Here is a 55,305-nt window from a genome sequence, read left to right on the forward strand (position 1 = left end):
ACCCAGCCCGTTTCGCGGGCATTTTTATGTGAGGCATGGATCAATTTTCGCGGGCATATTTACATGAGGCATCACGGGCCCGTATATCGCCGGGCAGTTATCCCGGGCGTGCCCCCTAAACTTGGTTTCCCGTGAGCCTAAGCCTGGGAATCGTGGGTCTGCCCAATGTCGGCAAGTCGACCCTGTTCAATGCGCTGACCCGCAACAACGTGTTGGCGGCCAACTACCCGTTTGCAACGATCGAACCGAACGAGGGCGTGGTCTCCCTGCCCGATCCGCGCCTGGACAAGCTGGCAGAGCTGTTCGGATCAGCCCGCATCGTGCCGGCGCCGGTGACGTTCACCGATATCGCCGGACTGGTCAAAGGGGCATCCGAAGGGGCTGGCCTGGGCAACAAGTTCCTGGCTCATATCCGTGAATGCGACGCGATTTGTCAGGTGGTGCGGGTATTCGCCGACGACGATGTGACGCATGTCTCCGGAAAGGTCGACCCGCGCTCCGACATCGAGATCGTGGAGACCGAACTGATCCTGGCGGACCTGCAGACGCTGGAGCGCGCCCTGCCCCGGCTGGAGAAGGAGGCCCGCACCAACAAGGAGCGCAAACCGGTGCACGAGGCCGCCGTGGCCGCACAACAGATCCTCGACTGCGGCAAGACCCTGTTTGCCGCGGGCGTCGACACTTCTTTGCTGCGCGAGCTGAACCTGTTGACCACCAAGCCGTTTCTGTATGTGTTCAACGCCGACGAGTCGGTGCTGACCGACCCGGCGCGCATCGCAGAGTTGCGCGAGCTGGTCGCCCCGGCCGATGCGGTGTTCCTGGATGCCGCGATCGAATCTGAACTCATCGAGCTCGACGACGAGTCCGCGGCTGAGCTGCTGGAGTCGATCGGCCAGGCCGAGCGGGGTCTGGATGCGTTGGCGCGCGCCGGCTTTCACACACTGAAGCTGCAGACATACCTGACCGCGGGCCCGAAAGAGGCGCGCGCCTGGACGATTCACCAGGGCGACACCGCGCCCAAGGCGGCCGGTGTGATCCACACCGACTTCGAGAAGGGCTTCATCAAGGCCGAGATCGTGTCCTTCGACGACCTGATCGCCGCCGGTTCGATGGCGGCGGCCAAGGCGGCCGGCAAGGTCCGGATGGAGGGCAAGGACTACCTGATGGCCGACGGCGACGTGGTGGAGTTCCGGTTCAACGTCTAGTTGGGTCGGCCCATCGTCGAGATTGCGTTGAGGGCTGCGTTTCACCACAAACCACGACCATGGACGCAATCTCGACAGCTAGACGGTGGCGTGGTCGGCGCAGTCGACTCGCAGGTCCGAGATCGTCATCGGTGTGTCATAGAGCTTGCAGTGATAGCTTCGCGTGTCGGTCTGGATGGTACCCAGTTGGACGCAGGTGCTGCACGCACGCACGACGGGAAGCAGTTGCGCGTCATGGAGTTTGGCCATGACGAGCAGGAGCGTGTCGAGCAGTTGTTCGGCTTCGGCACGGTTTAGTTTTGACGTGGCGATTTCTGCGGGTGCGGTCCAACGTGCGAGCTCGGCTGCTGTCTTGCGCCCGGCCCGGGTGAGGGCGAGGTCGTGGCGGCGGCGGTCATTGGGGTCTGGGGTGCGCGCCACCAGGCCTTTGCGGATCAGTGCCGCGATTGCATCGCTGACGGTGGGGTCGGCGACATTGAGTTCGCGGGCCAGCGTGGCGCTCCGGGCGGCGGGCGGCGGGCCGACGTAAAGCCAACTGAGTAACCGCATTTGGGTGCTCGACAGATCGTGACTTTCGGCGGTCCGCCTGGCCAGCACGTGCAGAGCATCGCCGACGCGGTCGAGCGCGGCGACGATCTTGGAGTCCAGACTTCGATGGCGCGCGCCTTCGCCCTTCAGAGCACGACCTCGTTCGGCTTGCCGGCGGCGACGAAAACGAAGGCCCGCGGCGATTGGTGCGTGGTGCGCTGGCTTGCCCGGATCGCGTCATCGGTGATCACCCCGCCCGCGGTGCGGACGACGTGTGCCTCGTCGGTGACTCTCACTGTGACCTCTTCCTAGCTGTTTGCTGTCGCGGCGGTCTGCGCATCGGAGCGTAGTAGCGGGCGCGGGTAGGGCCCGACGTTGTGAATCACCCTGATCCTAATGCTTAGGAGTCCTTCAGATATATCGCATCATGATCTCGGCCGCGCATCAGCGCAGCTCGACGCGGCTCAGATCGCAGCTCATGCCCGACCGAGGACGACATATGCCCAAACTTTCCCGCAGCGACTGGTACGACCTGGCTCGCGACACCAACTGGACGTTCCGCTACGTGACCGAGGAGGAGGTCTTTCCTGAAGAGCTCTCAGGCACGCACCGGGTCTCCTCGGATGCCTGGCTCAAGTGGGACGAGCCCTACAAGATTGGTTACCGCGAGTACGTGCACAACCAGGTCACCAAGGACACCACGACCTACTCGCTGAAGAACGCCATCGGGCGGTCGAAGCTGTTCGAGCAACTCGACCCCGGCTGGAAGTCGGTCATCGTGGCGCACTACGGCGCCATCACCATGCCCGAATACCTGGCCTCGATCGGCGAAGCGCGAATGGGAAGGTTCGGTCGCTCGGCGGCCTGGCGCAACACGGCAACCTTCGGCACCCTCGATGAGATCCGCCACGGTCAGATCCAGGCATTCTTCCCCTACGGCCTACTCGACAAAGAACCACGAGGTGACTGGGTGCTCAAGGCATTTCACACCAACAACTGGATCGTGCTCGCGGTGCGTTATCTGTTCGACGACATGTTCGTCGCCAACGACGCCCTGTCGATTGCGCTGCAGTTGACCTTCACCCTGGAAACCGGCTTCACGAATCTGCAGTTCCTCGGGATGGCGGCCGACGCGATCGACGTCGGCGACCTGGAGTTCGGCGCCCTGATCAGCTCGATCCAGACCGACGAGGCGCGCCACGCCCAGCAGGGCGAGCCCACCATCAAGGTGCTCACCGACAACGGCGAGGGCGAGTGGGGGCAGTTCCTCATCGACCACATGTTCTGGCGGTCCTGGCGCATCTTCGCGTTGCTGACCGGCCTGTCGATGGATTACTACACCCCGCTGGAGAGCCGGCGGATGAGCTTCAAGGAATTCATCGAGGACTGGGTGGTCAAGCAGTTCGTCGACCAGTTCCGCGACTACGGACTCGAATTTCCTTGGTACTGGCGAGAATTCATCGACGAGCTGACGTGGTATCACCATGCCATCCATTTGGGTGTGTGGTACTACCGGCCCACGGTCTGGTGGAACCCGGACGCGGGCGTATCGGACACCGAGCGGCTGTGGCTCGAGGAGAAATACCCGGGCTGGAACCGCGATTTCGGCAAGCAGTGGGATGTCATCACCGACAACATCCGCAACGGCGACATCGCCGCTACCTTGCCTGAGACCCTGCCGATCACGTGCAATCTGTGCCAACTCCCGATCGTGCGTGCAGCCGGGGTGATCGTCGGCGCACACACCGATCCCGCTCCGCTGACACACGTCCACAACGGTCGCAAGTACCTGTTCTGCTCCGAGCCGTGCAAGTGGATCTTCACCCAACGGCCCGATCGGTTCGCCGGTCACCAGTCCTTGATCGACCGGGTCCTGTCCGGCGAGATCAGCCCTCCTGATCTGGGCACGGTCTTGCAATACTTCGGCCTCTCGGCCGAGGAACAGGGTCAAGACGCCGACAACTACGGCTGGGCGCTCAACGGTGTACGCCACGGATCGACCAACAAATCGAAGGGCTGAGACTCATGGCGCTACTTCCCCTGACCGCATTGTTCGAGGGTGACGTGCTTGAACTGCTCATCCCCGTTGACGACGCCGACAGCGTCGAATCCGTCAGTGCGGCGATCGCCCATCACGTAGTCGGTCACCGCGTCGCCCCACGCGACGCTCCGATCCGGTTGCGTCACAACGGCAATGTGCTGGACCCCACCGCGGGCATCGGCGCGTCTGGTGTGGGTCCACTGGACCACGTCGAGGCCTTCTATGAGCAGCGCTAGCGTCTGGACTCCGGTGGCCACCCTCGATGACCTCTGGGAGGGCGAGGTGGCGGAATTCGAGGTGGGTGATCGACCGATTCTGCTCGCCCACCTGCGTAGCGGAGAGATCCGCGCCTACGACGGTCTGTGCCCGCACGCTGGCTTCCCACTGGTGGACGGCGAAGTCGAGAACGACGTCCTGACGTGCAGCGCCCACAGTTGGGAGTTCGACCTCGCCACGGGCGCGGGGGTGAATCCGGCCAACTGCAGGCTGCACAGCCACCCCGTACGCCTTGACGGCGACCAGATCACCGTATCGCTCACCGAAGGAGACCGCCGATGACCGCCGCCGCAGAACAGGACAAACTTGTCGGTCCGGTCGTACGCGGCTTCGACCCCGACGTCGTCGCCGCCCTGACCGACGCCATCCACAATGACAACCCCGACGCCGTGATCACGATCGAGGACCACGCCGGCTACGTCCGCATCCACGCACCGCGATTCCTCCGAGTCACCCGCGCGAGCCTGGAAGCAGCTGCAGGCCAAGCCTTTCCGCTGGCAACCCTGGAGCCGGCACTGGTGGGCTTCGCCGGGCGGATCCGCTACATCGGCGACGACGAACTGCACTGGTACCTGGACCGAGAGGACTGACACATGACCACCGCGAAGACCCGCCAGCTCAAGACGTGGAGCATCACCGGCGACACCAGGCGTAAACCTACCGAGTACGAAGCCGTCACCGGCCAGTTCCACTACCACTTCAACCGCCAGCCGGCACCGTTCGACCTCGACCCCGGCAGCGCCATTAACCGCTGGTACCTCAAACACCGCGAAGGCTCACCGCTGCATGCCGAAAGCTGGGAAGGCTTCCGTGATCCCGCCGCACTGAACTACCGTCGCTACATCGCGCTGCAACACGACCGCGAGGTCTACGCCGAGGGCGTGGTCGACCATTACGAGGCACTCGACGGCGACGACAAACTCGACCCCAGCTGGATCGAAACCCTGTCCCGAATCTACGTACCCGCCCGCTACCTATTCCACGTTCTGCAGATCACCAGCCTCTACGTCGGACAACTCGCGCCGAGCGCCTACATCACCAACGCGGCGTTCTTCCAAGCCGCCGACGAATTACGGACATTGCAGTGGATCGCCTACCGCGCCAAGTCCCTGTCGCTCACCCGGAACGCGCAGTTATCTGACGCACAGTTGGCCAATACCGAAGCGACACGGCGAATCTGGGAGACCGACGAGGCCTGGCAGCCTGCCCGCGAAACGCTGGAACGCCTGCTGTTGGCCTACGACTGGGGCGAGGCCTTCACCGCGCTGAACCTGGTGGTCAAACCCGCGCTCGACGCGCTGTTCAAGGAGGCGTTCGTCGTGCTGGCCAACGACCATCGCGACGGCCTGACAGCCGCGCTGCTACAGGAATCCCGGGTCGACACCACCCGCAACCAGGCCTGGCACGCCTCGCTCGCCCGCTACGCGCTGACGGCCAACCCCGCGAACCGAACCGTCATCGACGGCTGGATCGAGAAATGGCGGCCCCTTGCCGACCGGGCTGTCGCCGGCCTGGCCACCGCCTTGACCGATCCCGCCGCTATCGAAGAACGGGTCGCGCGCTCGGTCGCCGCATTCACCAGTCAGTGGGTCGGCTAACCGCACAAACCATCACCGCACCAACGGATTCACGCGCATGCCGTGGTGGCGCGCATCCTATGAGGTCGCCGGCCGGGTGGATATCCGGGCCCGCGGCGTCCCCGCCGGTATTTCAGCTGAGGATCACGCCCACGGTCTGCAATCGTCGTTGGTCAACCCGGCGCACTATCTCGATCCGGTTGGCAGGCAACCAGATTGACTGCGCCGATGATCAGGCGGTCTGTACGGGTGAGGTGGACGGAGTCGGCGGAGCCGTACTCGGCGCGGTAGGAACCTTGCTGGGGACACTCGGTGGGGTGAGGGAGCCGTACTGCGGGCAGTAGGCCTGGATCGCGGCACCGGTGAAGTACGCGGCATTCAGTGCCGGCCAGTTCGTCGCGTTGGTGACCTTGGTGGTCAGCTCCGCGTTGCTGGTGTTGGGGTTGGCCTTGAGCGAGTCGCAGACAACCGTTTTCGCGACTTGGATCGCCTTGTCGGGCGCCCCGAAGTTCATTCCGGAGGTGTTGAGATTCATGATGAACGCGTCGTCGGTGGAATCCGCGTAGGCCGGTGCGGCCAAGCCGACGGAAAGGACGATCAACGCTATGGCCCTGGCCACCACCATGGCGTGCCCCTCCCTTGATTGCCGCACGCTGGTTCGCGACGCGATCACCGCATTTTAACCAAAAGCAGTGCGTGCGGCGCGCCACTCTGGCGAGGATGAGCAGCACGCTCGGCTTACTTCACCCCCGCCCGCGGCGATAGAGTTGAGAGGTGGTCGATGGGGACCGCGCCGACGCTTCGGGCGAGCCTGGTCGGCGCGCTATTGAGAGAAACGAGCGCGAAGCGGACTTCGCGCGGCGAGAGCGGAACCTGTCCAGGCGGGAGCGCGTGGCTGACGAGCGCGAGCGGATGGCCGACGAGCGCGACCGCATCGCGGATGAGCGCGAGCAAAACGCCGACGAGCGGGAGTTGCGGGCAGATGAACGCGAAGGCGCCACGGCCGAGCGTGAGCGGGAGCGATTGCGGCGCGTCGACCAACGGGCGGAGCGTGAGATAGCCGCCGCCAGACGCGAGGACGCCGAAGTCAGGCGTGCCATGGCGGAAAGCCAGCGAGGTCGCGACGACGTCCCGTAATCGGCGACATGACCCGAAGCCGTCCGGACAGCGCTGACAGCGCCCGCACCCGGGATGGGAGCTCGGCCGCGACAGCCCACGCCCCTCACTCGACGATCCTGCAGATGGCGATGCTCACCCGTCGTCAGGGTCTCGCGTCCTGGTGTGCCTACGCCTATCTGTGCCGCGTCTGCCCGAGGGCCGTGGACCCCGGGCCAGCGGCCGGACGCGGTCGCTGACCTTGCTGCTCGATTGATACGCCCGACGCCCTTAACCCGGTTTTCGTGAAAAATACTGTGGCCTGGGCCACGTTGTGGCCGCACTGTAATCGGCCTGGCACCAATTTTGGGCCCATTCTATACGGCAGATGTGCAATAGAGGTGTTGCCATGCCAAACTGAAAGCAAGCATAGTGCCAGTACAGAGGGCATTAAATGGCGGTACCGGTATTTGCTGTGGTAATCGAGATTCACAGGAATCACTTCTGTTTCACTTTATAGATTAGTGCGTGACATAGCTGCGGTATATGCAGGTCAAGGGCATATTCCAATTCACGTGATAAGTGCCACAAATTTTGATTTCCTATGCATATGGTCGGTAGGTTTCTGGCCATGATTGCTCTAGCAACGCTGTTGGCGCTCGTTAATCAGGTCTCCGGCACCCCCTACATTCCGGGTGGCGATTCTCCTGCCGGGACCGACTGTTCAGGGCTGGCCTCATGGGTCGCAAATGCGGCTGCTGACCGGCCGGTATTCGGAAGCCGGTTCAATACCGGCAACGAAGAGTCCGCTTTGGCGGCTCGCGGCTTCCAGCACGGCACCGCTCCCAACGCCGTCGTGATCGGCTGGAACGGCGGCCACACGGCAGTCACCCTGCCGGATGGCACCCCGGTGTCCAGCGGTGAAGGCGGCGGTGTCCGCATCGGTGGCGGCGGCGCCTACCAGCGCCAATTCACTCACCACATGTTCTTGCCGGTCGACGATGTGGACCTCGCCGACGGTCCGCCGGCTCCGGATGCACCGGTTGAGCTGGTCGATGCCGTCGCTCCCGACCCGGGTCCGGAAATGCTTCCGCCGGCTGCCGACCAGGCTCCCGAACCCGCTCCGGCGCCCGATGCCGGAATGGCTGATTCATAACCAGTAGTGCGACTCAGATCACAACAATCCTAAAAACGCAGCCACATCCGGCAAGCATTTGTGGACCAGATCACAATGCGACGCGGGTGTGGCTTGCGTCATTCTTTCAGCAATTTCGAACCAATGATTGCTCGATGCAGTGAATACCACGTTGCGGGCGGAACTATGCCACCGAATTTGATTTTCGGTTCACGATGATCAGGAGGGTCGATGCGCGCGCCCGGACTCCGTAGGGTTGCACCGACGGAAGGACGACAACTGTGACAACCTCGGTCACCCATCTGAGCGGCATCATCACGGCCACCGCGGAGGCGGCGGGTGCGGACCCCGCCAAAGCGCGTGTCGTGTTCGAAGCGTCGGCCACCGGGCACGACGCGGTGGCCAGCACCGTCACCCTCGGCCGGTATCAGGTCGAGGTGGACGAGCCGCCGCAGTTGGGTGGGGAAGGAAAAGCGCCCAATCCCGTTGAGTACTACCTCGCCTCGCTGCTGTCCTGCCAGATCGTGACATGGCGGTTCTGGGCGGAGAAGCTGGGCATCGCCGTCGACGAGATCACCGCACGCGCGGAGGGCGATCTCGACGTGCAGGGCTTCTTCGGGTTGGACGAGAACGTCCGCGCCGGCTTCCAGGAAGTACGGGTGGTGGTCACGGTGGGCGGACCGGAGGCACCGGAGCGCTACCGGGAACTGCAGGACGCGGTGGACAAGCACTGCCCGGTGCTGGATCTGACGCAGAACGCCACTCCGGTCGTCACCCGGGTCGAACTCGCCTGAGCCATCGATGGCGCCCAGCGTGCGGGTGCTTCGAGATTGCCGCTATGGCTGGGTCGGCCCGAGACCACGACCGCTACGGCGATCTCGCCGTCAGTCGCGGTCGCGACTAGCCAACTACCGCGATCTCCTTGCCCAGTTCGTAACCGGGCGCCAACGGCAGCGTGTCGCCGCTCCAGAACTTGCCGGGGTCGAACCAGTTCGTGTCCTTGTCGGTAACCAGCAGGCCCATCTCCTCGTAGGTGATGGCGACCGTCTCCGCGCAATACGCCGTGGACAGGCCCATCTTGCGCTGTTCGGCCCTGCGCTGTTCGGTGCGCTCTCGAACCCTCTTCTCCACCAACGGGATTCCGCGGAACCAGTCGTTGACGGTGGGAAGCCGGCCGCGTAGCCACCGGCCGGTCAGCTTGGCGGTGGTCGGGAAGGCGGTGCCGTCCATCCGGGCGATCACCCGCAGCAGTTCGTTCTCCTGCTTGTGGTTGGCATGGGGGGCCAATTGCCGCAGCCAGCAACGCTGTTGGTAGCGCCCGGTCCACTGCAGGAAGACGTCCCTGGCGTCGTTGAGTTGGACGCCGCGGTGGTTGGTGCCCGTCCACATGTCGACAAGCTTGTCGCCCAGTTCGGCGTGCCAGATCAGGGGCGGCAGGTCGTCGATGGCCACCGTCATGCCGACGTGGTTCACCGGCGCGTTAGTCAGCGTCTGGATGGCACGGTCGGGCCGCGAACCGCCACGGAACAGCCACAGGTCGCCGGTCCGGGTCTCGTCGAGGGCTTGGTCCAAGGTGAGCGTGCTGGAGTTCACGCCAAGCACTCTAGAGCGGGATAGCCTGTGCCGATGCGCAACGTTTGGAAGTGGATCGGGCTGGCCGGAGTGGCCGGCGTCGTCGCCGGTGGCGCGCTGGTGGTGCGCGATCAACGGAAGCGGCGTGCCTACACGCCCGATGAGATCCGGGCGCGGTTGCACCAGCGGCTGGCCGACTCCGACTCCGACGGCTACCGGTCCCGCTCGGGTTCGGGTTCGGCTTCTACCGCGAACAACCGGTAACTGCCGGAGAACCCTTTTAGTTCGACCTCGCGTCCGTCGTCGAAACGGATGCCGTCGCAGTCCTGCACGGCATCCCGGACGGGCTCGCTCACCAGGACCTCGCCGCCGACGGCCTGCCCGGCTACGCGAGCGGCCATCGCGACATTGCGGCCGAACAGGTCATCACCGCGTCGCACCGAGCGGCCCATGTGAATGCCGATCCGGACGCGAATCTCGGGATGCCGCTTGCGTTTTGCTTCTTTGCGTAGCGCCTGCTGAAGGTCGATGCTGCAGCGCACCGCCTGTTCGGCGCGCGCGAAGGCGACCATGAATCCGTCGCCCTGGCTTTTGACCACATGCCCGGATTGACGCTGCACGAGTTGATGCATCAGCTTGTCGTGCGCGCCGATGAGTTTGACCCAGGCGCGATCGCCGATCTTCTCATTCAGCGCGGTGGACTCTTCGATGTCGGAGAACAGAATCACCACCCGGCCGTCCGGAGTGACCCGGGCCAGGTCGGGCCGCTCCACCTCGGCCCAGTCGGCCAGGTCTTCGATCGAGCTGCGCACGGCGGCGCCGAAACCCTCCTTGCGCATGATGTTGGCCGTGTTCCACACGGTTTTGACGGCCTCGCGGCCACCGGACCACAAGCGATTGCGGACGTCGGCCCGCTGCTGCAGCTCCTCGACCTCCCGACGGCTTTGATCGAGTAGTCGCCACAGTGCGATCAGGCCGCCGGCCTCGATCACCGCAATGCCGGCCAGCACATAGACCGCCACATGCAGCCAATCACCCATGCCCACCATCCTGACAGGCCGCCGCCGGGTGTTTAGGGTTGAGTTCGGCCATCGCGGGGAAGCACCACCTCAAGTAACCGGACCGCTCGAAGGACTTGAAGGAGACGCAACAAGATGCAACTGGGGATGATCGGTCTGGGTCGAATGGGCGCCAACATCGTGCGCCGCGTGGTCACCGGTGGGCACGAATGCGTGGTGTACGACCACAGCCCGGAGGCGGTCGAGGCGATGGCGGGGGAGGACGGCATCACCGGCGTGTCCTCGCTCGCCGAGCTGCGTGACAAACTCACCGCGCCGCGGGTGGTCTGGGTGATGGTGCCCGCGGGAACCATCACCACCGGAGTGATCGACGAGTTGGCCGACACCCTGGAATCCGGCGACATCGTCATCGACGGCGGCAACTCCTACTACCGTGACGACATCAAGCACGCAAAGTCATTGGCGAAGAACAAAATTCGGCTCCTGGACTGTGGCACCAGCGGCGGCGTATGGGGTCGCGAGCGCGGCTACTGCCTGATGATCGGCGGCGACCCCGACGCGTTCGAGCACGCCGAACCGATCTTCGCCACCGTCGCGCCCGGCGTAGACGCCGCCCCGCGCACACCCGGTCGCGACGGCGAGATCGCGCAACCTGAGAAGGGCTATCTGTACTGCGGCCAGGCGGGGGCGGGGCACTTCGTCAAGATGGTGCACAACGGAATCGAGTACGGAATGATGGCCTCGCTCGCCGAGGGCCTGAACATCTTGCGCAATGCCGACATCGGCACCCGCATCCAGGAGGGTGACGCCGAGACGGCTCCGCTGTCCAATCCCGAGTGCTACCAATACGATTTCGACATCCCCGACATCGCCGAAGTGTGGCGCCGGGGCAGTGTGATCGGCTCGTGGCTGCTGGATCTCACCGCGATCGCGCTGCACGATTCGCCCGACCTCACCGAGTTCTCCGGCCGGGTTTCAGATTCCGGTGAAGGCCGCTGGACCGCCATCGCGGCGATCGACGAGGGCGTGCCCTCGCCGGTGCTCACCACCGCCCTGCAGTCCCGGTTCGCCTCGCGCGACCTCGACGACTTCGCGAACAAGGCGCTGTCGGCGATGCGCAAGCAGTTCGGCGGCCATGCGGAAAAACCGGCCAATTAGGCCCGCTCGCTACCGCCGCCGAGTGTGAATGACACGACGCCGCAACGGCGCGTCGTGTCGTGAGATTCACCCTCGGCGGCGCAGGAGGGGGCTAGGCCCGTTCGACGAACGCCACCACCGCGTCGCTGAACGCGTCATTGTCATCCCCCGCGGCGGTGTGTCCGGCGTTGGAGAGTTCGACGAACTCGGCGCGCGGCACCTGCGTCAGGAAGTGTTCCACCCCTTCGAGACTGACGACATCGGACAGCTTGCCGCGGATGAGCAGCACGGGAATCGCGAGGTTGGTGGCGGCCTCCTCGAAGGCCTCGGTACGCAGTTCCGGGTCGTCTCCGGGCTTGGTCATGAACGCCGGATCCCAATGCCAGTACCAGCGTCCGTCCCGCAGCCGCAGGTTCTTCTTGAGGCCCTCGGGGCTGCGCGGCTTGGTCCGATGCGGCAGGTAGGCGGCCACCGCCTCGGCGGCGTCCTCCAGCGAGTCGAAGCCGTCGATGTTGGTCATCATGAACTCGCGGATGCGGGCGCTGCCGTTCTTCTCGAACCGGGGTACCACGTCGACGAGCACCAACTTGGTCACCTTCTCCGGACCGGCCCGGTCGGCGACCAGGATGCCGGTCAGCCCGCCCATGCTGGCGCCGATGATCACCACGGGCCGGCCGATCGTGTCGAGCACCTGCATGACGTCGGCGGTCAGCGTCTCCACGTCGTAGTCGGCGTCCGGCGCGCGGTCGCTGTCGCCGTGCCCGCGGGTGTCGAGCGCGATGACGTGATATCCGTCGTCGCCCAGGATCTGCCCGGTGTTCTTCCAGGAGAACCGATTCTGCCCGCCGCCGTGCAGCATCAGGATGGTGGGCCGCTCGCCCGGCGCACCGCGGTTCCACTCGTCGGCGACCAGCGTGATGCCGTCCACCCCAGCGAACTGCACGGTCTCCGCGTTACTCGTCATGGTCATGAATCTCCTTGGGTTGAGGCCAGATACGCGGTGATGACTTCGGCGAGCATCTCGCGGTCCCGGGTGCTGTCCAGCGGTTTGGGCCAGGTCAGTTGCACGGCCACCAGGCCGCGGATGGTGGCCCAGATGAGGTTTCCCAGCCGTTTGGCCTGGGCCGGTGCGATGCCGGCGCCCAGGTGTTCGCCGATCTCGGTCATTCGGGCCGTCATGGCGGCCAGGTGGGCATTGGCCTTGGCGGTACGGGCGCTTCGGGTGGCGATCAGTATCTCCAGCGCCGCCATCGACGTCGGGCTGGAGAATGCGCGCCACACCGCGTCCACGACGAAGGTCGGCCGGTCGTGCGGCGGGACCTGTGCGGCAAGTGCCGGCAAGCGGTCGAGAGTTTCCAGCAGATCGGCAAAACCCTTGTCCAGCACCGCCATCAGGATGCCGTTCAGATCGCCGAAATGGTATTGCACGACGCCCCAGGTCAATCCGGCGCGTTCGGTGATCTGGCGCACGCTGGGTGGCGCGAAACCCTCTTTGAGGATGTAGCGGACGGCTTCGTCGATGACGGCCTGCCGGCTGCGTTCGGCGCGGGCCTGTCCGCCGCCGGGAGGTCTGCGTGGGCCCGTCAACGCATCACGCCGCGCAGGTGATCCAGTGGACGAAGGTCGTGGGCCGCCAATATGCCGCTGGGAGCGCGACATACCGCGTCGATCAGGTTGACCACGCGCGCCGCGGTGGCGATCACCCCGCCCTCGTTGTGGTCGATCTCGCCGCCCAGATGGGTGTTGATCTCCACGCCTGGGCTGCCGGTCACGACCACGCGGTGCACACCGGCGCGGCCGTCCGGGGGATAGGCCCACTCGGGTGCGGTGTGCGGGCCGAGTCGGTTGACGTGCTCCATGGTGATGACGACTTCGCCGTCGCGCAGGCCTTCGACACCGAACCGCACCGCGGCGACCTGCCCTGGCTCGACGTGCATCATGGTGCAGTCGATCGGTTCGGGTGTCACCCACTTCTCGCACCGCTCCCGCACCTCGTCGAGTTCGACGCCCAGGTCATGTGCCAGACTGCGCACCTGCACACCCCACATCGACGTCAGCACCCCGGGCAGAAACATGACCGGCGTGTGATCGGGGGGAGTCCCGAAACCGAAACTGACACCAGTGAATTCGGCGTCGTCGTAGCTGGCGTAGTCGCAGATCTCCTGCACCGTGATGCTGGTCGCCCGCTCGGTCAGGCTCAGCGCGGTATAGGCCAGCGTGTCACCGGAATAGCCCGGGTCGACGCCGTTGATGTAGAGCGTCGCGTCGCCGTCAGCGCAGGCCTGCTCCAAGGGTTCACGCAGCCAGTCGCCGGCCTGCTCAGGCGCCACCATCCAGACGAACGACGAGCCGACCACATTGGTGCCGGCCCGCAGAAAGCGGCTGATCTCACCGATGGCCTCTTTGGGCCGGGTCTCGGCCTGCGAGGTGTAGACGACGCAGTCGGCGTTCAATGCCAGCAGAGCCTCGACGTCGTCGGTAGCCAAGATGCCCGTTGGCGTCTCGAGCCCGCACAACTCGGCGGCGTCACGTCCCACCTTGCTCGGGCTGGATGCGTGCACACCCGCCAGCTCGAAGTCGGGCCGCTCGATGAGCATGCGCAGCGCATGCCGGCCGACGTTCCCCGTGGAGTACTGGATGACGCGTGTCATGACAGCACCGGTGGCACCGGCCACAGCGGCGCGCTCATCGCGGACCACGAGCCGTAGTGGCCCGGCTGCCGGCCGGCCCGGATGGCGTCCATCCGGGCGTCTAACTCCGGGGAGTTCCTGCCGTCGCGCAGGATGTCGAACATAGCGGCGGTGGCCATCTGCACGTCGAAGATGTCGCGTTGCCACGACCAGCTGCGGCGGCCGCTGTACTGGAACCAGCTGCCACCCAGGCCCTGGATCTCATAGGGTGCACCGCTGGGCGAAGTGAAGGTCGAGATCTGCCGCCACAGGCCGAACGCCTGGCCGGACCTGTCGTCGAAAAGCATTGCCTGGTAGGGGTATATCCAGCCCTGAAAGCCCAACATCTCAGTGCCTAGCGCCAGGTCGCGAATCTCGTCGCGGCCGTTGGCCATGAAGTGGTCGGTCGGTGAGTAGGACCATCCGTAGGTGGCGTCGGGCTCATAGAAGTCGGCCATCACGCCCCAGTCGCCGCAGTCCTGGGCTTGGCGGTTCACGTCCAGCCAGTCGCTCCAGAACCCGTCGAACTCCGCACGGTCATAGGTCACAGCCGCTCCTCCTCACATCAGGTCGGTGATGGTCTTCAGGCCCGCGTCATAGAGCACGCCCGGCAGCATGCCGCCGTCGATCTCGATGGTGGTGCCGTTGATGAAATCGACTGTGCCCGAGGCTAAGAAGACGACGGTGCGGCCCACTTCGGCGGGCTCACCGCCACGCTTCATCGGGACCTTCGCGAAGTACTCGCTGCCCGTCGGGTCGTCCTTGGGCAGCACGAAGGCCCGGAAGTTCTCCGTGATCGTCGGTCCCAGCGCCACGCAATTGACCCGGACCTTCGGCCCCCACTCCTGGGCCAGCGAACGGGTCAGGTGGTTGAGCCCGGACTTGGCCGCGCCGTATGACACCAGCGTGGGAGCGCCCGCGGGATGCCCGGCGCCGCTGGAGATGTTGACGATGCAGCCGGTGCCGTCCTGGGTCTTCATCTGCCGGTAGACGCGGATGGCGAACCACAAGGGGCTGATCAGGTTCATCTGTATCGCGAAGGCGTGGAACAACGCGGTGCGCTCGAAGTCGTCGGCACTGCGCGGCGCCCCCTGCAGGCGCTGCACCAGTTCGGGGATCTCCTCGGCGTGCGGTGCCGGCACCGTGCCGCCGGCGTTGTTGACCAGGATGTCGATGCGGCCGTACTCGTCCACAACCCCGGTGACGAACCGGTCAACGGCAGTGTAATCGCCTTGGTCGCAGACCATTTGGGCGGAGCGGCGGGCCCACTCCGGCTCCGCGTCGGCCCCGGGCAGCGCGTCGAGCCGGGAGCGGGAGCAGCCGATCACGGTGGCGCCGGCCCGCAGCAGTTCGTGCGCGATGCCCACGCCGACACCGCGGCTGGTTCCGGTGACGACGGCGACTTTGCCGTCCAACAACCCCACCCACGGATGATTACACTTGTAATCTTTTCGGGCAAGTGGCGCGCGCAGCCACGGCAGAAAAAAGTTTGGCCGATTGTGTAACGCCTTCAGGTCCGTGCGGCACCAATCACTGACACGTTCGGACATACCTGAAGGGATCGCATCATGTCATTACCGGAATATGTTTCCAGCCGGCAGTTGTCGCGGTGGGACGCGCGGCTGACCACGCTCACCGATCTGGCGGCACGGTATTCACTGGTGTTGGTGATCGCCTGGATCGGCGCACTGAAGTTCACCAGCTATGAAGCGCACGGCATTGAACCGCTTGTCGCTCACAGTCCCCTGATGAGCTGGGTGTACGACGTACTCCCGGTGACCGCCTTCTCGACTGTCCTCGGCGTGGTGGAACTTTCCTTGGCCGCGTTGCTCGCGATCAAGCCGTGGTATCCGGGACTGTCGGTGCTGGGCAGCATTGGTGCGGTCGGGATGTTCATCACCACACTGTCTTTCATGTTGAGCACGCCGGGCGTGGCGGCCGACGAGGCGGGCGGCTTTCCAGTTCTCTCGAGCACTGGGCAATTCCTGATCAAAGACGTCGCACTGCTCGCCCTCTCGGTGTGGACACTGCGCGATAGCCTGTCCGCCTGGAAGGCCGCGACCGAGTCGTGATCGCCGGCAACGGTGCAGGGACTTCAACTCGTCGAAGTCCCTGCACCGCAATATGTCTGGTATGCGGCCAAAGACACCGGTACCCGCAGTCTCACGGACCGGGTCGCTGTCCGCGCCCACCGATGACATCATGACCAGATGTCGAACGACGCCGAGACGCTGTTGGTCAGGCTGCGCGGCGGGGACGCCGGTGCTTTCGCCGAACTGGTTGACCAGCACGGCCCCTCGATGCTGCGAGTGGTTCGCGACTACGTTGCGACTCGGGAGCAGGCCGAGGACGTGGTGCAGGAGACATGGGTTGCGGTATTGCGTGGTATCGATCGATTCGAGGGCCGATCATCCTTGCGGACATGGATTTTCAGCATCCTGATCAATATCGCCAAGCGGCAGGGGATGGCAGAACGCCGGTACGCCGCCACCGCGGCGCGGGTGGCCACCGGCGGCACCGTTGACCCCACACGTTTCCGAGACTTCGGCGATGCGTTGCCTGGGCACTGGAAAGAACCGCCCGCGCCGTTTCCCGATACACCGGAGGGCTCCCTGCTCAGTCACGAACTGCTGAATGTTGCCAACACCGGCCTCGCCCGCCTGCCCGAGCGCCAACGTGAGGTGGTCAGATTACGTGACGTGCTTGGTTTCAGCGCCGAGGAGGTCAGCTCGATGCTGGAGATCAGCGCGGGTAACCAACGCGTATTGCTGCACCGCGGCAGAGCCGCGGTGCGTCAGGAGCTCGAAGACTATCTTGGAGCGCGACCATGACTCCAGAGACAATGGACTGCAACGAACTCGTCGAACTGGTTACCGAGTATCTCGAGCACGCGCTCGATCCCGCTGTCAGGGCGCGCTTCGAGGCGCATCTGAGCGAATGCGACGGCTGTGAGAATTACGTCGAGCAGTTCCGGACCACCATCCAGACGTTGGGCCGGGTCACCGCGGACCGGCTGGATCCCGACTTCCGCCAGCGTCTGCTGGATACGTTCCGCGGGTGGCAACCGGACCAGCGATGAGTTCTCGGCGAAGCGGGAGTCAATCTGTCCAAAGACCCCGACAGCCAGGAGACAGTCATGCCGGCGATCACACCCTCACTGTGGTTCGACAACAACCTGGAGGAGGCGGCCGAGTACTACACCTCGGTTTTCCCGAATTCGAAGATCGAGCAGTTGAACCGGACCACCGAGGCTGGCCCGGGCGAACCGGGCACGGTGCTCAGCGGCTCGTTCGTCCTGGACGGCACCCGGTTCATCGGCATCAACGGCGGTCCCGCGTTCACCTTCAGCGAGGCCGTGTCCTTCACCGTCCATTGCAAAGATCAGGGCGAGGTCGACTACTACTGGCAGCGGCTGAGCGACGGTGGTGAGGAGTCGCAATGTGGTTGGCTCAAGGACCGTTTCGGGTTGAGCTGGCAGATCGTGCCGGACCGGCTCTATGAGTTGATCTCCGACCCCGATCCCGCGCGGGCCACCGCCGCGACGAAGGCCATGCTCGAGATGCGCAAGATCGTCGTCGCGGAACTGGAGCAGGCAGTCGCAGCGGTCACTGCGTGATCTGGTCGATCCATTCGATGGTGGCTTCAATGATGGGTGGCACCTCGGCGGGATCGTCGCAGCCGATGACCATCAGAGTCGACTCTGCGACCGTCGCGATGAGCACCCGGGCCATCAGCTGCCGGCGCGGCGAGGTGTCCAGTTCCAGCACTTCCATCCAGTTGTGCAGTACCGACGCCAGGCGCTTGCGGCGGGTGATCTCGAAGCCGGGCGGCGTGTCTCCGGACGACAGAACCCGAGCCGCGTGGCGGTTCTCCCACATGCCGGTGAGGTAGGCCCGCACGTGCAGCTGGAAGATGCGCCGACGGTCGGCGGCGACGGTGCCCAGTCCACCGACCGCCGCCTGGATGCGTCGATCGACGGCGTCGGCCATCTGCTCGAAGATCGCCATGAACAGCTCGCTCTTGCCGCCGAAGTGGTGGTAGATGCTGCCGATGCTGGCCCCGGAGCCTGCGACCACTTCGGCGATTGTCGCCGCGGTGTAGCCCTTGGTGGCGAATACCTGGGTCGCGGCGTCGAGGATGCGGCGCTGCGTGGCGTCGGTCTTGGCCCAGCGACGGGCCCGAGCCGTTGAAGTCATGTCTGTCATCAGCCGACGGCCTCCGGAAGGATTCGCAGGGTGGGGAGTTCGAGTCGGGATTCCGACGTCGTCGTCAGGGAGCGAGCGGACATCTGGGTCAGGGGCAGCCCGCCCAGCAGGCCTTCCGGGCGGACGCTGTCCAGGGCGCGGACCGCGGCGCCGGCGGAGCCACCCTGGAGCGTGGTGGTTTCGCTGAGCGCAGGCGCCGCAGACGCCCAGGCGCGCGGCACGGACAGGGCTCCGACGCCGGCCGCCTTGCCAAGACCGGCTTCCACCGCCCCGGCCAGCGATGCCGAATTCACCGCACCGGTCAGGGCCGGCGCCACCGACGAGGCGATCTGGCTGCCGACAGCGGCTGCCGCGGGGAACAGTCCCTTCAGCGTCGACATCATCGACATCCCCAGGCCCGCCAGTGCGGTGGTGGCGAAAAACGGGGTGCCGAAGATGCTCATCACGGTCTGCAGATCGCTGACCCAGTCGGGCAGCCCGGCCCACCCGATGCCGCCCAGCAGGTTGGGGATGGCGCTCATCAGTTGGGACAGCGCGTTGACGATCTCGGAAGTCACCGAGCCCACGCCGGCCTGCGCGACCGCCTGTGAGGCCAGCCCGGCCGGGTTCACCGGCTGCGGTGGCGCGGTGAAGGGGGTGAGCGTGCTGGCGGCCGTCGAGGCGGCGGCGTAGGTGTACATGGCGGTCGCGTCCTGCGCCCACATCTCGCCGTATTGAGCTTCGGTCGCCGCGATGGCCGGGGTGTTCTGGCCGATGAAATTGGTGGCGGTCAGTGTCGCGAGCTGAGCGCGGTTGGCGGCGACCAGCGCCGGTGGAACGGTCATCACATAGGCGGCTTCGTAGGCCGCGACGGCCGCCCGGGCCTGCTCGGCGGTTTGAGCGGCCTGCCCGGCGGTGGCGTTGAGCCACCCGGTGTACGGCACGGCGGCGGCGGCCATGGTCGTGGCGGCCAGACCCAGCCACGGCCCCCCAATCAAGTCGGTGATCACCGCGTCGAACGAAGCGGCCGTGGATTCGAGATCGGCGGCCAGCTGCTCCCAGGCCGTCGCGGCGGCCAACATGGAGCCGGCACCCGGCCCGGTGTACATACGAACGGAGTTGATCTCCGGTGGTAAGGCGGCGAACGTCATCGTTGCTGCTCCTCCCTCTGCGCCCTGCACTAAGACTCCCGTGGTGACGGGCTGCAGTCTGTCGACCGAGCGGCTACAACGGGGGAGGAAATCGGTGTCCCCCGATCGACGGGCTTCTTGTCCCCCGTGTAGCCGGTTACGTTGGACGGTGCGGGCTGTACACGGCGAACAGGAGTCGAGTTGTCTGAACCACGGTGGATCGACGTCAAGGGCCCCAACGGAGACCTCAAGGCCCTGACCTGGGGGCCCGCCGACGGCCCGATTGCCTTGTGCCTGCATGGTTTTCCGGACACCGCCTACGGCTGGCGCAAGTTCGCGCCGCGGCTGGCCGAGGCCGGCTGGCGCGTAGTGGCGCCGTTCATGCGCGGGTACGCGCCGTCCTCGATCCCGGTGGACGGCAGCTACCACGTCGGCGCCCTGATGCATGACGCGTTACGGGTGCGCACCGCGGCGGGCGGCTCTGAGCGTGACGTGGTGATCGGTCATGACTGGGGGGCGATCGCTGCCACCGGGCTGGCCGCGATGCCCGATAGCCCGTTCGAAAAGGCGGTGATCATGTCGGTGCCACCGTCGGGCGCGTTCCGTCCGGTGGGCCGGTTGCCAGAGCGCGGCCGGCTGGCCGCTGAGCTGTCGCGTCAGTTGCTGCGCAGTTGGTACGTCAGCTACTTCCAGTTGCCGTTGCTGCCGGAACGGTCTGCCTCGTGGGTGGTGCCGTTGCTGTGGCGGCGATGGTCGCCGGGCTATCGCGCCGAGGAGGACCTGCGTCATGTCGACGCCGCGATAGGGACGCCGGAAAGCTGGCGGGCGGCGCTGGGTTATTACCGTGCGACGATCCGCAACACCCGGCCACCGGCGCAGTATGCGGAGCTGCACCGGTACTGGACCCAGCCGCCCAAGCTACCCACCCTGTACCTGCACGGTCGCGACGACGGCTGCATGACACCGGCTTTCGCGCACTGGGTGGAACCCATTCTGCCGCCCGGCAGCGACGTGTCCATCGTGTCGCACGCCGGTCACTTTCTGCAGCTCGAGCAGCCCGACCGGGTTGCCGAGATGGTCCTGGCGTTCATCGGCTCCCCCGGTTCCGCTTAGTGGCGCCTGGGCAGCGGATGGCCGCCGTCGACGCGCAGTTCTACTGGATGTCGGCGAAGATTCCCAACGACGAGTTCCTGCTCTACGCATTCGGCGGGGAACCCACCGACCTCGACGGGGCGGCGGCGCAGGTGTTGCGCCGTGCCCGGGCTGGCCGCGAGTTGGGACTGGTCGTCGAGGACGGCAGCCCGCTGACCTATCCGCGGTGGGTGCCGGCCCCCGTCGAAGCCGGGCGGGTCGTGCGGCACGATCTTGTCGACGACGGCTGGACGGGTTGCCTGGACGCCGTTGCCGAGTTGGCCGGTAGCCAGCTGAATATCCGCGAAAAACCCTGGCAAGTACATGTTTTCGCGCCGGTACACGGCATCCCGGGTGTCCGGGACGGGTGTGTCGTCGTCGTGCTGCAGATCGCGCACGCGTTCGCCGACGGCGCTCGGGCGTCGGCCATCGCGGCCTGGCTGTTCGGCCGAGAAGGGCCCGTGCCGGCCGTGCGGCCGCGGGCGGGATTGCTTCCGTGCCGCGGTGTGGTCGCGGCCCGAGCCCACCGCCGTTTCGTCCGCGACACCGAGGACGGGGTGTTGGCCCCGGGACTGGGATCGCGGCCGCTGCTGGCCACCAACTCCCAGCCCGCGGGGGCCCGGGTGATGCGCACACTGGTCCGACGGCGTGGTCAACTGAGCGGACCGACGGTCACGGTGGCGGCGTTGTGTGCTATCTCCACCGCGCTCTCGGATCTGCTTGGCCCTGCTGCCGCATCAGCGGCGGCCGAGGTACCCATGGCCAAGCCCGGTGCGCCGCTGGGCTTCAACCATTTCGGCAACGTCGTCGTGGGGCTTTACCCGGAACTCGGCCACGACGAGCGGGTGCGCCGGATAGCCGCCGACCTGGCCAATGGCCGGCGCCGCTTCGAGCATCCGGCGACCCGCGCCTCTGATGAGGCTTTCGCCGCCGTGCCGGCCGTGCTGTTGCGTTGGGGGGTAAGCCAATTCGATGCCGAGGTGCGCCCGGAGCAGGTATCCGGCAACACCGTGGTGTCCAGCGTGCACCGCGGGGCCGCCGATCTGCACTTCGGTGGTGTCCCGGTGGTGCTGACGGCGGGCTATCCGGGTCTATCCCCGGTGATGGGTCTGACGCACGGAGTCCACGGCATCGGTGACACGGTCGCGATCAGCGTGCATGCGGCGGAGTCGGCGGTGCCGGATGTGGACGGATATCTGCGGCTACTGGACGCGGCCCTGTGAGTTATTGCGCGTCACCGGATCTGGCCGCCTGCTCCCGGGTCAGCCCGGCGGCCAGGATCAGTTCTTCGTGCAGCTCGAACCACACGGTGTGATAAGAGTCGATGAGTGGCCTTGTCAGCCAGGCAATTTCGCCGGCCTTCACTTTATCCAGCGCCGTGGCCAGTTTCGCCGGGTAACCGTGCAGGCGCGGCAGTTGCGAGGTGACCGCCGCGATGACCGGCGCCACCCGCCGGTGCACGTCGTCGAGGCGGGCCAGCACCCCGGCGTCGTATTCGGGGTCCCCGTGATCGTTGGGCTGGCCTTCCCTGAGTTGCCAGTCCGTGACCAGCGCCTTGAAATCGGTGTTGACTGACCGGAATTCGCGGTATGCGGCGTCCATCGCCGCGGAATCGACACCCCGGCGTTCGGCGGCCAGCAACTCGGCGAGGCGGGCGCGCCCGTCGGGGCTGATGCGCAGGGTGGGGCCATCGATCAGCAGACCCGCTTCGGTGAGCTCGTTCACAGTCACCGCGATATCGGTGTGGGACGCGGCAAGTGTTGCAGCCAGATCGGCCGTACTCAGCCTCCCTTTCAGCCGGACGGCCTGTAGCACCTCGAGTTGCTTGTTCGGTGAGCCCGTCTGATCCTGTCTCGCATCGTTCATTGCACCGCACCGTCCTCCCTGATCCCTGCGGGTCCGTAGGCCGGCGCCGCGACCTGCGCGCCGGCGTTTTCGCACGCCGGTAGCAGCGCAAACAACACTTGCCCGCCGAAATAGAGGATCCAATTGGCGGCATAAAATTCGAAAACTGGCACAGCCGGATTCTGGTCAGGTGCGAGCCATGTGTGAAATAGGTACAGATCTGAGATCGGCAACAGAGCTCCGCCCACCATTACCGGTAGCGCAGGTAAGCTCAGCCGGCGGCCCCAGAAATACCAGACACATAAACCAATCAACAAGGAATATATGGTGAGGTTGAATATGAAACTACCCACCTCGAGAAACCGGTTGCCCGCTACGCTCGGCCGCACGTAGGACGCCCAACCCGCCATGTTTACCAGCGCGGTGACAGCGACCACCACCCAGCGCAATCGGTAGCCTATCCCGCCTCTCTCCCTCAATACCGGCAGTGCAAAGTGGTAGAGGGCAAAGACGTAGAGGCTGTACCCGGCGCCGAAGAGGAAGATGGCGAAAAACAATTTTCGGGTAATGGGTTCGACGCCGGATATTGCACTGTTGATCACATCGCCGGCTGTGCAGAACACCATGCCCGCGATCAACAGCCGCGTATATCTGGCAACACGCGGGGCAAGGTGCTTCTGATATGCCAACCGCACACCGAGGACAACAAGCATCAGGGCTATGTGCCACAGGTGGTAGATAGTCGTCGGCGGGCGTGAGATGTGACCCATCCACAGCACCTCGGCAATGACGCTCAAGGCCAACGTGCTCAGCAGCAAGGTGGTGTACGTCGCTGTCGCCGCCGGCTGTCCCGAATTCTCATGCGCCGACACGTAATTCAACTCCTAGGTCGGTGGAGGCGTCGTCGGTGCATCGTTGCCGCCTGTTATCCGAAGTGCGATGAGCATGGTAATGAGCGGCGCCGTCGCCAACACGTCGGTTTGCCCGGCCGCCATGGCCGCGCGTACCCCGGCTTCGGATTCATCCTCCAGCCGCGGATGGCCGCCGCTTGCGTGCGCCCGCAGCGGGCTCACCCGCAGCGCGATTTCGGCCAGCTCGCGAAGCTCGGGCGTGTCGTCTTCCGACCACGCCGTCAGGCCCAGAATCCCTTCGCGCACTTCGCCCGCGTACCCGTCCACAGTGATCTGACGGCCGGCCAGCGATGCGGCGACACCAAGGCCGCAGCCCACCACGGCCACCCGGCCGAGTTCGCGGCTCACGACGGCCGCGTGGCTGGCTGGGCCGCCCACTTCGGTGACGATGCCCTGCGCGGCCAGCATGCCCAGCACGTCTTCGGGCCGGGTGTGGTCACGGACCAGAATCACCGGCTCACCCCGGTCGGCGGCATCGAGCGCTTCATCCACGTCGGTGTACGCGGTGCCCGTCACCACACCGGGGCAGGCCGGCAGGCCTTTGGCCAGAAGTCTTGCGCTTAACCGGGTTTCGGGTTGCAGCGACGGCTGCAGCACGGCCTCGACGTCGCTGGGGGTGACCCGGCGCAGAGTTTCGACGTCGTCGATCAGCCCTTCGTGGCGCAATTGCAGTGCCAGGCGCGCCGCGGCTTGTGCGGACCGTTCAGCGGCGCGGGTCTGCAGCAGCCACAGTTTGCCGTCTTCGACGGTGAATTCGATCTCCTGAACGTCGGAATTGAGTCGCTCCAGACTGCGGGCGGCGTCCATCAACTCATCGAATACCGCGGGTTGCTCGTCGCGCAGTGCGGTGATCGGTTCGACGTCGACCAGGCCGGACACCACGTCGTCGCCCTGACCGCCGGGCAACCACTCACCAAAAGGTTCGTTGGCTCCGGTGATCGGGTTGCGTGAGGACAGCACGCCGGCGCCGGATTTCGCCGCCTGGTTGCCGAACACCATCGCCTGCACCACGACGGCGGTGCCTTGGCGCTCGTCGCGGTTGTAGTGGTCGCGGTAGGCGAGCGCGCGCGGGGAGTTCCAGGAGGCGAACACCGCCTCGATGCCCGCCCGCAGCTGCGTCTGCGGATCGTCGGGCGGTTCGGAATCGCCGGCCACAATGCGCCGGTACATGCTGGTGAACCGGCGGCGGGTGTCGCGGGCGAACTCGGCGGAGCCCTGCTCGGCCAGGGCCCGTTCGACGTCGTCGTTCATGCCCAAGTCCAGGATCGTGTCCATCATGCCGGGCATCGATTGCGTCGCCCCCGAGCGCACGCTGACCAGCAGCGGGTGTGGCCCCCGTCCAAATGTGCGCGAGGTTTGTTCTTCCAGCCAGCTCATCCGGTCAAGCACATCGGACCAGATCGCGTCGATGGTGGGCCCGGGTTCGGTGAGATAACGCAGGCCGACCTCGGTGGTGATGCAGAACGCGGGGGGAACCGGCAGGTTGTGCCGGCGCATGGTGTCGATGCCGTGGCCCTTGTTGCCGAGGATCTCGCGCGGGTGACGTGAACGGCCGTCCAGCACCACCACGGCGTTTTCCAGCCTGCCCGTGGGGGAGTGCCGGCCGTGCGCGACACCAGCCAAGATGCACCCCCTCGTCGTTGCCGGAACGCCCGCAATGGTCCCATATCGATGATCGGGCTCGGCTGTTCGCCGCTGTTGCTTACCCGTTAGTTTTGAACGTATGACTCCCTATGACGTCGCGTTGCTGATTCTGCGATTGGTGCTGGGTCTGACCCTGGCCGCGCATGGCTTGAACAAATTCTTCGGCGGCGGGCGGATACCGGGCACCGCGCGCTGGTTCGAGAGCATCGGGATGAAGCCGGGCAAGTTCCACGCCACCGTCGCCGCAACGACCGAGACAGCGGCCGGGCTGGGTCTGGCGGCCGGTTTGCTGACGCCGATCCCGGCGGCGGGTTTCGTCTCGCTGATGCTGGTCGCGGCCTGGACCGTGCACCGGGCCAACGGCTTCTTCATCGTCAAGGAGGGCTGGGAGTACAACCTGGTGCTGGCGGTCACCGCCGTGGTGATCGCCACGCTGGGCGCCGGCAGGCTCAGCCTGGATCACCTGATCTTCGGCAAGAACTGGTTCGACGGCTGGCAGGGTCTGGCCATCTCGGTGGGCCTGGGCCTGGCCGGGGCGATCGGGCAGTTGCTGATCTTCTACCGGCCGCCGGCCAAGCAGGCCGGGTAGCCGGCCGAGTCAGGCCGCCTCGGCGTTGCCGTCCTGGGCAGGCGGCTGAGGTGGGGGTGCGCCGGCCTGGGCCGAGCGCGCGCGTGTTGCCAGTGACACGCCGCGGTGGCTGGCATTGTGGGGTCGCTCGCGCGGCGTCGGGGGTGCGCCGGCCTGGGCCCAGCGCCATCCCGCGGACCGGGGTCGGTTAGGTCTGCGCCGCAACCACTTCGGCCGCGGCGCGCTCGCCGGAGCGGATCGCGCCGTCGATCCAGCCGCACATGACCGCTGAGCTTTCGGTTCCCGCCCAGTGCACCCGGCCGCAGGGTGCGCGCAGGGCGCGGCCGTACTCGGTGAGGACGCCGGTTGGCGTGTGGCTGATCATGCCCCCGCCGGAATAGCGCTCGAGAGTCCAGTTCTGCTCGTGGTATTCCACTGGTGCACTGGCCTTTTGTCCGAACCTGCTGACGAGTTCACCGATGATGAGTGCTTTGCGTTCGGACTCGCCGAGGTCGGTCAGCCGACGGGCCGCCGGTCCCTCGGTGATCGCGCACATGATCCCCGGATTTCCGGTGTCGGTGCACGCGTCGATGGTGAGCGTCGCCGGCGTTCCGGGTGCGGCGGACTGGCCGGACAGTCCGTCCGCGCGCCAGAACGGCTCGTCATATATGACGGATGTCTTGATGACGGCGCCGCTGGGCATGCGCTGATGGAGAAACGCCCGGTCCACCGGAAGCGCGGGTTCGTAGACGATCGAACTGGCGATGGCCATCGGGATCGCCACGATGGCCCGGTGTGCCCGCACGGCAAAGCCATCCGACTGCACGGTGACTCCGTCGACGTCCTGAATGATTGTCCGAACCGGCCGCGACAAGTGCAGCGCGTCGCCCAGCTGAGCCACCATCGGGCGATAGATGGCGCCCATTCCGCCGACCGGCCTTGCGTCCTGCGCGCCGCCCTTGCCCGAGATGACGAACGTCGGGCCACCACCCGAGGACATCTGCAGCAACATCCACAACAACGACACTTCCGATGCCGTCGAGGTGTAGGTGCCGCCCAATGCCATGTCCAGCATCTCGCGGGCCGGCTGGGACAACACGTTGCGCTCCAGCCAGTCGCCGACACTCATCCGGTCCCATTCGGCGGCCTCCTCCGCCTCCCAGGGCGCCTCGCGCGGGATCGTCTTGCACATCTGCTCGACGCTCATCAGGCCTATGCCCAGATTGGCGACGGCCCATGGGCTCATCGACCACGGCAGCTTTCCGCCGTAGCGGCGCTTCTTGCCGTCGACGATCATCATGGCGTCGCCGTCGTTGTGTTGCTTGTATTCCGGCACCCCGAACTCCTGCATCAGCGCGTAGATCCGGTCCTGCCCCGGTCCGATCCACGCACCGCCGCGGTCGATCCACACCCCGTCGTCGCGGGTCACAGTGAACGTGCGCCCGCCCACCCGCTCCCGGGCCTCCAGCAGAGCCACCGAGTGCCCGGCCTGCTTCAAGCGCAGTGCGGCCGTCAGCCCCGCGAAGCCCGCTCCGACGACGCAATAGTCGACATCCGCCATGTTCACTCCTCAGTGACCCGTCACCCCAGCAGCAAACTACACCGATCAACGCCGTGCCGATATGGGTTTCGGGAACAGTTGACGTCTGCGTAAGCGGGTTGTGTTGGTGCGGAGAAAGTTTGACTTGGCCGGGCCGGTTGATGCTTTCGTGTCGCTGATAGCCGGGCAATGCGGGGCCCGTCAGTCACGGTGAAAAATATTGGCGGCGGCTCGATTTGGGGCCTGGTGTAGTCACATTCGCCACTCCGGTCGCTGGGACGGGGGGCTGTCTTTGCGCCCGCCTCGTAGCGACACGTGCCGCGAGCTCGCCGGTTGTCGCTCTGAGGCGGGCAAGCAGAGCCCCGCCTGGATAACGGATGCCGGTTCTGTATGTGACTGACCTGCCGGGCCGAAGTGCTCAGCGGGAAATGCCTTGCAGGCGAACGCTTATCGTATATGCCGGGCGATATGTCCGGCGCGCACGCGTGCGAGGGCCGTCACCGATCCCGGCGTCGGCGAGCCCGGGGAACCGCGCTCATATTGGTCTGTTTCAGCGGGTTTCGCGCACAACGGATGCGCATCGGCTATCTGTTCAGCGGCGTCGAGGGCCGCCCGTCCGGCGAAACGACCAGCCGCCGGCGACCGCCTACGCCGGCCCGCCGTACTGCCACACCAGGCTGTGGCTGCCGGTCATGGTCGGGTTGCACCACATCGTCTTGCCGTCGGCATCCTGGGTGGTGGCGTGCAGCACGGTGCAGGAATCACCCGGCGATGGTGCCTGCGCCTGCGCCGGACCGCTGCCGACGACGAATGCGATTACCGGGGCGGTCGCCGCGGCCGCCCATCTCAGGTATCGAGGTCTCCACATGCGCGCACTCCCTTCGCCACCTGGAGCTCACGGTATCGGCCGCCGCAGCGGCTGACAAAGGATTCGGTGCGCCGGGCTGGGCAGACGGCTAGAACACGTTCTAATCTGTCAAATTATGGGATTTCTCAAGCCCCAACTGCCCGAGGTCGACATCGCCGAATGGAGCAAGGGCACCCGTAGCGAGAAGATCCGCCCGATGGCCCGGCACTGGGCCGAGGTGGGCTTCGGCACCCCGGTGGTCATGCACCTGTTCTACGTCGTCAAGATCCTGCTCTACATCCTGGTGGCCTGGCTGATTGTGCTGAGCACCAAGGGTATTGACGGGTTCACCAACATCCGGGCGTGGTATGCCGAGCCGATCGTCTTCGAGAAGGTCGTGTTGTACACGATGCTCTTCGAGGTGGTGGGGCTGGGCTGCGGGTTCGGACCGCTCAACAACCGCTTCTTCCCGCCGATGGGCTCGATCCTGTATTGGCTGCGGTTCGGCACCATCCGGCTGCCACCCTGGCCCGACCGCGTCCCGCTGACCTTCGGCACCAAGCGCAAGCCGGTGGACGTCGCGCTCTATGCCCTGCTGCTCTTGCTGCTGGTGACGGCGTTGTTCACCGACGGCACCGGGCCGATACCAGCGCTCGGCACGAAGGTCGGGGTGCTGCCGATGTGGGAGATCGTGGCGATCCTGCTGGTGCTCGGCGCCGCCGGGCTGCGCGACAAGGTGATCTTCCTCGCCGCCCGTGGTGAGGTCTACGGGTCGCTCACCGTGACGTTCCTGTTCGGCGGGGTGGACATGATCGTCGCGGCCAAGCTGGTGTTCCTGGTGATCTGGATGGGCGCGGCGACGTCCAAACTCAACAAGCACTTCCCTTTCGTCATCTCGACGATGATGTCGAACAACCCGCTGTTCCGGCCGCGGTTCATCAAGCGGATGTTCTTCGAGAAGTTCCCCGACGACCTACGGCCTGGCCTGCTGTCCCGGCTGTTCGCTCACGTCAGCACGTTCATCGAGATGTTCGTGCCGTTGGCGCTGTTCTTCTCACACGGCGGGTGGCCGACCACGGTCGCCGCGATCGTGATGGTGTGTTTCCACCTGGGCATCCTCACCGCGATCCCGATGGGTGTGCCGCTGGAGTGGAACGTCTTCATGATCTTCGGCGTCTTCTCGCTGTTCGTCGGCCATGCCCAGTTGGGCATCAGTGACGTCAAACACCTTGCCCCGGTGGCCATTCTGTTCACCGTGCTGGTGGGCACGGTGATCCTGGGTAACATGTTTCCGCGCAAGATCTCGTTCCTACCGGGCATGCGCTACTACGCCGGCAACTGGGACACCACCCTGTGGTGCATGAAGCCGTCGGCGAACGAGAAGATCGCCCGGGGCATCGTCGCGATCGCCAGCATGCCGCAGGCCCAGCTGGAGCGGTTCTACGGCAAGGACCGCGCGCAGATCCCGATGTACCTCGGATATGCGTTCCGCGCCATGAATACTCACGGCCGTGCCCTGTTCACATTGGCGCACCGCGCGATGGCCGGACAGAACGAGGACGACTACGTCATCACCGACGGAGAACGGATCTGCAGTACGGCCATCGGCTGGAATTTCGGGGACGGTCACATGCACAACGAGCAGCTGATCGCCGCGATGCAACGGCGATGCCGGTTCGAACCGGGCGAGGTGCGCGTCGTCCTGCTGGATGCGCAACCGATCCACCGGCAGATCCAGCGCTACCGGTTGGTCGACGCCGCGACCGGTGAATTCGAACACGGCTACGTGCGGGTGGCCGACATGGTGACCCGCCAGCCCTGGGCCGACGACATCCCGGTCGTGGTGGAGGACTGAGGCTGGCGAGCAGACGCAAAGGCCCCTCATTTCGGCACGAAATGGGCGCCTTTGCGTCTGCTCGCGCTACTCGGCCCGCACTTCCTGAGCGGCGGCGACCATGTTGCGCAACGACGCCGTCACCTCGTCGACGTTACGGGTCTTCAGGCCGCAGTCCGGATTGACCCAAAGTCGCTCAGCAGGAACGGCTTTCAGGGCGGCCCGCAACGACGCGGCCATCTCGTCGGTGCTGGGCACCCGGGGCGAGTGGATGTCGTAGACGCCCGGGCCCACGCTGTTGGAGAAGCCGATCGCGTTCAGGTCATCCAGCACCTCCATGTGCGAGCGCGCCGCTTCGATGGACGTGACATCGGCGTCCAGGTCCGCGATCGCGCCGATCACCTCCCCGAACTCCGAATAGCACAGGTGGGTGTGGATCTGGGTCGAGTCGGCGACACCGGAGGTGGCCAGCCGGAAAGAGCCTACGGCCCAACGCAAGTAGTCCTCCTGATCGGCCCGGCGCAGCGGCAGCAACTCCCGCAGGGCCGGCTCGTCGACCTGGATCACCGCGATCCCGGCGGACTGCAGATCCACCGTCTCGTCCCGGATCGCCAGCGCCACCTGGTTGGCAGTGTCGGCCAGCGGCTGGTCGTCGCGGACGAACGACCAGGCCAGAATGGTGACCGGCCCGGTCAGCATGCCCTTCACCGGCTTGTAGGTGAGCGACTGCGCGTAGCTGATCCAGTCGACCGTCATCGGGTGGGTGCGAACCACGTCGCCGAACAGGATCGGGGGACGCACACAGCGGCTGCCGTAGGACTGCACCCAGCCGTTGTGGGTGGCGAAGAATCCCTGTAGTTGCTCGGCGAAGTACTGCACCATGTCGTTGCGTTCGGGTTCACCGTGCACCAGCACGTCGATCCCCAGCTGCTCCTGCAGCGCGATGACGTCCGCGATCTCCTGCTTCATCCGCCGCTCATATTCGGCCTGGTCGATCCCGCCGTTGCGCAGCGCCGCCCGGGCGATGCGGATCGCGGAGGTCTGCGGGTAGGAGCCGATCGTCGTGGTGGGCAGTGCCGGCAACTCGAGGCGCGCCTCCTGGCTGGCGCGACGCCGGGCGGGATCGCCGCGCTGAACGCCGGCCGCGACAATCGATTGGATGCGCGCCCGGACCTGGTCGTTGTGCAGCCGTGGGTCTTTCTTGCGTGAGGCCACCGCGGCGTTGGACGCCTCGATCTCGTCCGCGACCGCGTCGCGTCCCTCGCGCAGCGCGCGGGCCAGCACGACAACTTCGCGCACCTTCTCGGCCCCGAACGCCAGCCAACTGCGCAGGTTGTCGTCCAGATCGGTCTCGGGCTCCAGCGAGTACGGCACGTGCAGGGTGGAGCACGACGTCGAAACAGCGACTGTCCCTGCCGGTCCCAGCAGGGTGGCCAGCTTGCTCAGCGCCGCCTGCAGATCGGTGCGCCAGATATTGCGGCCGTCGACGATGCCGGCCACCAGCGTCTTGCCGGCCAGCTCCGGAACCGCCGCCACCGCGGTGTCGGGGCCGTAGACCAGGTCGACGCCGATCGCCTCGACCGGCGTGCGGGCCAGCCCCGCGAGCGCTGCGCCCGGGTCACCGAAGTAGGTGGCGACGTGAATGGCCGGGCGGTTGGCCACCGCACCGAGCGTGTTGTAGACGGCTTCGGCGAGCGCGGGCGCGTCGGGGGAGATGTCGGTGACCAGCGCCGGCTCGTCGAATTGCACCCACTGCGCCCCGCCGTCGGCGAGCAGAGACAACAACTCCGAATAGATGGGCATCAATTCCTGCAGCCGCTCGATCGGTGGGCCGGCCCCGTCCACCGCCTTGCTGAGCAGCAGGAAGGTAACCGGCCCGATGATCACCGGGCGCGCCGAAATACCTTGTTGCTGAGCCTCTTTCAGCTCCGAGAGCACCTTGTCCGGATGCAGCGAGAATCGGGTCGAGGGCCCGATCTCAGGAACGAGGTAGTGATAGTTGGTGTCGAACCACTTCGTCATCTCCAGCGGGGCGACGTCGTCGTTGCCTCGCGCGGCGGCGAAGTATCGGTCCAGTTCGTCGGAGATCGCGCCCACCCGCGCGGGCAGCGCGCCGAGCAGCGCCGAGGTGTCCAGCATCTGGTCGTAGTAGGAGAACGTGTTGATGGGCACCGAGTCCAACCCGGCGGCGGCCAGTCCTGACCAGGTGTCGTGGCGCAGGCCGGCGGCGACGGACTCCAGGTCTGATCGGCTGGTGCGGCCGGCCCAATATCCCTCGGTTGCCCGCTTGAGTTCACGGCGCGGGCCGATTCGGGGGGAACCGGTGATGGTGGCGGTAAAAGGTTGACGGCTGACGAACTGGGTCACGAGCGGTCCTTCATTTGACGGTATGGTCACCGCCCGCGGACGCGCAGCCGATCAGCCGGGCGGTGCGCTAGAGCCCGCGTACCACCACGACTGGCTGGCCAAACGCCCTTTCCACGAGGCGATGTGCCGCCGGGCGCGGCGCGCCCGGCACAGCTGGCAGGTCTTCGGACTCACAGGCGCGCACCAATGGATGCACCTACTGGCCGTCGCTTCCCAGCCCCAGAGTTCGAGACCAGTGCTTGAAATTTCGATGACGGCGGTCGTTCCTGCATACCGCTGCGGGACAGTCCCGGATTCTCACCGGGTTCCCTCTCGCGAGGCGGGTGTGCCTCGCTCGATGCCGGCGCCGCGGGGGCGTCGGCAGACCAGTTGCGAGGCTAAGGCTACCCTGCTGGGCGCGTCGCCTACCGCACGGGCGCTAACGCGCTCGCGATCGGCACGTCCCCGTTGTTGAAGTCGATGGTGCGGCGGATGGTCGCATTGTCGGCCAGAGCGGCCGCGACGACGGCCGCAACGTCTTCCCGCGACACCTCGCCCTTGGCCTTGCCTACTTCGATGTGTCCGGTGCCCGGGTCGAGGGTGAGCCGGCCCGGGCCGAGCACGGTCCAGTCCAGGTCGCTGGCGCGCAGATGGGCGTCGGCGGCGGCCTTGGCCTCGGCGTAGGGGAAGAACGAATTGTCCTGCGACACACCATGTCCGGGTCCGGAGCCGAAATACGACACCATCACGAACCGCTTGACGCCGGCCTGTGCGGCGGCGTCGATCACGCGGATGGCCGCGTCGCGGTCCACGGCGTAGGTCCGTGCCGGGTTACCCCCACCGGCCCCGGCGGTGAAGACGACCGCGTCGTGCCCCGCCAGCATTTCGGCCAGTGCGTCGGTGTCGAGTTGCTCGATGTCGGCGGTGATCGCCTCGGCTCCGGTGGCCGCAACCTCGTCTGCATGGTCAGGGTTGCGGAATACCGAGCTGACGCGGTCGCCCCGACGAGTCAGGATCCGGGCCAGGTGCAGCGCGACCTTGCCGTGGCCGCCGATAACAACGATGTGCGCCATGAGTTCCTAGGCTACTTGCGCTACTGGACGGCGCGAACCGCGACACCGCGCAGCACGGTGTCACGAGCCAGGATGAGTGATGCGCGGGTGCCCACCGCACGCAAGATGTTCTCCGGTATCCACTGCATGCCGATGATGCTGCGGGCCAGCATGGTGATGCTGGGCGCGTCGATCCGGATCTCCGAGGATCGAATGCCCTCGGACAGCAGCGATTTCATCTGACGCAACCGAGTCGTATACGACCAGCCGGGGTTTGCGGTGTTCGGTGGTGACTGGCGCATCCAGGCAAGCTGGATCCGGAATTCGTCGGAGAACTGGTCCAGCGCATTGACGTTGACCCAACTCAGCGCATCCAGCTTCTCGATCGGGGTCGCCGGCGAGCGCAGCACGTCCACCCAGCCCGCTTCCACCTTGTGACCGAAGGAACGCATGATGGAAGCCAGCAGTTCGTCTTTGGAGCCGATGACGCGATATACGGTGCCCGTTCCCAGCCCCGCTGCCGCGGCGATGTCTCTGATCGTGGTGACCTCATATCCCTTGCGGCCGAACTCCTTTCGGGCCACCGCACGCAGATGGGACGCCTTGTCGCTGGGATCGGCCTCGCTGTCGCCCGCCCAGGACGCGATGACCGCGCCGGCCGCGGCGAACGCCTGCGACCGGTCCAACGCCTCGTCGGTAGGCGGTTGAGATGCCAACCCCTGCAGCATGATCCGGCACATCAATGCGGCCACCTGGTCGGCGGAGGAGTTGTGCCGGATGACGTCGAGACCTACTTGCAGCATGGTCTGGCAAATCCGGTCGGCCAGCGTCGGGAGATCGATATCGGCCTTGATGTAACCGCTCCATCTGGCGGCACGCAGCGTTTGCAGCATCGCCTCCTGTACGGCGACCGGGCGCTGCTGGGTCAGCTTCATCAGTTCGGGATCGGCGCTCGGGCCCTCGTAGAACGACATCTGCAGGGCGGCCCGGTGCCGCACGGCGCACTTGGCGATCGCCGATCCCAGCTCGATGATCTTTTCGGCGGGTGGCCGCTGGTCCGGTTCGTCCAGCTTCGCCTGGGCGCTGTCCCCGATGCGCGCCAGGTCGGCCTGATAGCGGCGGATCAGTTCGACGAGGATCGCCTCTTTGGATTCGAAATGGTGGTACAGGCTGCCCGGGAGAATGCCTGCCGCGTCGGCGATCTCCTGCAGGGAGGTCCGCAGGCCCGACGAGGCGATCAGCGACGCCGCTGTCTCGAGGATCTCGGTCCGGCGGGTCCCCGACGCGGTTGAACTGTCGGTCATGGCCAGCCGGGCGCGGACGACTGCGATGCCGGCAACGTGCGCAAGTCGTCCTCCTGTGAACCAAATCTTTGGTAGAGGCTATCAGACCGGCTGGGGTAAACGTGCTGCTGAGACAGCGTGCGGTGGGTGGGTGAACGTCATCCTCAGCGACGACACCGCGCCGAGCGCAGACGCCGAACACTTCCTCGAAGATCGAGCCCGGGGCGGTGAACGGCTGGGTCGCCGACACCTCCGACAGATGTGCTGCGATGTATGCGGACGATCGCGACCTGCCCGGCAAAATCGACGGAGTCAGGCATCTCGGCCCTTTTCTGCCAGGAGTGCACCGATCTCGGTGAGGTAGCGGTCCGCGCCTCCACCTAAGGCGCTCCAGTTCAGCAGACGCTTGAGATAGAGATGGGCGTCGTGGTCCCAGGTGTAGCCGATACCGCCGAAAATCTGGATCGCCGTATCGCCGACGGTGGCCAACCGCCCGGCGAACGCCTTGGCTCGCGCCGCGGCAAGATGGCGGTCTCCCGGTGAGTCCGCGGCCGCCCACAGTGCATGGATCACCCCGCTGCGAGCCAGCTCGACCGTCTCGAACATGTCGACGCACAGGTGCTGGATCGCCTGAAACGATCCGATGGGCGCCCCGAACTGGTTGCGGGTCTTGGCATAGTCGATGGCTATCTTCATGACGGCGGTGGCGGCGCCCAACGCGTCGGCGGCCGCGGCGATCAGCACGTCGTCAGTGACCGCTTGGACATCTTCGGCCGACACAGTGCCCAGTCGCTGCGCGCTCGCATTGTCCAGCTGAACTTGAAAGTGCTTGCGGGTCTGGTCAATACCGCGCTCGGCCGTCACCGTGACGCCGGGGGCGGCCGCTTCGATCGCGAAAAGTCCGGTGCCATCGGAGACCAGCAGCACGTCGGCGGCCGCCGCGTCGGGCGCGGCCACCGGTGGCGAGCAGACGCTAAAGCCCCCGTTTCGTGCCGAAACGAGGGGCTTTAGCGTCTGCTCGCCCAAGCTCAGCACCGTGACGACGGCGGTGCCGGCGGCGATCCCGGCCAGCATCTCGGCGGCCGGCTGGCCGCCGACCGCCGTCAGCATCCGCGTCGCCGCCACGGCAGTGGACAACCACGGACCTGAGTGCAACGCGGCGCCGAGTTCCTCGGCGACGATGCCGGCCTCGACCATCGTCATGCCCGCGCCGCCGAACTCCGCCGGCACCAACACGCCGGTCGCGCCCAGGTCCGCCAAACCACGCCACACCGCTTCGGTGGTGCCGGTCGGATCGTCGAGCATCGGACGCACATGACCCGAAATCGATGCTCGCTCAGCAAGAAAGCGTCGTACCGTGTCGGCCAGCGCGACCTGTTCGTCGTCCAGTTCGAGGTTCATCGGCGCGGCAACCCCAGCACTCGCTGAGCGGTGATGTTCTTGGTGATCTGGGTGGTGCCACCGGCGATGGTCAGCGATCGCGACGTCAACCGGTAATCACTCCACCGGCCGTGCACGCCACGGGTGCCGAGCACGTCGAACGCCAACGCCGCGAGCTGCTGGCCGATCTCACCCCACACCGTCTTCGCCAGGCTGGCCGACCCGAAGGCCGTCTTCTCCGAGCCACCGTGCAGCGAGGCCGAAATGGACCGCTGACACAGTACCTCGAGATACTTGATGCGGACCGCGATCTCGCCCAGGCGCCGCAGGACCACCGGATCAGTCAGTGCGTCCCCGGCTTCCGCGAGATCGGCGACCAGTTCGTCGAGTCGCAATTCCAATTCCGCGTACAGGCGTGCCGCGCCGGCGCGTTCGTGGCTCAGCGTCGTGGTGGCGACCTGCCAGCCGCCGTTGAGAGGACCGAGCAGCGCGTCTGCCGGAACTCGCACGTCGTGTAGGAACACCTCGGCGAAATCGGTGTCGCCGTTGAGGGTTACCAGTGGACGCGCCTCAATGCCGGGCAGCGTCATGTCCACGATCAGACAGGAGATGCCTTTGTGCTTGGGTGCTTCGGGATCGGTGCGGACATACAACTGGCACCACTTCGCCTTGTGGCCCAACGAGGTCCAGATCTTCTGCCCGGTGACGACGAAGTCGTCGCCGTCGCGCACCGCGCGGGTGCGCAGCGCCGCCAGATCGGATCCCGCATCGGGCTCCGACATGCCCTGGCACCAGATGTCGTCGGCGCGCATCATCCGGCGCAGCAGCGTCGTCTTCTGCGATTCGGTGCCGTACTGCATGATCGCCGGCGCGATGTTATTCATTCCGATGACGTTGAGCGGCAACGGTGCTCGGGCCCGTGTGGTTTCTTCGGTGTAGACGAGTTGTTCCAGCACGGTCGCACCGCGGCCGCCGTACTCGACAGGCCACGAGACCGCCGCCCACCCCGCGTCAGCCATGGTGGCGTTCCACGCCCGCAGCTTGTCGAAGACTGCGTCGTCGCGGCCTGAGGGCCGCCGCGCGTCGATCAGTTCTTCAGTCAGATTGGCCGACAGCCAGGCGCGCAGGTCGGCACGGAACTGCTCCACCTCGGCCGGGTATGAGAAGTCCACGTTTGCGTTCGAACCCCGTATCGCTTCGAGCCTGATTGACTGCGCCTGGACCGGACTTTACGTTGGAACAGATATTTGGTCAATCCAAGTCGCAGCTCGGCCGGAGGTGTGCCCGTGGACGACGACGCTGTGAACGACGACGCTCGGGCCGGCCGGCTGCTGGCCACGCGGCGACCTCGGACCACTCCGGCGGCGGAGAAGCACACCTGGGCTGGGGGTACGGCGTGCATGTCTGCCTGGGCATGCACCTGGCGCGCCTCGAGATGCGGACTGCAGTGAACCTGCTGCTGGACCGGCTGCCGAACCTGCGCCTGGATCCCGACGCCGACGACCCGCACATCCGCGGTCAGGTCTTCCGTTCGCCCACGTCGGTACCCGTGCTCTTCGATGCCCAGTAGGTCCCTGGGTGCTTTCCGGTAAGCCTCACCGTAGAGTTACTGTCTAACGGGTGGCCGTTTCCGTCCCGGCGCTCTCACCAGCGCCTTGTCAAAAGAGAGCTGAACAGATATGGCTGACACTGTAAAGGTCCGGTTCGAGCCGAAGATGATGATCGACGGCAAGCTCGTCGACGGCCAGGCCGGCACGTTCACCAACATCAACCCGGCGACCGAGGAGTCGCTCGGCGAGGTCGCCGACGCCTCCAAGGAGGACATGCACCGGGCCATCGACGCCGCCCGGCGCGCCTTCGACGAGACCGACTGGTCCACCAACCGCGAATTGCGCAAGCGCTGTCTGCTGCAACTGCACGACGCGATCGAGGAGGAGAAGGAGGAGCTGCGTGAGGAGCTGATCCTGGAAGTGGGGTCGCCGCGGGCGATCACCTTCGGCCCCCAGCTGGACGCGCCGCTGGCCGACGGCCTGAAGTACCCGGCCAGGCTCATCGACGCCTATCCCTGGGAAACCGACCTCGGCGACCGGGTGATCAGCCTGACCGGCGCCAACACGTCCATCAGGCAGTGGCGCGAGCCGGTGGGCGTGGTCGGCGCCATCGTGCCGTGGAACTTCCCGTTCGAGGTCACCCTGAACAAGCTCGGTCAAGCACTGGGCACCGGCAACACGGTTGTGCTCAAGCCGGCGCCCAACACTCCGTTCAACGCGACCCGGCTGGGACGGCTGATCACCGAGAAGACCGACATCCCCGCCGGCGTGGTCAACGTCGTCACCGCATCGGACCACTTTGTGGGAGAAGAACTTACGCTGTCGCCGAAGGTGGACCTGATTTCGTTCACCGGCTCGACGGTGGTGGGCAAACGGATCATGGAAAAAGGCGCGGCCACCATGAAGCGGCTGTTCCTCGAGCTGGGCGGCAAGTCGGCCACCATCGTGCTCGAGGACGCCGATTTCGGGCTGGCCTGCGCCATCGGCATCGCGCCGTGCATGCACGCCGGGCAGGGCTGCGCCAACCCGACCCGGATGCTGCTGCCGCGCTCGCGCTATGACGAGGGCGTGGCCATTCTCAAGAGCATCTACGAGAACGTCACCTGCGGGGACCCGCAAGACCCCGGAACCCTATGCGGCCCGGTCATTTCCGAGCGGCAGCGGGACCGCGTCATGGGCTACATCCGCAAGGGTGTCGAAGAAGGCGCCACCGCCCTGGTCGGCGGACCGGACGCGCCTACCGGCTTCGAGAGGGGATTCTTCGTCCGCCCAACCCTTTTCACCGACGTCGACAACTCCATGACCATCGCCCAGGAGGAGATCTTCGGTCCGGTGCTGTCGGTCATCCCCTTCGACGACGAGGAAGACGCCATCCGCATTGCCAACGACAGCGTCTACGGGCTGGCCGGCAATGTCATGTCGGGTTCGCTCGAGCACTCGCTGGCGGTGGCGCGGCGGATCAAGGCCGGCTTCATCGGCGTCAACGGCGGCGCGCCCTACGGTGCCGACGTACCGTTCGGCGGCTACAAGCACAGCGGTGTCGGACGCCAGAACGGCATCGCCGGATTCGACCAGTACACCGAGATCAAGTCGGTGGGCTACCCGGTCGGATAATTTTTTTCCGCGAAGTGTCCTGATCGGTCCCGCGGCATTCGTCCTCTTGGTGAGATCGGGGAAGTGCCCGGATCACGATCGGTACAGGAGGACACCATGCCGCAATACGCCGCGCTCACCTACACCAGGGACGTCGACTGGTCGGCGCCCGAACAGGCCGGCGACATGGCCGAATACATGAAGTTCGGCCAGGACCACGGCGACGCCATCCGCGGCGGCGCCGCGCTGTATCCGACCGGCACCGCGACCACCGTGCGCGTCAGCGGCGCGCGCGGCGGCGACGTCGTCACTAGCGACGGCCCGTACGCCGAGACCAAAGAGGCGTTGACCGGCTTCTACCTGATCGAGGCCGCCGACCTGGACGAGGCCCTGCGCATCGCGGCGGAGATCCCGGCCGCCTGGGACGGCGCCGTCGAAGTGCGTCCGGTGATCGAGTTCGGCGGTTGACCGCCGGTTGATGGACGCCGACGCCGCGCTGGGCGAAACCGTCCGGATGGAGGGCACGCGCATCCTGGCGACCCTCATCCGGACGGTCGGCTCGCTGCCACTCGCCGAAGACGCGGTGCAGGAAGCTGCGTTGCGGGCGTTGCGCGAGTGGCCCCGCACCGGGGTGCCCGAGGAACCACGCGCCTGGCTGACGGTAACCGCGCGCCGGGTCGCGATCGACCTGCTGCGCCGGGAAGGCGCCCGGGCCCAGAAGGAGCGTGCCAGCGTGGAACTTACGGTTCCGGACCTGCCGCCCGACAGCGTGGTGGCCGATGACCGGCTGCGGCTGATCTTCACCTGCTGCCATCCAGCGCTCGCGTTGGAGGCCCAGGTGACTCTGGCGCTGCGTACCCTGTGTGGCCTGTCGTCGGCGCAGATCGCGGCGGTGCTGCTGACCAGTGAAGCGGCGGTTGCCAAGCGTCTCACCCGGACACGGAAAAAGATTGCCACCGCGGCGATCCCGTATCGGGTTCCGGCCGACGAGGAGTTGCCCGCGCGCCTGGCCGCGGTGTGCGCGGTGCTGCACACGTCCTACACGATCGCGCACACCGCGGCCGGCGGCGACCGGTTGATCGACGTCGACGGCACCCGCGAGGCGATGCGGTTGGCGCGCCTGGTGCATGACCTGATGCCCGACGAGCCCTCGCCGATGGCGGTGCTGGCACTGCAGCTGCTGACCGAATCCCGGCGTGCCGCGCGCGTGAACGAGGCAGGGGAACCGATCCCGCTGTCTGACCAGGATCGCTCGTTGTGGGACGCCAGTGCGATTGCCGAAGGGCTTGCGCTGCTTGATGATTCGTTACGCCGCACCGGCGCGGTCGCTGACCCCTATCAGTTGCAGGCGGCGATCGCCGCCGAGCACGCGCGGGCCGCTTCGTACGAGGCGACCGACTGGGCCGAGATCGTGCGACTCTACGACCTGCTCATATCGGTCCGGCCCAGTGCTCCGGTCGCTCTGGCGCGGGCCGTGGCGCTGGCCGAACGAGACGGACCGGCAGCCGGACTGGCGGCACTGGAACCGATTGAGCCCGACCCGCGCTGGCACGCCGTCCGCGGTGAATTGCTCTCTCGCCAGGGCCGATTCGCCGAGGCGGTGGCGGCTACGAGGAGCTCACTTACCGACGCGGTCACCGGGCCCGAGCGCATGTATCGTCAGCGGCGGATCGCCGAATGGCAGGCACGTAGCGGAGTTCAGGAGATCCGCGGCGGCCTCGGTCTGGATGAATCCCGGCACCAGGATGTCGACTCGGCCGCGGTTACGGATCTCCGCGACCGGCGAGATCGCCGGTGACGGCGCTGTCGAAGTGCATCGTGACGCGGGTGCCGGCAGGGGTGCGGTTGGTCTCGACGTGGTCCGAAAGCCGGCTGATGAGCGTCAGTCCGCGGCCGCGTCGGGTACCGCGCAGGCTGGCCGCGGAATCGCCGACCCAGCGACCGGTATCGCTGACGGTGAGAGTAACCGCCTGCTCTCGCAACAAGCCCTCAATCGAGACGGTGTTGCGCTGGTCGCTGTGGCCGCCGTGTTCGACGGCGTTTGTCACGGCCTCTGTTGCCGCCAGCAGGATGTCGAAGTGGCGTTCTTCGGAGAACTCGATGGCGCTGAGCCAGTGCCCGAGTTGTTGGCGCGCGTGCGGAACGTAGACCGGTACGGCGGGGAACGCGGTTGCGAAACTGCGTGCGGTCAAGTGGTTGGGCCGTACCGCGAGGACTACGACATCGTCGCGGTAGCCCGACTTCGGAGCCATCTTGGCCAGCAGGTCGGCGCACAGCGATTCGACCGGAAGGTGCGCGCACTCTGCCGCCACGGAATGTAGGCGGGCGAAGCCGATGTCGAGGTCTTCATGCGGGCGCTCGATGAGACCGTCGGTGTAGAGCAGCAGCGCGCTTCCCGGTGCCAGAACCGCCGTGGCGGTGTGGTCAGTAGAACTGTCTTGGGAATGTCGGCCGGCGGCGATCGGCAGACGCCGGCCGCTGCGCAGGAACTCTGGCTCGCGGTCAGGATGGATCACCAGCGGGAACGGGTGTCCGGCGCAGCTGTAGGCGACCGTGGCGCCACCGCCGCCTGGATCGATGTCGACAATCGCGTAAGCCACTGTCGTGCAGCGCGCGCTCGGGACACTGGCTGCGGCGTACCTGTCCAGCACGTTGAGCACCGCCCCCGGGTCGTCGGCGGTGAGCGCCGAGGCGGCCACTACGGCTCGCAGGTTGCTCATGACGATGGCCGCGTTCAGCCCGTGGCCGACTACATCTCCGACCGACAAGCCGAGGCGGCGTGCGCGATCGATAGGCGTGACCGAGAACCAGTCCCCGCCAACGCCAAGTGCTTCACCGGCGGGCTGGTAGCGGGCCGCGACCACCGCAGCGGTCGAACTGTGGTCCACCTCGAGTAGGTGTTCCTGGAAGTCGATCGCCATGCGATGCTCGTGTGCATTGATGCGGACCCGATCCAGCGCCGCTGAGGTCAGCTGCGCAATTCGCGCGAACATGTCGAGCTCTTCAGTGCCGAATTGCCGCGGCGCGGGCCACAGCAGACTAAGCACCGCCACGGTTCTGCCGGAGGAATCCGGCAGTGGATGCACGACACACGCGCGGATACTGGCTGCGGTGTCGGTCACTCGGTGCTGATAGCGGATGGGAAGATCAAACGTGTCCGGGATGACCATCGGCTCGCCGGTTCGAATAACGTCCACTTCCACCCATGGCGACTCCAGCGCGGCCACGTGGTAGCGGTTGCGCAGTTCGGCTGGTAGCTCACCGTGGTACTCGAACCGAATGTGGTGTTCCTGCTCGACGACTCCGATAGTGACCGCGCCGGCATCGGCGGAGGCAAGCGAAGAATCCAGCACGGCGGCCATGATTCCGGCGACCGAGTCGGTGGCCTGCAGCGCGGCATCCAGTTCCACCAGTTCGGCAGCGAGTCCCTGCTGCGCTTCACGCCGCTGCCGGTCGCGTTCGCGTCTGACCGCAGTCAACCGCGCCCGTAATCGGTCGATGAGATCTTGGGAGCCAAACGGTTTCGGTAGGTAGTCGTCGGCGCCGCCGGCAAAACCTTCCCGGGCGGCGTCCGCGCCCGCCCGGGCGGAGAGCATCAGCACCGGCGTGGCCGCCAGCATCGGATCAGCGCGGATCGCCGCGGCGAGGGCAAAACCGTCCATGCCCGGCATCATGACGTCGGTGACAACGGCGTCCGGACGCCGCTCGCGGCATGCGGCCAGCGCCGACTGACCGTCAGCGACGAGCACGGTGTCATAGTGCTCGGAGAGCACTCGGTCGAGATGGGCCCGCATATCGGCGTTGTCGTCGGCGATCAGCACCAACTGGCGGGGCGCGACCGGCGAGGTCGCGACCGCCGAGTGCTCCACCGGTGAGAGCCACTGGTTCACTTGGGCGACATAGGGATTGGTCTCATCCGGCTTGCCGACATCCGGATGATCACCCGGTTTGTCGAGCGCCCGCGGTAGCCGAATGGTGACCACCGTCCCGTGTCCGACTTCACTGTCGATGTGCACCGTCCCCCCGTGCAGATCGACCAGTCCGCGCACCAGCGAGAGCCCGATGCCGGTTCCTTCAACGCTGCGGCCGGCAACGTTGTTGGCGCGGTAGAAGCGTTCGAAGAGCCGATCCAGGTCCTCCCCGGCAATCCCTACTCCGGTGTCTCGGACCACGACCACACAGTGCGCCGCATCGACGCGCGCTGTCACCGAGATCGACCCTGCCAGTGTGTATTTCACCGCGTTGGAGAGCAGGTTGAGCATGATCGTCTCCCACATGCCCCGATCGAGCTGGGCGGGCGCCGGCTGGCAATCGATCACCAGTTCCAAGTCGGCACGGCTACAGATGTCGGAGAACGACGATGCGATGTCAGCGGTGAGTGCGCCCACGTCGCTGGTCACCAGGTTGGCAGCGGCGCGGCCCGCTTGGAGGCGCGAGAAGTCGAGTAACGAGTCCACCAGGCGCAACAGCCGGGCGGCGTTTCGTCGTGCGATATCCAGGCGATGTGCCCGCAGGCTGTTCGGCTCTGCGTCCGCCAGCTCGTCGTCGAGGGGCCCCAGCAGCAACGTCAGCGGTGTGCGGAACTCGTGGCTGATGTTCGTCAGGAACACCGTTTTCGCCTCATCCAGCTCGGCAAGCGCCTCCGCGCGCTGGCACTGCAGCTCGTAGGAGGCCGCTGCGGCAAACGCCGAGGAAAGCTGGTCGGCGAGCAGATGGAAAAAGCCGCGGTATTGGTGATCGAGCCGGCAGCCGGGGTTGATTCCCACCACCAGCGCTCCGGTGGTCGAGCCCACTCCCACCGGCAGAACCATCGCCTGCTCCGGGCAGCGGTCGCCAAGGGCAGCGGGCAGGCCGGGGATCGCCAGCCCGACGGCCTCGACGATACGGCTCTCGGCCCGCGATGCCGGGGACCACTGGGTCAGCTCCGCTAGGGAGTGCGGCAATACCGGCAGCGCCGACGCCGTGGCTCCGCGCAGGGTGAGCGCGTCAGCCTTCTCGTCGGCGACGTAGACGGCAACGAAGGGCAGATCCGGAATGGCCGAGCTGTTGCTGCACACGTCGACCGCCGCGCTGATAGCGCCGTCAATGCTGTGGACCTCCATGACAGCCGACGCCACGCTGTTGAGCAAATGCAGCCGGCGTTCGCCCATCACCCGCTCGGTGGTTTCGGTCAGAATCGAGACGCTGCCGCTGAAATGGCCGCGGGCATCGATGAGGGGACTCACCGTGAAAGTGAAATAGCGGTCGAATCGGTGGCCACCGGACACCATGGGCACAAGCAGATCCTCGCGCCAGGTGGTCTCACCGGTTGTCACGGCGGTGTCGAACATGGGGCCGATCGTGTCCCAGATGTCCCACCACGCCTCGCTGCCGCGCCGCCCCAGGGCCGCGGGATGCCTGTCAGCGGCCACCACCCGGTAGGCGTCGTTATAAAGCAGGAACATGTCCTGCGGATTCAGCCACAGCGACGTGGGAAACCTGGACGTCAGCGCCTCGGCCACGGCAAAACGGTGCTCGGCCGGCCATCGGTCAAGCGGCCCGAGGGGGTGCGACGCCCAATCGAATTCGGCTATGCGTCGGCCCATTTCGCCGCCCAGCGCGGCCGCGCAAGCGAGGTCCTCGGGTATCTGCCTCGTCAGGCCTGGGCCGTCCTGGGGCTGGTCGAGCTCGGTCATGTCACCAGGGACAACGTTGCCGTCGAACGGTTCGCGAATTTGTGCATCGTCGCGCGGAAGGGGTTGGTGCCACAGTTGCCATCGCCACTTTGCCGGAACCGCCATCACAGGGAACGTCGCGGTGTCACCGCTTTCTCGTGGACGAGCGTACCCCGCCAGCTGCCCGTGAATCCCCGATGAGCGGTGTACTTCCGGACGGCTGGGGCCGCCGGAGCCGTGGGCATGTTTTGCAGACGATGTGAAGCATGTCAGCACCAGTGGCGCATACGGCCTTCGGCCGAGTTAATCTGATTTGCCTATTAATGCCGTTGCGAGTCGCGGGGTAGTCACAATGAATCTGCTCACGGTGGACCATCAAGTGCAGCCTGAAGCGGTAGTCGTGCGTGCGGTAGGCGAAGTTGACGTATCCACTGTCGACGAAATGGTCCGCCACCTGATCGCCGGCGCCGATGCTGCCTCCGCCCACCCCGCTGCACTTCTCATCGCCGACCTGTCCGCGGTGACCTTTCTCGCCAGCGCCGGATTGCAGGCACTACTTGACTGCCAGAAAAAGTGCCAGTCTGTCGGCGCGACGCTACATGTGGTGGCGAACCAACCGGCTGTCGTGCGTCCCCTCAAGCTCACCGGCCTTGATCGAGCCTTCCGGGTCTACGCCGCTTTCAGCGACGCGCTGCCGGCTGTCGAACAGGAATCCGGTTAGCCGGATTCGCTCGCTGCGCCGAGTCGGTGCCGTCATCATGCCTTTTGACGACGAAGTGGACGCGGCGTGAAATATGGCGTCCCGAATTACCGATAGGCGGTTTGCTGGCGGAAGAAAAGCGCTCTCAAATACCCGAATTTCGGGCGGACTCGACGCCGGTGCGGGCGTCCGCTGTTAGCGGGGCCGTCGTGGTAGGCGCCACCGTGATGGCCCAGGACGGGAGTTCAGCGGCAGGAGTAGCGGCAACCCCGTTCTGAGGCCGGAACGGCGCCGGCCGACGGGCCCTTCCGCACCCGCCGCCCGCCCAACCAACCGCATGGTTGACAATTGGTACTGAGCACGGTCGTAGTACTCATTGTCAAAGGAGACATTCTCATGGCTGAAGCAGTCATCGTCGAGGCAGTTCGTTCCCCCATCGGCAAGCGCAACGGAGGACTGTCCGGGGTGCACCCGGCCGAGCTGTCTGCGCAGGTCCTCAACGGTTTGGTGACCAAAGCCGGCATCGACCCCGAACTCGTCGACGACGTCATCTGGGGTTGCGTGATGCAGGCGGGTGAGCAGGCCCTCGACATCGGCCGCACTGCCCTGCTGACCGCCGGCTGGCCCGAGACGGTGCCCGGCGTGACCGTCGACCGCCAGTGCGGGTCGAGCCAGCAGTCCGTGCACTTCGCCGCGGCCGGCGTGGTGGCCGGTCACTACGACGTGGTGGTCGCCGGCGGTGTCGAGTCGATGTCACGGACCCCGATGGGCGCGTCCCTGGCCAACGGTGGGCGGCCGTACCCGGAGGGCTTCCTGGGCCGCTACGAAGGCAAGATCCCCAACCAGGGCATCGGCGCGGAGATGATCGCCGAGCAGTGGGGCTTCTCCCGCCTCGACCTCGACCAGTTCTCGCTGGACTCTCACGAAAAGGCCGCTGCCGCACAGGATGCCGGCGCGTTTGACGACCAGATCGTGGGCATCAAGGATGCCGACGGCAACGTGCTGCTCAAGGACGAGGGCATCCGCCGCGGCACCCCGATGGAGAAGATGGCCTCGCTGAAGCCGGCGTTCAAAGAGGACGGCGTGATTCACGCGGGCAACTCCTCGCAGATTTCCGATGGTTCGGCCGCGCTGCTGTTCATGTCGGCCGAGAAGGCCAAGGAACTGGGCATGAAGCCGATCGCCAAGGTGCACACGGCGACCCTGGCCGGCGCCGACCCGGTGATCATGCTGACCGCGCCCATCCCGGCCACGCAGAAGGTGCTCAAGCGCTCCGGGCTGTCCATCGGCGACATCGGCGCTTATGAGGTCAACGAGGCGTTCGCGCCGGTTCCGCTGGCCTGGCTGAAAGACATCGGCGCCGACGAGAGCAAGCTGAACCCCAACGGTGGGGCGATCGCGCTGGGCCACCCGCTCGGCGGATCCGGCGCCCGCATCATGACCACGCTGCTGTATCACATGCGGGACAAGGGAATTCGCTATGGCCTGCAGACCATGTGTGAGGGTGGCGGCCAGGCCAACGCGACCATCCTGGAGCTGCTGTGACGGACGTGCCCGGCGCTCTGGTTGAGCGCCGCGGCAACGTCATGATCATCACCATCAACCGCCCGGAGGCCCGCAACGCGGTCAACGGCGCGGTCAGCATCGGGGTCGGGGACGCGCTGGAGGAAGCCCAGCACGACCCCGACGTGCGGGCAGTGGTGATCACCGGCGCGGGCGACAAGTCGTTCTGCGCTGGCGCCGACCTCAAGGCGATCTCGCGGCGGGAAAACATCTACCACCCGGATCGTCCGGAGTGGGGCTTCGCCGGTTACGTGCACCACTTCATCGACAAGCCCACCATCGCCGCGGTCAACGGGACCGCCCTCGGGGGCGGCACCGAGCTGGCGTTGGCCAGCGACCTGGTGGTGGCCGACGAGCGCGCCCAGTTCGGGCTGCCCGAGGTCAAGCGCGGGCTGATCGCAGCCGCCGGCGGCGTGTTCCGGATCATGGACCAGCTGCCGCACAAGGTCGCGATGGAGTTGCTGCTGACCGGTGAACCGCTGACCGCGTCGGACGCCTACGAGTGGGGGCTGATCAATCAGGTGGTCACGAAAGGTGCGGTGCTGGATGCCGCCCTGACTCTGGCCGCGCGGGTGACCAGCAATGCGCCGCTGTCGGTGCAGGCCAGCAAGCGCATCGCCTACGGCGTCGACGAGGGTGTGATCACCGCCGAGGAAGTGGGCTGGGACCGCACCATGCGCGAGATGCGGTCGCTGATCAGGTCCGAGGACGCCAGGGAAGGTCCACTGGCCTTCGCCGAAAAGCGCGAGCCGGTCTGGAAGGCGCGTTAGCCCGGCGAGCAGACGCAAAGACCCCGTGGAGCGCACGCTCCCGGGGGCTTTTGCGTCTGCTCGCCAGGGTTATGAAGCCAGCACGTTGACGCCCCACTGGAACAGGGGCGGCAAGGCGCTGCAGGCGGGCACGATGGCGCGACGCACCGCGCGCGGGGTGCTGGCCAGTACCAGACCCCGGGTGAGCAGCCGGTAATCGCGGGTCACCTTGTGCCACGCGCGCTCGTAGGCCTGCGGGGTGTCGTCGGCGAGCGCGCCGACCGCGGCGGCGGCCTGTTTGACCGCCAGGCTGATGCCTTCACCGGTCAGCGCGTCCTCGTAGCCGGCGGCATCGCCGACCAGCAGCACCCGGCCGGCCACCCGTCGTGACACCACTTGCCGCAGCGGGCCGCAACCGCGCGCCGCTGTCCGGTCAGCGCCGTCCAAATGCTTTGCCAGCCAAGGGAACCAGTCCAGTTCGGGGCGCTGGCGGGACAGGATCGCCACGCCCACCAGATCGGGTTCCACCGGGGTCACATATGCCTCGCCCCAACGCGACCAATGCACTTCGACGAACTCCGACCAGGCCGGCACCCGGTAGTGCCAGCGCAATCCGTGGCGACGCGGGGTGCCGCGGGTCGCGGCGATCCTGACCGCGCGGCGCACGGCCGAATGCAGTCCGTCGGCGCCCACCAGCCATCTCGTCCGGACGCCTGCCGCGGACACCCCGTGTGCGTCTTGCTCGACGGTGCTCACCTTCGTCCGAATCCATTCCGTATCAACCGCTTTGGCCCGCGCCTCGAGCGCCGCGTGCAAGGTGGTGCGCCGTACTCCACGGCCCGGGCCTGTTCTGAACAACGCCTCGGCCCGGCGATGCTCACTGGCGTAAGCGATTCCGCGAAACGGCATACCGGCCGGGTCGACACCGAGGGATGTCAGCTCGGCGAGCCCGCCGGGCATCAGTCCCTCCCCGCAAGCCTTGTCGATAGGACCTTCGCGTGGCTCGGCCAAGAGAACCGAAAGTCCTTGCCGTCGTGCATGTAATGCGGTGGCCAGACCGCCGGGCCCGCCCCCGACGATCAGCAGGTCGGCGTCGTAATCGGTCATGCGTAACCCAGCACCGAGTTCTCGACCCGCAACCGGACCGACAGCAAGGCGGCATTGGCCAGGGTGAAGATAACCGCGGTCAGCCAGGCGGTGTGCACCATCGGCAGGGCGACGCCTTCGACCACCACCGCAACATAATTCGGGTGATGCATGAACCGGTAGGGGCCCTTCTGCACCAGCGGCTGGTGCGGCAGCACGATCACCCGGGTATTCCACCGCTTGCCCAGCGAGGTGATGCACCACCAGCGCAAACCCTGGCACAGCGCCAGCACCACCACCATCGACCACCCCAGCCACGGGATGAACGGACGGTGCAGTGCCCACGGTTCAACCAGGCAGCCGACCAGCAGGGCGGTGTGCAGGATGACCATCACCACGTAGTGCGGCCGGCCGAATTCCTTGCCGCCCTGGGCAAATGACCATTTCGCGTTGCGGCGCGACACCACCAGCTCGGCCAGGCGTTCCAGCACGACCGCCGAGATCAGCAGGTAATAGGGTCCTACCATCGCAGCAGCACCAATTCCGAGCAGAACGCCGGCCCCATCGCGATCATCAGCCCGACCGAACCGGCCGACGGGGGATCGGCCAGGTTAGCGGCCAGCACGTCGAGCACCGACACCGAAGACAGATTGCCATTGTCCCGCAACGACTTCCGCGTATGATCGAGCGCATCGCCGGGCAAACCCAGACCCTTTTCCACCGCTTCGATCACCCGGGGCCCGCCCGGGTGGCAGATCCAAGTGGAGACGTCCTCCGGGGTCAACCCGTGGTCGGCCAGGAAGGTACGCACGTCATCGCCCAGATACTTCTCAACCACCGTCGCCACGTCGGCCGAGAGCATGATCCGGAATCTGTCACTGCCGATGTGCCAGCCCATCACCTCTTCGGTGTCGGGGTAGATGCGGCTGCGGGTGGCCAGCACCTTCGGGCCTGGAGTGTCGCGGCGCGCCCCGGTGGCCACGACGGCGGCCGCGCCGTCACCGAAGAGACTGGAAGCGACGAGATTGGCCACGGAACTATCTTCGCGCTGAATGGTCAGGGAACATAACTCGACCGCCAGCAGCACGCCCACCTGCTCCGGAAAGGCTCGCAGATAGTCGTGCATCCGCGCCACGCCGGCCGCGCCCGCGACGCAGCCCAGGCCGAACAACGGGACTCGTTTGACGTCCTGGCGCAGCCCCACCCGTTTGGCCAGGCGCGCCTCCAGCGTCGGCACCGCCAGACCGGTGACCGTCGTCGAGAAGACGATGTCGACCTCCGATGGATGCACCGTCGCCTTGTCCAACGCTCGCAGCAGCGCATGTTCGGCCAGGTCCAGCGCGACCCCGATGAAAGCGTCGTTGGCCTCGCTGAAGCCGCTCAGGTCGGCATAGCGCGCCAGCGGCAGCGCGGTGTGGCGTGATTCGACGCCGCTACTCAACGCGAAACGCCGGAATTCCGGTCCGGCGAAGTCGGTGAGCGCGGCGATGGTGTCTTGTTGGCTGTTGAGGTGCCGCGGAAACTGCACGGCTACCCCGCACACCGACGGCGTGTTCTCGGCAACTGGCGTCCGCGTACCGGGACGTGCCGAATCTCCCCCTGAAGTGATGTTCATATAGCCGGTCACGGTGCCGCCGCCGCGAGGGTTCACCACGGCGTTGACCTGCACCGATTTGCCGACGCCTGGTTGGGGGTACCTGACTGGGGACAGTTGCGTTGCAACGTGGGGCTTTTGGCCCTTTCAACGGCCCTGAACTCGACAGTTAGGTTGAAAATATGCGGATTCTGGTGACAGGCGCCACTGGCTATGTGGGGTCACGCCTGGTCACGGCGCTGCTGGCGGACGACCACGAGGTGGTGGCTGCCAGCCGAAACCCCGGCAGCCTCAAGCGCTTTGGGTGGTCGGACGAGGTCAAGGCGGTCCAGCTGGACGCGTCGGATTCCGCGTCGGCGCGGGCGGCCTTCGAGGCGGCCGGCCCGGTCGAGGTGGTCTATTACCTGGTGCACGGGATCGGGCAGGCCAACTTCCGCGAAGCCGACAACGCCGCGGCCGCCAACGTCGCCGCCGCGGCCCGCGACGCCGGCGTGCGCCGCATCGTCTACCTGGGCGGGTTCGTGCCCGACGACGAGGCCCTGTCCGAACACCTGACCAGCCGCGCCGAAGTCGCGGAGTCCCTGATGGTGGACAACGGTCCAGAGCTGGTGTGGCTGGGGGCGGCGCTGATCATCGGAGCCGGATCGACGTCGTTCGAGATCCTGCGCTACGTCGGCGACCGGTTCCCGGTCATGCCGATGCCGAGCTGGATGCACAATCCCCTGGACCCGATCTCCATCCGCGACGTCCTGCACTACCTGGTGGCCGCCGCCGACCCCGACCTGGTTCCGGCCGGCGCTTACGACATCAGCGGTCCGGAGTCCACCTCGTACCGCGACCTGCTCAAGCGGTATGCCCGCATCTCCGGACGGTGGCACGCCGCATGTCGCGTCCCCGGCATCGACACCTCGATGGCGTCGCTGTTCGCCGCGATCGCCCTCCCGGTGCCCAGGGGGCTGGCCGGGGACCTGGTGGAATCGCTGGACCATCCCATGCGAGCATCGGGCGCCGGCCTGCAGAACACGGTGCCCGACCCGCCTGGAGGTTTGCTGGGCATCGACGAGGCGATTTCGCTGGCCTTGTCCGGCCACACCGAGCACCCGCCCCGCCCGGTCAGCGCACTCGCCGACCCGCACCACCTCGCCGACACCGACCCGATATGGGCGGGCGGCGACGCGTTGCGCATCCGGCGGCTTGCCCGCACCGTCACGCCGCCCATCGTGCGGCCCACCCTGCGACTGGTTAACATCGTCCCCGGCCCCCTTGCCGGTGCGTTGCGTACCAGCCTGGACATCCTGCTAACGCTCACCCCGAGGATCCGCACGGCATGACCCAAACTGAGACCCCCAACCGCACCAGCGCTTTGCAAGAGATTCGCCGCGCGATGGTCAACGTCGCCGTGCCGCATCACGAACCGCCCGGCGTGGTGTTGCGCCGGCGCATCGTCGTCGCGATCACGCTGGTGCTCGGCGCGGCGATCTTGGGGATCTCGCTGCGAACCCGGCCCGGTGAGGCCAGCTTCTACTGGCTGACGCTGGCGCTGGCGGCGGTGTGGTTGCTCGGTGCGTTCGCATCCGGACCACTGCATCTGGGTGGGGTCTGCTGGCGCGGCCGCAACCAGCGCCCCGTCATCACCGGCACCACGATCGGTCTGATCCTCGGCGGCATCTTCGTGGTCGGAGGGCTGATCGTCCGGGAGATTCAGCCCATCGACGCGTGGATCACCCGCGTGCTGCAGTACGCACACCAGGGGCCGTTCCTGCTGATCGTGCTGATCACGGTGGTCAATGGGGTCACCGAAGAGGTGTTCTTCCGCGGCGCGCTCTACACCGCGCTGGGCCGGCACCATCCGGTGGTCATCTCGACCGTGTTGTATGTCGCCGCGACCATGGCCAGCGGAAACCCGATGCTCGGGTTCGCCGGAGTGATCCTGGGGACCGTGAACGCGTTGTCACGGCGCGCCACCGGCGGCGTGCTCGCTCCGATGCTGACCCACTTCGTGTGGGGTCTAATCATGGTGCTGGCGCTGCCGCCGATGTTCGGCGTCTTATAGGCCATTAGAGGCCGGCGCCGACCTCGCGCGCCAGCCTGCGAAGCTCGGCGAGGTGCAGCGGCCGGAACAGGAACCAGTACAACCGGCCCGGGATGCCGCGGGGGTAGAAGATCGCCCGCTGCCGGTACTCGGTGGCACCGTCGGGACACGGCGTCGTTGTCACCTCCAGCCACGCCTGCCCAGGGGCGCGCACCTCGGCCCGCAGCTTCAATTCGGTGCCCGAGTCGCTGTCCGCCACGCTCCACCGGGTGGCGGAGTGGCGCCGTCGCGGCGCCAGCGGGAACGAATACCACCGGCCTCGGTTCACGGCGTGCTCCGCCGCCTTCCGCAGGGCATCGGGCGCGGCGGAAGTGACGGCCTTCTGCACATCGTCGAAGATGATCTCGCCAGCCCAGTCGGGGTCGCTGGGCAGCAATTCGGCGGGTTCGGAGTCCAGCGAGTCCCAGGTCGGATCGGGCAAGCCGGCGAACGCGCGGTTGAGTGCCACGGCGACGGCGCGACGGTAGCCGGTCAGCCCGCCTGGCGGCGGCGCGATGATTGAATCGATGTCGGAGTTGTGCATCACCGCGTCGCACTCCAGCGACTCGATCAGGGGGCGCGCCAAACCCGGCGGGATCGGCGTCACGGTGCCCACCCACAGACTCGCAATCGTCGGGGTCAAAAACGGCAGCACGATCAGGTAGCGCTTGTGCAGGCGCGCCACCTCGGCGTAGATCCGCATCATGTCGCCGTACTCCAGCACGTCTGGGCCGCCGATATCCCAGGTGCGCGACGACGGCACCGGCACCGTCGCGGCCGCGACGAGGTAGTACAGCACGTCGCGCACCGCGATCGGCTGGATCTTGTTGTGCACCCACTTCGGGGTGGTCATCACCGGCAGCCGGTCGGTCAGGTGCCGGATCATCTCGAACGACGCACTCCCGGAGCCGACGACCACGCCGGCCTGCAGCACCACCGTCTCGATCCCGGAATCGATCAGGTGATCGCCGACAGCCTTGCGCGAGCGCAGATGCGGGGAAAGTTCTTTGTCCTCTGGATGCAGACCGCTCAGGTACACGATGCGCCGCACCCCGGCCCGGCGCGCGGCCGTCACGACGTTGCGCACCGCGCGCTCCTCCTCGGCGGCGAAATCCTTTGCGCCGCCGCCCATGGAGTGCACCAGGTAGTAGACGACGTCAATCCCGTCGAACGCCTCGATCAGCGAGTCGACGTCACCGAGATCACCGCGCGCCACCTCGACGTCCGGGCGCCACGGCACGCCGTCCAACTTGGCAGGGGTGCGCGCCAGGGCGCGCACGCGATGCCCCTCGTCCAACAGGCGCGGCACCAGACGCGCGCCGATGTAACCGGTCGCCCCGGTCACCAAGCAATGAATCGGTTCAGCCGCCACAGCACCCCGTTCGTCCACGTTGACCCATTATTCGGAATAGACGCAGAAACGGATTGGTAATCCTGTCAGGAGTCGGTGAAATTGGGCGAGCGGCGTTCCTGGAACGCTCTGGTGCCCTCTTTGAAGTCGGGCGCCTGCAACAGACCGCGTTGCCCGTCGAATTCGCGCTCCAGCGTGGGACTGAGTTCGGTGAGCGTGGCCGCGTTGATGGCAGCCTTGGTTTTCGCGAACGCCACCGCGGGGCCGGTCAGCAATCGTGCAACCACCTTGTCCACTTCGGCGTGGAAGTCGTCGGCGGGGTAGACCGCGCTCACCAGACCCCACGACAGCGCCTCGGTGGCCGTGAGCCGCTCGGGCAGCAGGGCCATCCGCATGGCCCGGATCCGGCCGACCGCCGCGGCGACCAGAGCCGACGCACCGCCGTCGGGCATCAAGCCGATCTTGGTGAACGCCAGCATGAAAAATGCTTTGTCCGAAGCCAATACGACATCGCAGGCCAGCGCGATGGATACACCGACGCCGGCCGCGGGGCCCTGCACGACAGCAACAACCGGGCGCGGCAGCTCGGTGATCGCCCGGACCAGCCGGTTGATCTCCAGGATGATCTGGTCCGGCGGCACTCCGCCGCCACTGGACATGTCATCGGCGCTGATGCCGGCTCCGGAACTGAATCCGCGCCCGGCGCCACCGAGTCGCACCACCCGGATGGCCGGGTCCTTGGCGGCGGCTTCCATCGCGTCGGCGAGACCGGTGATGACCGGGATGATCAGCGAGTTGAGGCTGTCGGGTCGGTTGATCGTCAGCGAGAGCACGCCGTCGGTCAGTTCGACGTCGAGGCCCGGGACGGGGGCGAGAGCGGCAATTCCGGATTCGGACACGCGATTCACATTAGGGGAACGGGGTCTGCGAAGATGCAATCAACCGGTTGTTAGGGCGTCAAAGCAGACGAAAGGTCGGTGCTCCCATGGCGGGACCGCTCAAAGGTTTACGTGTTGTCGAGCTGGCGGGGATCGGGCCGGGCCCGCACGCCGCCATGATTCTGGGTGACCTGGGCGCCGACGTCGTGCGCGTGGACCGTCCCGGTCCCAGCGGTCTGGTGAAGGATGCGATGAGCCGCAACCGGCGTCTCGTCACCGCCGACCTCAAGTCCGCCGAGGGCCGTGAGCTGGTGCTCAAACTGGTCGCCAAGGCCGACGTGCTGATCGAGGGTTACCGCCCCGGCGTCACCGAGCGTCTCGGCCTGGGGCCCGAGGATTGCGCGAAGGTCAACGAGCGGCTGGTCTACGGGCGGATGACCGGCTGGGGCCAGACCGGGCCGCGCAGCCAGCAGGCCGGCCACGACATCAACTACATCTCGCTGAACGGCATCCTGCACTCGATCGGCCGGGTGGGCGAGCGGCCGGTGCCGCCGCTGAACCTGGTCG

The 55,305-nt window shown here is 66.4% G+C and carries 56 protein-coding genes, 1 pseudogene and 1 riboswitch (1 of these 58 only partly in view); of the genes and pseudogenes, 29 read left to right on the top strand and 28 right to left on the bottom strand.

Features of this window, described 5'->3' with window-relative positions; all coding sequences use genetic code 11:
* The first annotated feature begins 131 nt into the window (after nt 1-131).
* Nucleotides 132-1,205, top strand: a complete 1,074-nt coding sequence (ychF, locus tag AWC08_RS17540) for a redox-regulated ATPase YchF (RefSeq protein ID WP_069434340.1) — start codon at nt 132-134, stop codon at nt 1,203-1,205.
* Between the two features lie 78 nt (nt 1,206-1,283).
* Here ychF and AWC08_RS17545 read toward each other — a convergent pair whose 3' ends face one another.
* Both AWC08_RS17545 and AWC08_RS36570 read right to left on the bottom strand, forming a co-directional pair.
* Complete coding sequence (locus tag AWC08_RS17545; protein ID WP_083271243.1) at nt 1,284-1,802, bottom strand: MarR family winged helix-turn-helix transcriptional regulator; 519 nt, start codon at nt 1,800-1,802, stop codon at nt 1,284-1,286.
* Nucleotides 1,803-1,879: 77 nt separating this feature from the next.
* Nucleotides 1,880-2,029: a hypothetical protein gene (locus tag AWC08_RS36570; protein ID WP_155257019.1), complete on the bottom strand. Its 150-nt coding sequence runs from the start codon at nt 2,027-2,029 to the stop codon at nt 1,880-1,882.
* Nucleotides 2,030-2,232: 203 nt separating this feature from the next.
* Here AWC08_RS36570 and AWC08_RS17550 point away from each other — a divergent pair, with 203 nt between their 5' ends.
* The 5 genes from AWC08_RS17550 to AWC08_RS17570 are packed head-to-tail and all read left to right on the top strand — an operon-like array spanning nt 2,233 to nt 5,648.
* Entirely contained in the window at nt 2,233-3,753 is a 1,521-nt protein-coding gene (locus tag AWC08_RS17550; protein ID WP_069434341.1) for an aromatic/alkene/methane monooxygenase hydroxylase/oxygenase subunit alpha, read from the top strand.
* Between the two features lie 5 nt (nt 3,754-3,758).
* The gene (locus tag AWC08_RS17555; RefSeq protein WP_065136980.1) at nt 3,759-4,010 is read left to right on the top strand and encodes a toluene-4-monooxygenase system B family protein; all 252 of its coding nucleotides are present in this window, start codon (nt 3,759-3,761) and stop codon (nt 4,008-4,010) included.
* Complete coding sequence (locus AWC08_RS17560) at nt 3,997-4,332, top strand: Rieske 2Fe-2S domain-containing protein (protein WP_036392389.1); 336 nt, start codon at nt 3,997-3,999, stop codon at nt 4,330-4,332. The genes AWC08_RS17555 and AWC08_RS17560 overlap by 14 nt, the downstream gene beginning before the upstream one ends.
* Entirely contained in the window at nt 4,329-4,640 is a 312-nt protein-coding gene (locus AWC08_RS17565) for an MmoB/DmpM family protein (RefSeq protein WP_036392392.1), read from the top strand. The genes AWC08_RS17560 and AWC08_RS17565 overlap by 4 nt, the downstream gene beginning before the upstream one ends.
* 3 nt (nt 4,641-4,643) lie before the next feature.
* The gene (locus tag AWC08_RS17570; protein ID WP_069434342.1) at nt 4,644-5,648 is read left to right on the top strand and encodes a ferritin family protein; all 1,005 of its coding nucleotides are present in this window, start codon (nt 4,644-4,646) and stop codon (nt 5,646-5,648) included.
* A 211-nt stretch (nt 5,649-5,859) separates the two neighbouring features.
* Here the strand turns inward: AWC08_RS17570 and AWC08_RS17575 are convergent, their stop codons facing one another.
* Entirely contained in the window at nt 5,860-6,300 is a 441-nt protein-coding gene (locus AWC08_RS17575; RefSeq protein WP_244906508.1) for a DUF732 domain-containing protein, read from the bottom strand.
* Nucleotides 6,301-6,401: 101 nt separating this feature from the next.
* Here AWC08_RS17575 and AWC08_RS17580 point away from each other — a divergent pair, with 101 nt between their 5' ends.
* The 3 genes from AWC08_RS17580 (at nt 6,402) to AWC08_RS17590 (ending at nt 8,651) form a co-directional block, all read left to right on the top strand.
* Nucleotides 6,402-6,764 carry a hypothetical protein gene (locus AWC08_RS17580; RefSeq protein WP_069434343.1) on the top strand — a complete coding sequence of 121 codons (363 nt, stop codon included), beginning with the start codon at nt 6,402-6,404 and terminating at the stop codon, nt 6,762-6,764.
* A 589-nt stretch (nt 6,765-7,353) separates the two neighbouring features.
* Nucleotides 7,354-7,878: a glycoside hydrolase gene (locus tag AWC08_RS17585; RefSeq protein WP_051493509.1), complete on the top strand. Its 525-nt coding sequence runs from the start codon at nt 7,354-7,356 to the stop codon at nt 7,876-7,878.
* 260 nt (nt 7,879-8,138) lie between these two features.
* A complete protein-coding gene (locus AWC08_RS17590; protein ID WP_036392396.1) occupies nt 8,139-8,651 on the top strand; it encodes an OsmC family protein in 513 nt (170 codons plus the stop codon).
* A 106-nt stretch (nt 8,652-8,757) separates the two neighbouring features.
* Here AWC08_RS17590 and AWC08_RS17595 read toward each other — a convergent pair whose 3' ends face one another.
* Nucleotides 8,758-9,450: a hypothetical protein gene (locus tag AWC08_RS17595; protein WP_036392399.1), complete on the bottom strand. Its 693-nt coding sequence runs from the start codon at nt 9,448-9,450 to the stop codon at nt 8,758-8,760.
* A gap of 33 nt (nt 9,451-9,483) precedes the next feature.
* Between AWC08_RS17595 and AWC08_RS37405 the strand changes: the two genes are divergently transcribed.
* Entirely contained in the window at nt 9,484-9,693 is a 210-nt protein-coding gene (locus AWC08_RS37405) for a hypothetical protein (RefSeq protein ID WP_036392402.1), read from the top strand.
* Here AWC08_RS37405 and AWC08_RS17605 read toward each other — a convergent pair.
* Nucleotides 9,642-10,478 carry an adenylate/guanylate cyclase domain-containing protein gene (locus tag AWC08_RS17605; RefSeq protein ID WP_065136976.1) on the bottom strand — a complete coding sequence of 279 codons (837 nt, stop codon included), beginning with the start codon at nt 10,476-10,478 and terminating at the stop codon, nt 9,642-9,644. The genes AWC08_RS37405 and AWC08_RS17605 overlap by 52 nt on opposite strands.
* A 105-nt stretch (nt 10,479-10,583) precedes the next feature.
* On the opposite strand from AWC08_RS17605, the gene gnd reads away from it, so the two are divergent.
* Nucleotides 10,584-11,606, top strand: a complete 1,023-nt coding sequence (gene gnd, locus AWC08_RS17610) for a phosphogluconate dehydrogenase (NAD(+)-dependent, decarboxylating) (protein ID WP_036392406.1) — start codon at nt 10,584-10,586, stop codon at nt 11,604-11,606.
* Between the two features lie 91 nt (nt 11,607-11,697).
* Here gnd and AWC08_RS17615 read toward each other — a convergent pair whose 3' ends face one another.
* From AWC08_RS17615 to AWC08_RS17635, 5 genes are read right to left on the bottom strand one after another with little or no spacing between them, the layout of a single operon-like run.
* Nucleotides 11,698-12,555, bottom strand: a complete 858-nt coding sequence (locus tag AWC08_RS17615) for an alpha/beta fold hydrolase (RefSeq protein WP_036392409.1) — start codon at nt 12,553-12,555, stop codon at nt 11,698-11,700.
* Complete coding sequence (locus tag AWC08_RS17620) at nt 12,552-13,172, bottom strand: TetR/AcrR family transcriptional regulator (protein WP_036392412.1); 621 nt, start codon at nt 13,170-13,172, stop codon at nt 12,552-12,554. The genes AWC08_RS17615 and AWC08_RS17620 overlap by 4 nt, the downstream gene beginning before the upstream one ends.
* On the bottom strand, nt 13,169-14,236 hold the full coding sequence (locus AWC08_RS17625) for an NAD(P)H-dependent amine dehydrogenase family protein (protein ID WP_069435016.1): 1,068 nt from the start codon (nt 14,234-14,236) through the stop codon (nt 13,169-13,171). The genes AWC08_RS17620 and AWC08_RS17625 overlap by 4 nt, the downstream gene beginning before the upstream one ends.
* A complete protein-coding gene (locus AWC08_RS17630; RefSeq protein ID WP_065136975.1) occupies nt 14,233-14,802 on the bottom strand; it encodes a hypothetical protein in 570 nt (189 codons plus the stop codon). Before AWC08_RS17630 ends, AWC08_RS17625 begins: the two co-directional genes overlap by 4 nt.
* 12 nt (nt 14,803-14,814) lie before the next feature.
* Nucleotides 14,815-15,678 (bottom strand): SDR family NAD(P)-dependent oxidoreductase, encoded by an 864-nt coding sequence (locus AWC08_RS17635; RefSeq protein WP_069435015.1) that lies wholly within the window; start codon nt 15,676-15,678, stop codon nt 14,815-14,817.
* A 144-nt stretch (nt 15,679-15,822) separates the two neighbouring features.
* Here AWC08_RS17635 and AWC08_RS17640 point away from each other — a divergent pair, with 144 nt between their 5' ends.
* The 4 genes from AWC08_RS17640 (at nt 15,823) to AWC08_RS17655 (ending at nt 17,870) form a co-directional block, all read left to right on the top strand.
* Nucleotides 15,823-16,326, top strand: a complete 504-nt coding sequence (locus AWC08_RS17640; RefSeq protein ID WP_069435013.1) for a YkgB family protein — start codon at nt 15,823-15,825, stop codon at nt 16,324-16,326.
* Nucleotides 16,327-16,464: 138 nt separating this feature from the next.
* The gene (locus AWC08_RS17645; protein WP_036392419.1) at nt 16,465-17,085 is read left to right on the top strand and encodes an RNA polymerase sigma factor; all 621 of its coding nucleotides are present in this window, start codon (nt 16,465-16,467) and stop codon (nt 17,083-17,085) included.
* Nucleotides 17,082-17,333, top strand: coding sequence for an anti-sigma factor family protein (locus AWC08_RS17650; protein WP_232008085.1), 252 nt, complete (start codon nt 17,082-17,084; stop codon nt 17,331-17,333). The genes AWC08_RS17645 and AWC08_RS17650 overlap by 4 nt, the downstream gene beginning before the upstream one ends.
* 57 nt (nt 17,334-17,390) lie before the next feature.
* Nucleotides 17,391-17,870 (top strand): VOC family protein, encoded by a 480-nt coding sequence (locus tag AWC08_RS17655; RefSeq protein ID WP_036392424.1) that lies wholly within the window; start codon nt 17,391-17,393, stop codon nt 17,868-17,870.
* Here the strand turns inward: AWC08_RS17655 and AWC08_RS17660 are convergent.
* Nucleotides 17,860-18,459, bottom strand: a complete 600-nt coding sequence (locus AWC08_RS17660) for a TetR/AcrR family transcriptional regulator (protein ID WP_244906509.1) — start codon at nt 18,457-18,459, stop codon at nt 17,860-17,862. The two genes, AWC08_RS17655 and AWC08_RS17660, sit on opposite strands and share 11 nt — an antisense overlap.
* The gene (locus AWC08_RS17665) at nt 18,459-19,589 is read right to left on the bottom strand and encodes a PPE family protein (RefSeq protein ID WP_036392427.1); all 1,131 of its coding nucleotides are present in this window, start codon (nt 19,587-19,589) and stop codon (nt 18,459-18,461) included. Before AWC08_RS17665 ends, AWC08_RS17660 begins: the two co-directional genes overlap by 1 nt.
* 180 nt (nt 19,590-19,769) lie before the next feature.
* Between AWC08_RS17665 and AWC08_RS17670 the strand changes: the two genes are divergently transcribed.
* Nucleotides 19,770-20,681, top strand: a complete 912-nt coding sequence (locus AWC08_RS17670) for an alpha/beta fold hydrolase (protein ID WP_036392430.1) — start codon at nt 19,770-19,772, stop codon at nt 20,679-20,681.
* Between the two features lie 17 nt (nt 20,682-20,698).
* A complete protein-coding gene (locus AWC08_RS17675; protein ID WP_085088027.1) occupies nt 20,699-21,922 on the top strand; it encodes a WS/DGAT domain-containing protein in 1,224 nt (407 codons plus the stop codon).
* A gap of 1 nt (nt 21,923) precedes the next feature.
* Here AWC08_RS17675 and AWC08_RS17680 read toward each other — a convergent pair whose 3' ends face one another.
* The 3 genes from AWC08_RS17680 to AWC08_RS17690 are packed head-to-tail and all read right to left on the bottom strand — an operon-like array spanning nt 21,924 to nt 25,078.
* The gene (locus tag AWC08_RS17680; protein ID WP_051493499.1) at nt 21,924-22,565 is read right to left on the bottom strand and encodes a hypothetical protein; all 642 of its coding nucleotides are present in this window, start codon (nt 22,563-22,565) and stop codon (nt 21,924-21,926) included.
* Nucleotides 22,562-23,416 (bottom strand): lysoplasmalogenase, encoded by an 855-nt coding sequence (locus AWC08_RS17685; RefSeq protein WP_232008084.1) that lies wholly within the window; start codon nt 23,414-23,416, stop codon nt 22,562-22,564. The genes AWC08_RS17680 and AWC08_RS17685 overlap by 4 nt, the downstream gene beginning before the upstream one ends.
* A gap of 12 nt (nt 23,417-23,428) precedes the next feature.
* Nucleotides 23,429-25,078, bottom strand: a complete 1,650-nt coding sequence (locus AWC08_RS17690; RefSeq protein WP_167544970.1) for a pyruvate, phosphate dikinase — start codon at nt 25,076-25,078, stop codon at nt 23,429-23,431.
* Between the two features lie 100 nt (nt 25,079-25,178).
* Here AWC08_RS17690 and AWC08_RS17695 point away from each other — a divergent pair, with 100 nt between their 5' ends.
* Complete coding sequence (locus AWC08_RS17695) at nt 25,179-25,688, top strand: DoxX family protein (RefSeq protein ID WP_065136968.1); 510 nt, start codon at nt 25,179-25,181, stop codon at nt 25,686-25,688.
* Between the two features lie 187 nt (nt 25,689-25,875).
* On the opposite strand, the gene AWC08_RS17700 is transcribed toward AWC08_RS17695, so the two are convergent.
* A complete protein-coding gene (locus AWC08_RS17700) occupies nt 25,876-27,228 on the bottom strand; it encodes a flavin monoamine oxidase family protein (RefSeq protein WP_069433659.1) in 1,353 nt (450 codons plus the stop codon).
* Between the two features lie 625 nt (nt 27,229-27,853).
* Complete coding sequence (locus AWC08_RS17705) at nt 27,854-28,075, bottom strand: hypothetical protein (RefSeq protein ID WP_069433656.1); 222 nt, start codon at nt 28,073-28,075, stop codon at nt 27,854-27,856.
* Between the two features lie 115 nt (nt 28,076-28,190).
* Between AWC08_RS17705 and AWC08_RS17710 the strand changes: the two genes are divergently transcribed.
* Entirely contained in the window at nt 28,191-29,909 is a 1,719-nt protein-coding gene (locus tag AWC08_RS17710; RefSeq protein WP_069433655.1) for a DUF3556 domain-containing protein, read from the top strand.
* 66 nt (nt 29,910-29,975) lie between these two features.
* Here AWC08_RS17710 and metE read toward each other — a convergent pair whose 3' ends face one another.
* The 5 genes from metE to AWC08_RS17735 all read right to left on the bottom strand — a co-directional run bounded on the left by metE (nt 29,976) and on the right by AWC08_RS17735 (nt 37,121).
* Nucleotides 29,976-32,255, bottom strand: coding sequence for a 5-methyltetrahydropteroyltriglutamate--homocysteine S-methyltransferase (metE, locus tag AWC08_RS17715; protein ID WP_085088030.1), 2,280 nt, complete (start codon nt 32,253-32,255; stop codon nt 29,976-29,978).
* A 138-nt stretch (nt 32,256-32,393) separates the two neighbouring features.
* A riboswitch (cobalamin riboswitch) is annotated at nt 32,394-32,640 on the bottom strand.
* A gap of 19 nt (nt 32,641-32,659) precedes the next feature.
* Nucleotides 32,660-33,307 carry an SDR family oxidoreductase gene (locus tag AWC08_RS17720; protein WP_069433654.1) on the bottom strand — a complete coding sequence of 216 codons (648 nt, stop codon included), beginning with the start codon at nt 33,305-33,307 and terminating at the stop codon, nt 32,660-32,662.
* 20 nt (nt 33,308-33,327) lie between these two features.
* Nucleotides 33,328-34,590 (bottom strand): TetR/AcrR family transcriptional regulator, encoded by a 1,263-nt coding sequence (locus AWC08_RS17725; RefSeq protein ID WP_069433653.1) that lies wholly within the window; start codon nt 34,588-34,590, stop codon nt 33,328-33,330.
* Between the two features lie 291 nt (nt 34,591-34,881).
* Nucleotides 34,882-35,970 (bottom strand): acyl-CoA dehydrogenase family protein, encoded by a 1,089-nt coding sequence (locus AWC08_RS17730; RefSeq protein ID WP_069433652.1) that lies wholly within the window; start codon nt 35,968-35,970, stop codon nt 34,882-34,884.
* The gene (locus tag AWC08_RS17735; RefSeq protein ID WP_069433651.1) at nt 35,967-37,121 is read right to left on the bottom strand and encodes an acyl-CoA dehydrogenase family protein; all 1,155 of its coding nucleotides are present in this window, start codon (nt 37,119-37,121) and stop codon (nt 35,967-35,969) included. Before AWC08_RS17735 ends, AWC08_RS17730 begins: the two co-directional genes overlap by 4 nt.
* Before the next feature lie 197 nt (nt 37,122-37,318).
* Here AWC08_RS17735 and AWC08_RS17740 point away from each other — a divergent pair.
* From AWC08_RS17740 to AWC08_RS17755, 4 genes and pseudogenes are all read left to right on the top strand, one after another.
* A pseudogene (locus tag AWC08_RS17740) lies at nt 37,319-37,519 on the top strand (cytochrome P450); the annotation flags it as partial.
* 109 nt (nt 37,520-37,628) lie between these two features.
* A complete protein-coding gene (locus AWC08_RS17745; protein ID WP_069433650.1) occupies nt 37,629-39,113 on the top strand; it encodes an aldehyde dehydrogenase family protein in 1,485 nt (494 codons plus the stop codon).
* A 96-nt stretch (nt 39,114-39,209) separates the two neighbouring features.
* Entirely contained in the window at nt 39,210-39,560 is a 351-nt protein-coding gene (locus AWC08_RS17750; protein ID WP_065135150.1) for a YciI family protein, read from the top strand.
* A 10-nt stretch (nt 39,561-39,570) separates the two neighbouring features.
* Nucleotides 39,571-40,890, top strand: coding sequence for an RNA polymerase sigma factor (locus AWC08_RS17755; RefSeq protein WP_069433649.1), 1,320 nt, complete (start codon nt 39,571-39,573; stop codon nt 40,888-40,890).
* Here AWC08_RS17755 and AWC08_RS17760 read toward each other — a convergent pair.
* Nucleotides 40,856-44,767, bottom strand: coding sequence for a SpoIIE family protein phosphatase (locus AWC08_RS17760; RefSeq protein WP_069433658.1), 3,912 nt, complete (start codon nt 44,765-44,767; stop codon nt 40,856-40,858). The two genes, AWC08_RS17755 and AWC08_RS17760, sit on opposite strands and share 35 nt — an antisense overlap.
* A gap of 331 nt (nt 44,768-45,098) precedes the next feature.
* Here AWC08_RS17760 and AWC08_RS17765 point away from each other — a divergent pair, with 331 nt between their 5' ends.
* The 3 genes from AWC08_RS17765 (at nt 45,099) to AWC08_RS17775 (ending at nt 47,779) form a co-directional block, all read left to right on the top strand.
* Nucleotides 45,099-45,467: an STAS domain-containing protein gene (locus tag AWC08_RS17765; protein ID WP_069433648.1), complete on the top strand. Its 369-nt coding sequence runs from the start codon at nt 45,099-45,101 to the stop codon at nt 45,465-45,467.
* A 375-nt stretch (nt 45,468-45,842) separates the two neighbouring features.
* A complete protein-coding gene (locus AWC08_RS17770; RefSeq protein ID WP_065135146.1) occupies nt 45,843-46,991 on the top strand; it encodes a thiolase family protein in 1,149 nt (382 codons plus the stop codon).
* A complete protein-coding gene (locus tag AWC08_RS17775; protein WP_069433647.1) occupies nt 46,988-47,779 on the top strand; it encodes a crotonase/enoyl-CoA hydratase family protein in 792 nt (263 codons plus the stop codon). Before AWC08_RS17770 ends, AWC08_RS17775 begins: the two co-directional genes overlap by 4 nt.
* Before the next feature lie 69 nt (nt 47,780-47,848).
* Here the strand turns inward: AWC08_RS17775 and AWC08_RS17780 are convergent, their stop codons facing one another.
* The 3 genes from AWC08_RS17780 to AWC08_RS17790 are packed head-to-tail and all read right to left on the bottom strand — an operon-like array spanning nt 47,849 to nt 50,471.
* Nucleotides 47,849-48,865 carry an NAD(P)/FAD-dependent oxidoreductase gene (locus AWC08_RS17780; RefSeq protein ID WP_069433646.1) on the bottom strand — a complete coding sequence of 339 codons (1,017 nt, stop codon included), beginning with the start codon at nt 48,863-48,865 and terminating at the stop codon, nt 47,849-47,851.
* Nucleotides 48,862-49,371 carry an isoprenylcysteine carboxyl methyltransferase family protein gene (locus tag AWC08_RS17785; RefSeq protein ID WP_065135143.1) on the bottom strand — a complete coding sequence of 170 codons (510 nt, stop codon included), beginning with the start codon at nt 49,369-49,371 and terminating at the stop codon, nt 48,862-48,864. Before AWC08_RS17785 ends, AWC08_RS17780 begins: the two co-directional genes overlap by 4 nt.
* Entirely contained in the window at nt 49,365-50,471 is a 1,107-nt protein-coding gene (locus AWC08_RS17790; RefSeq protein WP_372511544.1) for a type III polyketide synthase, read from the bottom strand. Before AWC08_RS17790 ends, AWC08_RS17785 begins: the two co-directional genes overlap by 7 nt.
* Before the next feature lie 149 nt (nt 50,472-50,620).
* Here AWC08_RS17790 and AWC08_RS17795 point away from each other — a divergent pair, with 149 nt between their 5' ends.
* Both AWC08_RS17795 and AWC08_RS17800 read left to right on the top strand, forming a co-directional pair.
* Complete coding sequence (locus AWC08_RS17795) at nt 50,621-51,769, top strand: NAD(P)H-binding protein (protein ID WP_069433645.1); 1,149 nt, start codon at nt 50,621-50,623, stop codon at nt 51,767-51,769.
* Nucleotides 51,766-52,491, top strand: a complete 726-nt coding sequence (locus tag AWC08_RS17800; RefSeq protein ID WP_069433644.1) for a CPBP family intramembrane glutamic endopeptidase — start codon at nt 51,766-51,768, stop codon at nt 52,489-52,491. Before AWC08_RS17795 ends, AWC08_RS17800 begins: the two co-directional genes overlap by 4 nt.
* 4 nt (nt 52,492-52,495) lie before the next feature.
* Here AWC08_RS17800 and AWC08_RS17805 read toward each other — a convergent pair whose 3' ends face one another.
* Nucleotides 52,496-53,881 (bottom strand): DUF2867 domain-containing protein, encoded by a 1,386-nt coding sequence (locus AWC08_RS17805; RefSeq protein ID WP_065135163.1) that lies wholly within the window; start codon nt 53,879-53,881, stop codon nt 52,496-52,498.
* A gap of 65 nt (nt 53,882-53,946) precedes the next feature.
* Nucleotides 53,947-54,759, bottom strand: a complete 813-nt coding sequence (locus tag AWC08_RS17810) for an enoyl-CoA hydratase (RefSeq protein WP_065135162.1) — start codon at nt 54,757-54,759, stop codon at nt 53,947-53,949.
* Between the two features lie 86 nt (nt 54,760-54,845).
* Between AWC08_RS17810 and AWC08_RS17815 the strand changes: the two genes are divergently transcribed.
* On the top strand, nt 54,846-55,305 hold the 5' portion of the coding sequence (locus tag AWC08_RS17815) for a CaiB/BaiF CoA transferase family protein (protein WP_065135140.1). The gene runs 617 nt beyond the window's last position; only the first 460 of its 1,077 coding nucleotides appear in the window; it begins with the start codon at nt 54,846-54,848; its stop codon lies off the right edge, out of view.

It is taken from the genome of Mycobacterium gordonae (assembly GCF_002101675.1).
Lineage (GTDB): Bacteria > Actinomycetota > Actinomycetes > Mycobacteriales > Mycobacteriaceae > Mycobacterium > Mycobacterium gordonae.

Excerpts from the sequence above, each read along its gene's own strand:
- AWC08_RS17585 (WP_051493509.1), top strand. The coding sequence starts at position 7,354 with ATGATTGCTCTAGCAACGCTGTTGGCGCTCGTTAATCAGGTCTCCGGC.
- AWC08_RS17755 (WP_069433649.1), top strand. The coding sequence starts at position 39,571 with ATGGACGCCGACGCCGCGCTGGGCGAAACCGTCCGGATGGAGGGCACG.
- AWC08_RS17800 (WP_069433644.1), top strand. The coding sequence starts at position 51,766 with ATGACCCAAACTGAGACCCCCAACCGCACCAGCGCTTTGCAAGAGATT.
- AWC08_RS17660 (WP_244906509.1), bottom strand. The coding sequence starts at position 18,459 with ATGACAGACATGACTTCAACGGCTCGGGCCCGTCGCTGGGCCAAGACC.
- AWC08_RS17625 (WP_069435016.1), bottom strand. The coding sequence starts at position 14,236 with ATGACACGCGTCATCCAGTACTCCACGGGGAACGTCGGCCGGCATGCG.
- AWC08_RS17700 (WP_069433659.1), bottom strand. The coding sequence starts at position 27,228 with ATGGCGGATGTCGACTATTGCGTCGTCGGAGCGGGCTTCGCGGGGCTG.
- AWC08_RS17720 (WP_069433654.1), bottom strand. The coding sequence starts at position 33,307 with ATGGCGCACATCGTTGTTATCGGCGGCCACGGCAAGGTCGCGCTGCAC.
- AWC08_RS17770 (WP_065135146.1), top strand. The coding sequence starts at position 45,843 with ATGGCTGAAGCAGTCATCGTCGAGGCAGTTCGTTCCCCCATCGGCAAG.
- AWC08_RS17560 (WP_036392389.1), top strand. The coding sequence starts at position 3,997 with ATGAGCAGCGCTAGCGTCTGGACTCCGGTGGCCACCCTCGATGACCTC.
- gnd (WP_036392406.1), top strand. The coding sequence starts at position 10,584 with ATGCAACTGGGGATGATCGGTCTGGGTCGAATGGGCGCCAACATCGTG.
- AWC08_RS17730 (WP_069433652.1), bottom strand. The coding sequence starts at position 35,970 with ATGAACCTCGAACTGGACGACGAACAGGTCGCGCTGGCCGACACGGTA.
- AWC08_RS17710 (WP_069433655.1), top strand. The coding sequence starts at position 28,191 with ATGGGATTTCTCAAGCCCCAACTGCCCGAGGTCGACATCGCCGAATGG.
- AWC08_RS17605 (WP_065136976.1), bottom strand. The coding sequence starts at position 10,478 with ATGGTGGGCATGGGTGATTGGCTGCATGTGGCGGTCTATGTGCTGGCC.
- AWC08_RS17760 (WP_069433658.1), bottom strand. The coding sequence starts at position 44,767 with ATGACCGAGCTCGACCAGCCCCAGGACGGCCCAGGCCTGACGAGGCAG.
- AWC08_RS17570 (WP_069434342.1), top strand. The coding sequence starts at position 4,644 with ATGACCACCGCGAAGACCCGCCAGCTCAAGACGTGGAGCATCACCGGC.
- AWC08_RS17665 (WP_036392427.1), bottom strand. The coding sequence starts at position 19,589 with ATGACGTTCGCCGCCTTACCACCGGAGATCAACTCCGTTCGTATGTAC.
- AWC08_RS17745 (WP_069433650.1), top strand. The coding sequence starts at position 37,629 with ATGGCTGACACTGTAAAGGTCCGGTTCGAGCCGAAGATGATGATCGAC.
- AWC08_RS17705 (WP_069433656.1), bottom strand. The coding sequence starts at position 28,075 with ATGTGGAGACCTCGATACCTGAGATGGGCGGCCGCGGCGACCGCCCCG.
- AWC08_RS17565 (WP_036392392.1), top strand. The coding sequence starts at position 4,329 with ATGACCGCCGCCGCAGAACAGGACAAACTTGTCGGTCCGGTCGTACGC.
- AWC08_RS37405 (WP_036392402.1), top strand. The coding sequence starts at position 9,484 with ATGCGCAACGTTTGGAAGTGGATCGGGCTGGCCGGAGTGGCCGGCGTC.
- AWC08_RS17795 (WP_069433645.1), top strand. The coding sequence starts at position 50,621 with ATGCGGATTCTGGTGACAGGCGCCACTGGCTATGTGGGGTCACGCCTG.
- AWC08_RS17750 (WP_065135150.1), top strand. The coding sequence starts at position 39,210 with ATGCCGCAATACGCCGCGCTCACCTACACCAGGGACGTCGACTGGTCG.
- AWC08_RS17725 (WP_069433653.1), bottom strand. The coding sequence starts at position 34,590 with ATGACCGACAGTTCAACCGCGTCGGGGACCCGCCGGACCGAGATCCTC.
- AWC08_RS17655 (WP_036392424.1), top strand. The coding sequence starts at position 17,391 with ATGCCGGCGATCACACCCTCACTGTGGTTCGACAACAACCTGGAGGAG.
- AWC08_RS17765 (WP_069433648.1), top strand. The coding sequence starts at position 45,099 with ATGAATCTGCTCACGGTGGACCATCAAGTGCAGCCTGAAGCGGTAGTC.
- AWC08_RS17555 (WP_065136980.1), top strand. The coding sequence starts at position 3,759 with ATGGCGCTACTTCCCCTGACCGCATTGTTCGAGGGTGACGTGCTTGAA.
- AWC08_RS17785 (WP_065135143.1), bottom strand. The coding sequence starts at position 49,371 with ATGGTAGGACCCTATTACCTGCTGATCTCGGCGGTCGTGCTGGAACGC.
- AWC08_RS17645 (WP_036392419.1), top strand. The coding sequence starts at position 16,465 with ATGTCGAACGACGCCGAGACGCTGTTGGTCAGGCTGCGCGGCGGGGAC.
- AWC08_RS17650 (WP_232008085.1), top strand. The coding sequence starts at position 17,082 with ATGACTCCAGAGACAATGGACTGCAACGAACTCGTCGAACTGGTTACC.
- AWC08_RS17640 (WP_069435013.1), top strand. The coding sequence starts at position 15,823 with ATGTCATTACCGGAATATGTTTCCAGCCGGCAGTTGTCGCGGTGGGAC.
- AWC08_RS17675 (WP_085088027.1), top strand. The coding sequence starts at position 20,699 with ATGGCCGCCGTCGACGCGCAGTTCTACTGGATGTCGGCGAAGATTCCC.
- AWC08_RS17680 (WP_051493499.1), bottom strand. The coding sequence starts at position 22,565 with ATGAACGATGCGAGACAGGATCAGACGGGCTCACCGAACAAGCAACTC.
- AWC08_RS17695 (WP_065136968.1), top strand. The coding sequence starts at position 25,179 with ATGACTCCCTATGACGTCGCGTTGCTGATTCTGCGATTGGTGCTGGGT.
- AWC08_RS17615 (WP_036392409.1), bottom strand. The coding sequence starts at position 12,555 with ATGACCATGACGAGTAACGCGGAGACCGTGCAGTTCGCTGGGGTGGAC.
- AWC08_RS17780 (WP_069433646.1), bottom strand. The coding sequence starts at position 48,865 with ATGACCGATTACGACGCCGACCTGCTGATCGTCGGGGGCGGGCCCGGC.
- AWC08_RS17550 (WP_069434341.1), top strand. The coding sequence starts at position 2,233 with ATGCCCAAACTTTCCCGCAGCGACTGGTACGACCTGGCTCGCGACACC.